Source organism: Micrococcoides hystricis (assembly GCF_042434215.1).
Lineage (GTDB): Bacteria > Actinomycetota > Actinomycetes > Actinomycetales > Micrococcaceae > Micrococcoides > Micrococcoides hystricis.
Map to the genome: position 1 here is coordinate 172401 of NZ_JBHLUB010000031.1, position 56231 is coordinate 228631.

General features: G+C 57.9%; 56 protein-coding genes, 1 tRNA gene, 2 pseudogenes and 1 riboswitch (1 of these 60 only partly in view). Of the genes and pseudogenes, 43 read left to right on the top strand and 16 right to left on the bottom strand.

The features are described from left to right. On the bottom strand, nt 1-644 hold the 5' portion of the coding sequence (gene wecB, locus ACFFFR_RS09910; protein WP_377460037.1) for a non-hydrolyzing UDP-N-acetylglucosamine 2-epimerase. Its footprint begins 508 nt before the window's first position; 644 of the gene's 1152 nt are visible here — the first part of the coding sequence; its start codon is at nt 642-644; its stop codon lies beyond the left edge, outside the window. Between the two features lie 183 nt (nt 645-827). On the opposite strand from wecB, the gene ACFFFR_RS09915 reads away from it, so the two are divergent. The 3 genes from ACFFFR_RS09915 to smc are packed head-to-tail and all read left to right on the top strand — an operon-like array spanning nt 828 to nt 6194. Continuing rightward, entirely contained in the window at nt 828-1748 is a 921-nt protein-coding gene (locus ACFFFR_RS09915; RefSeq protein ID WP_377460038.1) for an ABC transporter permease, read from the top strand. Beyond that, a complete protein-coding gene (locus ACFFFR_RS09920; RefSeq protein WP_377460039.1) occupies nt 1745-2587 on the top strand; it encodes an ABC transporter ATP-binding protein in 843 nt (280 codons plus the stop codon). The genes ACFFFR_RS09915 and ACFFFR_RS09920 overlap by 4 nt, the downstream gene beginning before the upstream one ends. Before the next feature lie 28 nt (nt 2588-2615). Next, nucleotides 2616-6194 carry a chromosome segregation protein SMC gene (gene smc / locus ACFFFR_RS09925; RefSeq protein ID WP_377460041.1) on the top strand — a complete coding sequence of 1193 codons (3579 nt, stop codon included), beginning with the start codon at nt 2616-2618 and terminating at the stop codon, nt 6192-6194. A 12-nt stretch (nt 6195-6206) separates the two neighbouring features. On the opposite strand, the gene ACFFFR_RS09930 is transcribed toward smc, so the two are convergent. Then, nucleotides 6207-7517 (bottom strand): MFS transporter, encoded by a 1311-nt coding sequence (locus ACFFFR_RS09930; protein ID WP_377460043.1) that lies wholly within the window; start codon nt 7515-7517, stop codon nt 6207-6209. A 100-nt stretch (nt 7518-7617) separates the two neighbouring features. On the opposite strand from ACFFFR_RS09930, the gene ftsY reads away from it, so the two are divergent. The 23 genes from ftsY (at nt 7618) to ACFFFR_RS10045 (ending at nt 28427) form a co-directional block, all read left to right on the top strand. Then, nucleotides 7618-8820: a signal recognition particle-docking protein FtsY gene (gene ftsY, locus ACFFFR_RS09935; RefSeq protein ID WP_377460045.1), complete on the top strand. Its 1203-nt coding sequence runs from the start codon at nt 7618-7620 to the stop codon at nt 8818-8820. 11 nt (nt 8821-8831) lie between these two features. After that, a complete protein-coding gene (locus ACFFFR_RS09940) occupies nt 8832-9488 on the top strand; it encodes a hypothetical protein (RefSeq protein ID WP_377460046.1) in 657 nt (218 codons plus the stop codon). A gap of 117 nt (nt 9489-9605) precedes the next feature. After that, complete coding sequence (locus tag ACFFFR_RS09945; protein WP_377460048.1) at nt 9606-10931, top strand: hypothetical protein; 1326 nt, start codon at nt 9606-9608, stop codon at nt 10929-10931. Between the two features lie 87 nt (nt 10932-11018). Further along, nucleotides 11019-12587: a signal recognition particle protein gene (gene ffh / locus ACFFFR_RS09950; RefSeq protein WP_377460050.1), complete on the top strand. Its 1569-nt coding sequence runs from the start codon at nt 11019-11021 to the stop codon at nt 12585-12587. A 185-nt stretch (nt 12588-12772) separates the two neighbouring features. Beyond that, on the top strand, nt 12773-13213 hold the full coding sequence (gene rpsP, locus ACFFFR_RS09955; protein ID WP_377460051.1) for a 30S ribosomal protein S16: 441 nt from the start codon (nt 12773-12775) through the stop codon (nt 13211-13213). Between the two features lie 2 nt (nt 13214-13215). Beyond that, nucleotides 13216-13458: an RNA-binding protein gene (locus tag ACFFFR_RS09960; protein WP_377460053.1), complete on the top strand. Its 243-nt coding sequence runs from the start codon at nt 13216-13218 to the stop codon at nt 13456-13458. A gap of 94 nt (nt 13459-13552) precedes the next feature. Beyond that, nucleotides 13553-14068, top strand: coding sequence for a ribosome maturation factor RimM (rimM, locus tag ACFFFR_RS09965; RefSeq protein WP_377460055.1), 516 nt, complete (start codon nt 13553-13555; stop codon nt 14066-14068). Between the two features lie 19 nt (nt 14069-14087). Then, nucleotides 14088-14849, top strand: coding sequence for a tRNA (guanosine(37)-N1)-methyltransferase TrmD (gene trmD / locus ACFFFR_RS09970; protein WP_377460179.1), 762 nt, complete (start codon nt 14088-14090; stop codon nt 14847-14849). Between the two features lie 171 nt (nt 14850-15020). Continuing rightward, nucleotides 15021-15380 (top strand): 50S ribosomal protein L19, encoded by a 360-nt coding sequence (gene rplS / locus ACFFFR_RS09975; protein ID WP_377460056.1) that lies wholly within the window; start codon nt 15021-15023, stop codon nt 15378-15380. A 23-nt stretch (nt 15381-15403) separates the two neighbouring features. Continuing rightward, nucleotides 15404-16018 (top strand): signal peptidase I, encoded by a 615-nt coding sequence (gene lepB, locus ACFFFR_RS09980; RefSeq protein WP_377460058.1) that lies wholly within the window; start codon nt 15404-15406, stop codon nt 16016-16018. Between the two features lie 214 nt (nt 16019-16232). Then, nucleotides 16233-18656 carry a glycosyltransferase family protein gene (locus tag ACFFFR_RS09985; protein ID WP_377460060.1) on the top strand — a complete coding sequence of 808 codons (2424 nt, stop codon included), beginning with the start codon at nt 16233-16235 and terminating at the stop codon, nt 18654-18656. A gap of 125 nt (nt 18657-18781) precedes the next feature. Further along, nucleotides 18782-19501, top strand: a complete 720-nt coding sequence (gene lepB, locus ACFFFR_RS09990; protein WP_377460062.1) for a signal peptidase I — start codon at nt 18782-18784, stop codon at nt 19499-19501. A gap of 5 nt (nt 19502-19506) precedes the next feature. Beyond that, complete coding sequence (gene rnhB, locus ACFFFR_RS09995; RefSeq protein ID WP_377460063.1) at nt 19507-20229, top strand: ribonuclease HII; 723 nt, start codon at nt 19507-19509, stop codon at nt 20227-20229. 4 nt (nt 20230-20233) lie between these two features. Beyond that, nucleotides 20234-20551, top strand: a complete 318-nt coding sequence (locus tag ACFFFR_RS10000) for a DUF2469 domain-containing protein (RefSeq protein ID WP_377460065.1) — start codon at nt 20234-20236, stop codon at nt 20549-20551. Nucleotides 20552-20672: 121 nt separating this feature from the next. Further along, the gene (locus ACFFFR_RS10005) at nt 20673-21086 is read left to right on the top strand and encodes a YraN family protein (protein ID WP_377460067.1); all 414 of its coding nucleotides are present in this window, start codon (nt 20673-20675) and stop codon (nt 21084-21086) included. After that, nucleotides 21083-22630, top strand: coding sequence for a YifB family Mg chelatase-like AAA ATPase (locus ACFFFR_RS10010; RefSeq protein ID WP_377460069.1), 1548 nt, complete (start codon nt 21083-21085; stop codon nt 22628-22630). The genes ACFFFR_RS10005 and ACFFFR_RS10010 overlap by 4 nt, the downstream gene beginning before the upstream one ends. A 229-nt stretch (nt 22631-22859) precedes the next feature. Beyond that, nucleotides 22860-23363: a MarR family winged helix-turn-helix transcriptional regulator gene (locus ACFFFR_RS10015; protein WP_377460071.1), complete on the top strand. Its 504-nt coding sequence runs from the start codon at nt 22860-22862 to the stop codon at nt 23361-23363. Between the two features lie 17 nt (nt 23364-23380). Then, the gene (locus tag ACFFFR_RS10020; RefSeq protein WP_377460073.1) at nt 23381-24454 is read left to right on the top strand and encodes an LLM class flavin-dependent oxidoreductase; all 1074 of its coding nucleotides are present in this window, start codon (nt 23381-23383) and stop codon (nt 24452-24454) included. Continuing rightward, a complete protein-coding gene (locus ACFFFR_RS10025; protein WP_377460075.1) occupies nt 24451-25017 on the top strand; it encodes an NADPH-dependent FMN reductase in 567 nt (188 codons plus the stop codon). Before ACFFFR_RS10020 ends, ACFFFR_RS10025 begins: the two co-directional genes overlap by 4 nt. 16 nt (nt 25018-25033) lie before the next feature. Beyond that, on the top strand, nt 25034-25486 hold the full coding sequence (locus tag ACFFFR_RS10030; protein WP_377460077.1) for a YybH family protein: 453 nt from the start codon (nt 25034-25036) through the stop codon (nt 25484-25486). A gap of 148 nt (nt 25487-25634) precedes the next feature. Continuing rightward, nucleotides 25635-26894: a DNA-processing protein DprA gene (dprA, locus tag ACFFFR_RS10035; RefSeq protein WP_377460079.1), complete on the top strand. Its 1260-nt coding sequence runs from the start codon at nt 25635-25637 to the stop codon at nt 26892-26894. Then, a complete protein-coding gene (locus ACFFFR_RS10040; protein WP_377460081.1) occupies nt 26869-27798 on the top strand; it encodes a tyrosine recombinase XerC in 930 nt (309 codons plus the stop codon). Before dprA ends, ACFFFR_RS10040 begins: the two co-directional genes overlap by 26 nt. Before the next feature lie 125 nt (nt 27799-27923). Next, on the top strand, nt 27924-28427 hold the full coding sequence (locus ACFFFR_RS10045) for a DUF3145 domain-containing protein (protein ID WP_377460083.1): 504 nt from the start codon (nt 27924-27926) through the stop codon (nt 28425-28427). A 107-nt stretch (nt 28428-28534) separates the two neighbouring features. Here ACFFFR_RS10045 and fabF read toward each other — a convergent pair whose 3' ends face one another. From fabF to ACFFFR_RS10080, 7 genes are all read right to left on the bottom strand, one after another. Next, a complete protein-coding gene (gene fabF / locus ACFFFR_RS10050) occupies nt 28535-29776 on the bottom strand; it encodes a beta-ketoacyl-ACP synthase II (RefSeq protein WP_377460085.1) in 1242 nt (413 codons plus the stop codon). 160 nt (nt 29777-29936) lie between these two features. Beyond that, the gene (locus ACFFFR_RS10055; protein ID WP_377460087.1) at nt 29937-30182 is read right to left on the bottom strand and encodes an acyl carrier protein; all 246 of its coding nucleotides are present in this window, start codon (nt 30180-30182) and stop codon (nt 29937-29939) included. Between the two features lie 91 nt (nt 30183-30273). Next, nucleotides 30274-31323, bottom strand: a complete 1050-nt coding sequence (locus ACFFFR_RS10060; RefSeq protein ID WP_377460089.1) for a beta-ketoacyl-ACP synthase III — start codon at nt 31321-31323, stop codon at nt 30274-30276. 35 nt (nt 31324-31358) lie between these two features. Next, a complete protein-coding gene (locus ACFFFR_RS10065; protein WP_377460091.1) occupies nt 31359-32291 on the bottom strand; it encodes an ACP S-malonyltransferase in 933 nt (310 codons plus the stop codon). A gap of 85 nt (nt 32292-32376) precedes the next feature. Then, nucleotides 32377-33591, bottom strand: coding sequence for a PucR family transcriptional regulator (locus tag ACFFFR_RS10070; protein ID WP_377460093.1), 1215 nt, complete (start codon nt 33589-33591; stop codon nt 32377-32379). 52 nt (nt 33592-33643) lie between these two features. After that, on the bottom strand, nt 33644-34435 hold the full coding sequence (locus ACFFFR_RS10075) for a sulfite exporter TauE/SafE family protein (RefSeq protein WP_377460094.1): 792 nt from the start codon (nt 34433-34435) through the stop codon (nt 33644-33646). Between the two features lie 67 nt (nt 34436-34502). Next, complete coding sequence (locus tag ACFFFR_RS10080; RefSeq protein ID WP_377460096.1) at nt 34503-35909, bottom strand: MBL fold metallo-hydrolase; 1407 nt, start codon at nt 35907-35909, stop codon at nt 34503-34505. Between the two features lie 219 nt (nt 35910-36128). On the opposite strand from ACFFFR_RS10080, the gene ACFFFR_RS10085 reads away from it, so the two are divergent. Further along, nucleotides 36129-37787, top strand: a complete 1659-nt coding sequence (locus tag ACFFFR_RS10085) for an acyltransferase family protein (protein WP_377460098.1) — start codon at nt 36129-36131, stop codon at nt 37785-37787. A gap of 39 nt (nt 37788-37826) precedes the next feature. Continuing rightward, nucleotides 37827-38246 (top strand): hypothetical protein, encoded by a 420-nt coding sequence (locus ACFFFR_RS10090; RefSeq protein ID WP_377460100.1) that lies wholly within the window; start codon nt 37827-37829, stop codon nt 38244-38246. Nucleotides 38247-38329: 83 nt separating this feature from the next. Here the strand turns inward: ACFFFR_RS10090 and aceE are convergent, their stop codons facing one another. Then, a complete protein-coding gene (gene aceE / locus ACFFFR_RS10095) occupies nt 38330-41071 on the bottom strand; it encodes a pyruvate dehydrogenase (acetyl-transferring), homodimeric type (RefSeq protein ID WP_512700205.1) in 2742 nt (913 codons plus the stop codon). A gap of 287 nt (nt 41072-41358) precedes the next feature. Here aceE and ACFFFR_RS10100 point away from each other — a divergent pair, with 287 nt between their 5' ends. The 3 genes from ACFFFR_RS10100 to ACFFFR_RS10110 all read left to right on the top strand — a co-directional run bounded on the left by ACFFFR_RS10100 (nt 41359) and on the right by ACFFFR_RS10110 (nt 42478). After that, on the top strand, nt 41359-41820 hold the full coding sequence (locus tag ACFFFR_RS10100) for a DUF3052 domain-containing protein (protein ID WP_377460103.1): 462 nt from the start codon (nt 41359-41361) through the stop codon (nt 41818-41820). Nucleotides 41821-41835: 15 nt separating this feature from the next. Continuing rightward, nucleotides 41836-42336: a redoxin domain-containing protein gene (locus ACFFFR_RS10105; protein WP_377460105.1), complete on the top strand. Its 501-nt coding sequence runs from the start codon at nt 41836-41838 to the stop codon at nt 42334-42336. A gap of 68 nt (nt 42337-42404) precedes the next feature. After that, nucleotides 42405-42478 (top strand) — tRNA-Val (locus tag ACFFFR_RS10110). Nucleotides 42479-42860: 382 nt separating this feature from the next. On the opposite strand, the gene ACFFFR_RS10115 is transcribed toward ACFFFR_RS10110, so the two are convergent. Together ACFFFR_RS10115 and ACFFFR_RS10120 are read right to left on the bottom strand one after the other, a co-directional pair. Next, complete coding sequence (locus tag ACFFFR_RS10115; protein WP_377460107.1) at nt 42861-43313, bottom strand: hypothetical protein; 453 nt, start codon at nt 43311-43313, stop codon at nt 42861-42863. Between the two features lie 47 nt (nt 43314-43360). Next, nucleotides 43361-43948, bottom strand: coding sequence for a recombinase family protein (locus ACFFFR_RS10120; RefSeq protein ID WP_377460109.1), 588 nt, complete (start codon nt 43946-43948; stop codon nt 43361-43363). Here ACFFFR_RS10120 and ACFFFR_RS11910 point away from each other — a divergent pair. From ACFFFR_RS11910 to ACFFFR_RS10160, 8 genes and pseudogenes are all read left to right on the top strand, one after another. Continuing rightward, complete coding sequence (locus ACFFFR_RS11910) at nt 43947-44330, top strand: hypothetical protein (protein WP_446686102.1); 384 nt, start codon at nt 43947-43949, stop codon at nt 44328-44330. The two genes, ACFFFR_RS10120 and ACFFFR_RS11910, sit on opposite strands and share 2 nt — an antisense overlap. 479 nt (nt 44331-44809) lie before the next feature. Further along, the gene (locus ACFFFR_RS10130) at nt 44810-45349 is read left to right on the top strand and encodes a sigma-70 family RNA polymerase sigma factor (RefSeq protein WP_377460111.1); all 540 of its coding nucleotides are present in this window, start codon (nt 44810-44812) and stop codon (nt 45347-45349) included. Beyond that, complete coding sequence (locus ACFFFR_RS10135; protein ID WP_377460113.1) at nt 45342-46007, top strand: hypothetical protein; 666 nt, start codon at nt 45342-45344, stop codon at nt 46005-46007. The genes ACFFFR_RS10130 and ACFFFR_RS10135 overlap by 8 nt, the downstream gene beginning before the upstream one ends. 7 nt (nt 46008-46014) lie before the next feature. Beyond that, on the top strand, nt 46015-47031 hold the full coding sequence (locus ACFFFR_RS10140) for an ImmA/IrrE family metallo-endopeptidase (RefSeq protein ID WP_377460114.1): 1017 nt from the start codon (nt 46015-46017) through the stop codon (nt 47029-47031). A gap of 86 nt (nt 47032-47117) precedes the next feature. After that, nucleotides 47118-47273 (top strand): hypothetical protein, encoded by a 156-nt coding sequence (locus tag ACFFFR_RS10145; RefSeq protein ID WP_377460116.1) that lies wholly within the window; start codon nt 47118-47120, stop codon nt 47271-47273. Nucleotides 47274-47368: 95 nt separating this feature from the next. After that, nucleotides 47369-47641: a hypothetical protein gene (locus ACFFFR_RS10150; protein ID WP_377460118.1), complete on the top strand. Its 273-nt coding sequence runs from the start codon at nt 47369-47371 to the stop codon at nt 47639-47641. 130 nt (nt 47642-47771) lie between these two features. Beyond that, nucleotides 47772-48095, top strand: a complete 324-nt coding sequence (locus ACFFFR_RS10155; protein ID WP_377460120.1) for a DUF8453 domain-containing protein — start codon at nt 47772-47774, stop codon at nt 48093-48095. 775 nt (nt 48096-48870) lie between these two features. Continuing rightward, nucleotides 48871-50059, top strand: a pseudogene (locus ACFFFR_RS10160) (IS3 family transposase). 189 nt (nt 50060-50248) lie between these two features. Here ACFFFR_RS10160 and ACFFFR_RS10165 read toward each other — a convergent pair. Continuing rightward, a complete protein-coding gene (locus ACFFFR_RS10165) occupies nt 50249-51418 on the bottom strand; it encodes a hypothetical protein (RefSeq protein WP_377460122.1) in 1170 nt (389 codons plus the stop codon). 519 nt (nt 51419-51937) lie between these two features. On the opposite strand from ACFFFR_RS10165, the gene ACFFFR_RS10170 reads away from it, so the two are divergent. Continuing rightward, entirely contained in the window at nt 51938-52096 is a 159-nt protein-coding gene (locus ACFFFR_RS10170) for a hypothetical protein (RefSeq protein ID WP_377460182.1), read from the top strand. A 212-nt stretch (nt 52097-52308) separates the two neighbouring features. Here ACFFFR_RS10170 and ACFFFR_RS10175 read toward each other — a convergent pair. Continuing rightward, nucleotides 52309-52470, bottom strand: a pseudogene (locus ACFFFR_RS10175) (helix-turn-helix domain-containing protein); the annotation flags it as partial. A gap of 338 nt (nt 52471-52808) precedes the next feature. On the opposite strand from ACFFFR_RS10175, the gene ACFFFR_RS10180 reads away from it, so the two are divergent. Continuing rightward, nucleotides 52809-53285, top strand: a complete 477-nt coding sequence (locus tag ACFFFR_RS10180; protein WP_377460124.1) for a hypothetical protein — start codon at nt 52809-52811, stop codon at nt 53283-53285. A gap of 154 nt (nt 53286-53439) precedes the next feature. On the opposite strand, the gene ACFFFR_RS10185 is transcribed toward ACFFFR_RS10180, so the two are convergent. Together ACFFFR_RS10185 and ACFFFR_RS10190 are read right to left on the bottom strand one after the other, a co-directional pair. After that, a complete protein-coding gene (locus ACFFFR_RS10185; protein WP_377460126.1) occupies nt 53440-53829 on the bottom strand; it encodes a hypothetical protein in 390 nt (129 codons plus the stop codon). A 220-nt stretch (nt 53830-54049) separates the two neighbouring features. Next, nucleotides 54050-54520, bottom strand: coding sequence for a hypothetical protein (locus tag ACFFFR_RS10190; RefSeq protein ID WP_377460128.1), 471 nt, complete (start codon nt 54518-54520; stop codon nt 54050-54052). A gap of 235 nt (nt 54521-54755) precedes the next feature. Between ACFFFR_RS10190 and ACFFFR_RS10195 the strand changes: the two genes are divergently transcribed. Next, nucleotides 54756-55112, top strand: coding sequence for a hypothetical protein (locus ACFFFR_RS10195; protein ID WP_377460130.1), 357 nt, complete (start codon nt 54756-54758; stop codon nt 55110-55112). Nucleotides 55113-55157: 45 nt separating this feature from the next. Continuing rightward, a riboswitch (SAM riboswitch) is annotated at nt 55158-55277 on the top strand. 163 nt (nt 55278-55440) lie between these two features. After that, entirely contained in the window at nt 55441-55845 is a 405-nt protein-coding gene (locus tag ACFFFR_RS10200) for a hypothetical protein (RefSeq protein WP_377460132.1), read from the top strand. The last annotated feature ends 386 nt before the right edge of the window (nt 55846-56231 follow it).

Below are 56231 nucleotides of genomic sequence, written 5' to 3' on the forward strand. Positions count from 1 at the left end.
TGGTTCTCACGGCGGTGCGTGGTGACCAACATGACCTGCTTGCCGGAGGCGGCAAGCTCTTCAAGTTGCGGGTCCGAGAACGGAACCTGCTTCTCCACGGTGGTCAGCAGCGCATCAATGACTGTGTTACCGGTGACAACGATGTCATCAGCATTGACGCCCTCGTTGAGCAGGTTCTGCTTGGAGACCGAAGTAGGTGCGCAGTGCAGTGAGGAGATCTGCGTGGTCAGTTTCCGGTTGGCCTCTTCCGGGAAGGGGGAGAAGAGGTCGTGGCTGCGCAGGCCAGCCTCGATGTGGATGACTGGAATCGAGTGGTAGAACGCAGCCATGGCTCCGGCGGTCACGGTGGTGGTGTCGCCCTGAACGATGACCGCGTCTGGCTTCTCCTCTTTGAAAAGCTCGTCCAACCCATCAATGGTGCGGGTGAGAATGCCACACAGTCCTTGGTTTGGCCGCATGACGTTCAAGTCGATATCCGGTTCGATACCAAAGAGATTATTGACTTGATCGAGCATCTCCCGGTGCTGGCCGGTAGAGACAACCTTGCAGTCGAAGACGTCCGACTTCTGCAGCTCGGCGATCACGGGAGCCATCTTGATTGCTTCTGGGCGAGTCCCGTAAATCGGCATAATGACAGGGCGCATGTGGATGTTGATTCCTTCGAACCTAGATCAATACAACTACGCACGACAATACCACCGACCATGCAAGAATCCGTGTTCGTCGAAGCAGCCCTGAATGTGATGCCGGTGACGGGTTGTCAGGATTCGAACTTGAGAGACGTATTATGGAACCGGACATGAGAAAGATAGAGAGAGCTAAGTTATATGGCTGATACAGCCGCAGCTGGTTCCAGCAACTCTGGGGACGCTCCACAGGAGAGGGCCGCTACCGTGGTCAAGGTCGATCACGATCGGCTTCACCGGGTGGGCGCTCGGCTAGGATTTTTCGCGTACCTTCGGGAAACTTGGCGTACCCGTAGCTTCATCTTTTACGACGCAAAGTCGCGCTTCAAATCGGAAAATGATGAAGACAAACTCGGTCTTCTCTGGACCGTCATCAACCCCATCCTCTTGGGTATCAGCTTCTACTTTGTATTCGGTCTGCTGCTGCAAACCAGCCGTGGCATTGAAAACTTTGTTGGGTTCTTGATCATTGGCATCTTTACCTTCCAATACTCAACCCGGGCCGTGACCCGCGGCGCCCGTGCCATTTCCTCAAACCGGAAGGTCATAGCGGCCTTCCAGTTCCCGCGCCTTGCCCTGCCTTTGTCGATCGCGGTTCGCGAGGCCATCGGCTACATCCCGATCCTGGGAACCATGATTTTCTTGATCCTGGTTTTCCCACCCATGGAAGAATTCACGTGGCGGTGGGTGCTCATCATCCCTGCTTTTATCTGCCAATTCATGTTCAATCTCGGCTTGTCCCTGATCTTGGCGCGGATCATTGCTTTCCACGTTGACGTGGCGAACATGCTCAGTTTCGCAATGCGTATTTGGATGTACACCTCCGGGGTCTTCTATTCGCTTGATCGATACGCCAACTATCCGGTCCTGCGGGAGTTGCTCGAGCTCAACCCGCTACACCAAGTCATGACGGTGCTGCGTCAGTCCATGCTGTATGCAACAACACCGTCCTGGACGACGTGGGGGATCTTGGCTTTCTGGGCATTGAGCACGGTCATCGTCGGTGTGATCGTCTTCTGGCAAGCCGAAGAACGCTATGGAAAGGACATCACCGCAGTATGAGCGAGAAAAAACCCGTCCTTGTCCTTGACGATATTTCCATGAAATATCGCGTGCAGTCTGGCAGTGCTGAACTCGATCAGAAACGTGGTTTCCTTGGCAAGCTCAAAGGCCGGATCACCGGCCAAAAGCGCCGAGTCACAGTGGAAGCACTGAAACCGCTGTCACTGGCTTTCTATGAAGGCGAAACAATTGGGCTCATTGGCCGTAACGGCTCCGGAAAATCAACGCTGTCGAAGATCATCGCCGGACACCTGACCCCTACGACCGGTCGAATCCTAGCGACGGATTCACCCATCATGCTCGGGGTGAACGCCTCCTTGATTCAAAGCCTGTCAGGCGCGCAAAATATTCGTCTTGGTTGCTTGGCGATGGGCATGACGCATGAACAAATTGACGAAAAATACGACAGCTTGGTGGAACTGACTGGTCTGGAAAAGGCCATCGATCTGCCCATGAAGACTTACTCGTCCGGTATGAGCGCACGCTTGCGTTTCGCGATTGCGACCGCCGTTGACCCAGAGATCTTGGTGATTGACGAAGCACTCAACACCGGTGACGCCCAGTTCAAGGCGCGCACACAAGCCCGTATGGACGAGCTGCGCAAGAACGCAGGCTTGGTGATCCTAGTAAGTCACAGTATTTCCACGATCAAGCAGATGTGCACCCGCGCAGTGTGGCTGGATAAAGGCACGCTCGTCATGGACGGTGACGTTGCCGAGGTGACCGCCAAATACCAAAGCTTCATGAAGAATCTTGCGAAGAAAAACAATGCGACGGCTCGCAAGATCATGCAGTCCGGCATTGCTACCTTGCCTGAAGTCACCATCGTTGATGCTTGAATAAATTCAAGCGGATGCTGAAGTTGCCATGTATCTGAAGCGGTTGGAAGTTAGAGGCTTTAAGTCCTTCGCTTCGGCGACCCGCTTCGACCTTGAACCTGGCGTCACCGCGATCGTCGGTCCCAACGGTTCTGGGAAATCCAACGTGGTGGATGCTCTTACCTGGGTGATGGGGGAGCAAGGCGCGCGCGCACTACGCGGCGGCAAGATGGAAGATGTCATTTTCGCCGGAACTAGCAGCCGCCCAGCCTTGGGCCGGGCACAAGTTTCACTGACCATCGACAACTCGGATGAAGTACTCCCGATTGAATACACGGAAGTCACCATCTCTCGTACGCTGTTCCGGTCCGGGGCATCTGAGTATGCCATCAACGGCACAGCATGCAGACTCTTAGACATTCAGGAACTGCTCTCCGACACCGGCATGGGGCGTCAGATGCATGTCATTGTTGGCCAAGGCCAGCTCGACCGCATCCTGCAAGCCACTCCCGAAGATCGACGCAGCTTCATCGAAGAAGCCGCAGGGGTACTGAAGTTTCGGCGACGCAAAGAAAAAACAGAGCGCAAACTGGCCGCCCTAGAAGCAAACTTGCTCCGCCTGTCTGATCTGACAAAGGAAGTCAGCCGGCAGTTGACGCCGCTGGGTAGACAAGCAAAAACTGCACGCCGTGCCCAATTCGTCCAAGCCGAACTGCGAGACGCCAAGGCACGGATCTTGGCAGATGACATCCTCCAATTGCACGGGGTACTAGACCAACACAGCGAGGAATACACCCGTGCCAAACAAGAACATGAGACAGCACAGCAGCAGGAGCAGCTCAAAAAGGACCTGATTACCCAGCTCGATTCAAAGCTTCGTTCCTTGCGCCCGAAGCTCCAGACGGGCCAGGAGCTACGCAACCGCGCGGCGACACTGAACGAGAGATTCAATTCGCTCATCGAGCTTTCTCTGGAACGTCAACGCCACGCCAGAGCCAATCGCGACCAATACATTGAGCGGGCCGGAGGCCGCGGCGGACAACAACGCGCCATCGCTTTGCGAGAGAACCAGCTTGAGAGCCTTCGCCAAGAACTCGTGCAGAAGCACAAAGACGTAGAAGAAATCGAGAGACGTCTGCAAGAAGCGCAGGAACTTCTGGCCAATACTGAGGAAGCGGCTGAGGAAGAGTCCAACCGAATTCTGACGCTCATTCAGGAACAGAACCGGTTGGCCCGCTTATACGACGAGCTCCTGAACAAGATCGCTCTGAACAACCTTGAGGTACAGAACGCTAGCCGTCACGTGGAAGAACGTGAAGATCAACTAGCTCATCTGCCAGCAATTGAAGAAGAAACTGACGATAGAAGCGCGGAATTGCTGGAACTGCAATCACGCACCGACGCTCAAGCCGCAAGCTACGAGAGCAAATTGCTGCGCGAGGACCGATTGCGTCAGCTTGCTGCGCTGGTGACTCGACTGCAGCGACAGGCAGACAGCCGGCTCCATCAAGTTCGTGCAGAGCTCGAAACTCTCGAACGAGAGTTGGCGAGCTTGAACAAGGTGCCCAACAACCTAGGGGAGCGTCTCACCGATTTCGTTTCCGTAAGTCCGGGCTGGGAGAAAGCTGCCGCTGCGCTGTTCAACGAGCCACTTCCAGTGCAACTTGTCGGGACCGAACCTGACTTCTGGAAGCTCAGACTCAGCGAAGACAACCCTGCACCGGCGTCAATTCGCTGGAACCCATCCCGGCCCGGACCAACTCAGGAACCGGCACCTCCACAGTGGGGTCTTGCGGCAAACACCGTAATCCAGCGCGATGCTAATGCTCCACAACATCTTGCTTCGATCATTGACGAACTCTTAGCCAAAGTAGTGTTTGTGCAAGAGATTTCAGAGGCCAAAACCCGAACGCTGGAGCAGAGACTCTATACCGTGGTCTCAGCCAGTGGTGAGATTCTCCGAACCAATAGCTACGAATACCATCCCATGGTGCGGCGAAACCCGCTGGAAGTGCGTTCTGAAATGGAAATCAGCAACAATGCACGCCTAAACCTGCAGCATCGACTCGACGTCTTGGCCACCCGCAATGATCAGGTACATGCAGCCCTTGATGACGTGGTCAAGGACAAGGCCGATGTCATCACAGAACTGACCCAATTGCGGGCCGAAAAGAAGACGCTCGAACAAGCCCTCTCAGAACAGGCACAGCAACGTCTTGCCCGAGAGCAACAACGCCAGCGAGCCGAAACACGCCTAAAACAGGCTCACGCACACCTTGAGCAGGTCAGAAAACTCGGCGAGCAACTCGGCGAAGAACTCGACTCAACGCCACAGCCAGAGGCCACCGAACCGGATCGCAGCACCGAAGCGAAACTCAAGGCCCAGACTCAGCAAGCACGTGAGGTCGAAACTGAACTGAAATTGCGTTTGCGTGGGGCCCAAGCTGAATCAAAGTCGGCGCAACAGCAAGTCGCTGCGGCAGAGTCGAACATCAAACAGGAACAACGTCGATTCCATGACGCGCGCGAAAAAGCGATCCAGGCCCACGCTCAGATCCGAAACACGAGCGCTGTTTACACAAAAGCTAACGAGTACCTCAGTCGTTTGACTGCAGCGCAAGATCAATTGGCTGCCGAAGTAGCGGAATTGGATGCGCAAACGCAGCAACTTCAAGTACAACTCGAACAAGAACGTCAGCAGCTCAGCGACCTGCAACGAACTACCGCAGAGACTGCACAAGCACTCCACAAGTTGGAGCTGGCACAGCATGATGCTCAACAGCGTGCAGAAACCACCGTCCAGAGAGCACGCGACGAGCTGGGCATGACACCGGAGTTCCTGATCGAGAATTACGGGCCTGAAGTACCAGTCCCGGTGACAGAACCAGAAGAGCACGATAAATGGGCGGCATTGAGAGTGGAAGTGGACGCGCAGGGCAACCCACTTCCGCGAACCAAACCTTTCGACCGTGCCGAGCAAGAGGCGCGCCTTGCTAGAGCGACCAAAGACCTTTCCGCGCTGGGTAAATTCAACCCACTGGCCTTGGAGGAGTTCTCCGCGCTGCAGGAACGGCATGATTACCTGAACGGCCAACTCGACGATCTACACCAGAGCAAACAGGATTTGCTCGGGATCATCCGTGACGTCGACGAACACGTGGAACGTGTTTTCGCGGAAGCCTACGCCGACACCGCGGTTGAGTTTGAATCGATCTTTAACCGTCTTTTCCCCGGTGGAACAGGCCGTTTGATTCTGACCGACCCAGAAGACATGCGCATGACAGGCATTGACGTCGAGGCGAAGCCCGCCGGCAAAAAAGTCAAGCGACTCTCGCTCCTGTCCGGTGGGGAGCGATCATTGACAGCTCTGGCCATGCTGATCGCCATCTTTAAGGCCCGTCCATCACCGTTCTACGTCCTTGATGAAGTTGAAGCCGCCCTAGACGATACCAACCTAGGACGGCTCTTAGAGATCTTCAAAGATCTGCAAGAATCCAGTCAGTTGGTGATCATCACGCACCAGAAGCGCACCATGGAAATCGCGGACGCACTCTATGGTGTGTCCATGCGCGGAGACGGTGTCTCCAAGGTCGTGACACAGAAAATCAGCACCGACTCCGGTAGCTGACGCGAGAACGTTTTAGAGTTGATCGCCCTCAGCCGGCAATTGCTGAGTCTTCGCAACGACCGGAAGCTCACCCGTACGAGGACCACCAGGGTAAACCTCAACATTAGTTTCAGGTGAGAAATACCAAACGATCGCTGCGATGATCATGATGAGACCGGTGGTCGCGAAGGCAATGTGATATCCGAATGCGTCAGCGATTAAGCCCGCCAACAGCGGTCCGGAAATCGCACCAAGATCGGCAGACATCTGGAAAGTCGCCAATGCCTTACCGCCGTTCTGGCGCCGACCAATGACATCAGCAACGGAGGCCTGCTGGGCAGGGTTGAGTAGACCAGTGCCAGCACCGGCGATCGTGCAAAGAGCCAAGAAAACCCAAGGATTGTCAAAGAAACCGAGCAATCCGCTGGTAATGCCCGCCACAGACAAGCCAATCAAGATCGCCGGCTTACGACCGTAGTGATCAGAGAACCTAGAGGTTGTCGTCACGACCACCAAATTGCCTAACGCAAACAGCGACAGCGCCGCCGGAGCCAGATCAGCGGTGTCAGTCCACGGCACACTCACGCCTAGGAAAGCCGTTGCTGCGAAGAGCGGGATGAGCGAGTTCCGCACACCGAAGGTGGACCAACCATTGGCAAACGCCGATGCCAAAGCAGCCTTGTAGGAAGGATTTGCCAGAGCTTCGCCGACGCTCATCACGGGTCGGACATCTCGGTTCTCACGTGATTCAAGACGGCTATCTTTCAACGCGAAAAACACAATAGCGGCAGCGACGACAAGTGAACCGCCATAAATTAGGAACGGTGCACGGGTGCCCAGCCCCGCAAGGAGCCCACCCAAAATGGGACCGGCAATATTTCCAAAAAGGAAAGCAGAGGCGTAGCGACCCGAGACCCGGCCCCGAATCTTGGATGGTGACTTCCGTGCAAGGAAGGTCATGGCCGAAACGGTAAATAACGTCGAACCGACACCGCCGAGGGCCCGGAAAATAATCAGCTGCCAATAGCTTTGTGCGAACGCAATGAGGAACATGGACAGCGCGACAATCAACACCCCAGTCATGTACACCGGGGTTTCACCGAAGCGCCCTGTGACACGTCCGGATATCGGCGCGAACAGCAGACGAGTCAAACCAAATGCCGAAACGATGGCCGAGACGGCCAACGCCGAAGCATTGAAGCTGTGCGCGTATTGAGGCAGAACAGGTGCAATAATCCCGAACCCAATGGCAATGACAAAGGCCGCTGCGATCAAGATATTGATTTCTTGGGGAATGGCGATCTTGGTAGCCGACTTCTGTGATTGCGGCGTCTGACCGCTCATGTACTCTCCTTCACCGTATTGGCCTGCGCTACCTGATGTAGTCCACCCCTCAGCTTACTCCTTAAGGGCTTTCCGTCATTTTTTGTGAGAAACTGAAGCCGTGCTACCTCCAGAGATTTTGACCCTAGTGATTGTCCTTGCCGTGTTCCTCTTGGGACTCGTCGGTGTCCTGCTTGTTGCCCGTGGTAAGAAGCCAAAGACGACCTACGACCAGACCCGTGACGCCGATGATCAACCACAATCAGGTGGTGTTGCCGTTGCGGAAGAAGGAGAGGAAACTCTCACCGTTGAACGCCCGCCAGCTGAAGATCTGGACCGTGTCGAGCAAGCTGAGGTGGTCGAAGAGATCCCCGTAGCTCCCACGGTTGAAAAACCAGAGCCAGTTCAGGGTCGTCTTGCACGGCTGCGTGCGCGTCTGGTCAAGACCAACAATATTTTTGGTAAGGGCCTGCTCAGCCTTCTCTCCACGGACGACATTGATGAAGATGTTTGGGACGAGATCGAAGAAACCCTGCTGTTGGCAGATCTGGGCACCGATGCTTCCATGGAGCTGGTCGATAACCTACGCGATCGAGTGACCATCGAAGGCTCCAAGGACCCAGCAGCCGTCAAACAAATGCTCCGGGAAGAGCTGATCAAGCTCATTGATCCGACGCTTGATCGCAGTCTGGACGACGATCGGCTCGGTACCGACCCGTCCGTGATGATGGTCGTGGGAGTCAACGGCGTTGGCAAAACCACGACCGTGGGTAAGCTCGCTCGCGTCTTGGTCGCTGAAGACAAAGACGTCATTCTCGGCGCAGCCGATACCTTCCGTGCGGCAGCTGCTGAACAACTCACAACTTGGGGCGCTCGTATCGGTGTGCCAACCGTACGCAGCGACGTAGAAGGTGCTGACCCAGCTTCGGTGGCTTTCGATGCTGTCGCGGCAGGTGTGGAAAACGAAGTTGATGTCGTGCTCGTTGACACCGCCGGCCGCCTGCAGAACAAAGCAGGTCTGATGGACGAACTTGGCAAGATCAAGCGCGTCATTGAGAAGAAGGCGCCGGTCCGTGAGGTCTTGCTCGTCATTGACGCGACCACCGGCCAGAACGGCTTGAGCCAAGCCAAAGTGTTCTCCGAAGCTGTCAACGTCACCGGTATCGTCCTGACCAAACTGGACGGCACCGCCAAGGGCGGGATCGTGGTCGCCATCCAACGTCAGTTGGGTGTGCCGGTGAAACTGATCGGTCTGGGTGAAGGTGCCGACGATTTGGCACCGTTCGAAACTGAAGCCTTCGTGGAAGCGTTGCTAGCCGAATAGTAGTTCACACCATGTTCAATCTGGATGAGACGGGGATTAGAAACGCCGAAGAACTACTCGGCATTAGACAAGGACTTTTTCCTCGAGGGTTCATCTACGGGCCCGGCGAACTGGAATTCCCCGACTTGCTGGACCACTATGAGCAGGTTCAAGTACCGCGTGGGTTCCTCTATATCGACGGCACACGTCTGAACCTGCGGCAGGCCTCTGCTGCTGACACCACTTTGGTGATCTTGGGGCGGATGACCTCACTGCTGGCGAACAACCCGGACAATCACGCTGAACATCTCTTGCGCAGCTTCCTAGTTTCAGAAGACGAGCTGCATGAGGCCTTGGATTGGTGCGGCGGACGCTATGTCATTCTCATTTTCCAAGGCGAATCACTGCGGGTTTACCACGACTTCTTAGCGACGCGCTCGGTCTATTTTCATCACACCGAGGGGCTGGTCTCGTCCCACGGGAAGTTGTTGGCTCTCTTTGCAGACAAACTTACCCCGCAGACTGGAATTCACGCAGGTGCCCACGGATATCGGTGGTGGGATACCTCAGAATACGTGGAAGTCTCCTCACTGCTGTCCAACCACTACCTTTACTCCGGTGCGAAAGGTGTCTCGGTTCACCGGTACTGGCCACGAGGAGAGAACCGTCATCTAGGTCGAGATCTCTAGGACATTTGCCAAGAGATTGTCACGCTGTGGCAGCGGACATTGGTCCGGCTTTCCGCGACAACAGAAAGAGTCAGCCTTTCTCTAACCGGTGGGCAAGATTCTCGGCTGATGTTAAGCATGGCGCACACGGCCCTGCCCGAACTGCACAACTTCACTTACATGCCTGTGGAATCTAGGTTGGCAGGAGACGAAAACTTCTGGACGGCCACCTACAAGCAGGACTTTGCCATCGTTGAGCAGATGGTCCAGCTCCTGGGTTTGGACCATGAGTTTCTACGACAACCATCCCAGGGACCTGTCGAGGCTGATCTGGCTCCACTCTTGTCCCTCAATAGAGTGGGCTCGCGGCACGGATATTGGGTGGTCCAAACCCTGCTCAAATACTTCGAACCAGATGAGGCTGTTCATATTCGTGGCAACTTCATCGAATCTTTGCGCGGCGCTGCGGCGGTCAACCATGCCGAATCGGATATGAACAACCTCTTGGGCATCATCAACCACCTGCAACGCAAAGCGTTTGCGGTCTCACGCGAAATACGACAAGAGGACCGTGAGCGCTTAGCCATGGAGAAGCTTGACGAGTTCGGGTACTTCGACCTGCCCGCCTCGTGGGAGCGCACCTCTCTCTTTTACGCGGAAGCTCGGACGCCGCAATGGCATGCAGAGATGGCCAACGAACAAGACGTCGTGTTCGATACCTACCTGCCGCACAACAATCGACGTATTTACGAACTGTTCTGGGCGACCCCTATGGCGGACCGGCGAGACGGGATCGTCGTCAAGGACCTCGTCAATGCAACGTCGCCACTATTAAACTTCTTTCCCGTCAATGACGAAGAAACACTCTACGAATCGTGGCGAAAGCACATGACTGAGGGCGTGCAACGAACAAAGCTGATCGATGATTGGCTCCCGCCGATCGGGGATCGAGATCTGATCAGCAGCCAACCCTTGCGGCGTGTCACGCTCAAAGGCGAGCTTCCAGAAAAGACTTTCATCCTGCACAACGGGGGCTTTCATATTCCGGCAGCTGCACTCGCAAAAGCTGGACGGATGGAAAGCCAAGAGTTTCTCGTACCGGCGGGCGCTAACGTGGCGGAATTCGTCCTGCGTCTTCCGTACTCCAACGAAGCCGGGGCAGGCCGTGTACGTTTTGATGTGCACCTCAACAACGCCGTGGTGGCAAGCTTTGACCCGGCACTGACACCCATGATGTCGCTGATCCGGATAGAGAACCTGGAGGCGGGCGATCGCCTCCGCTATGTGCTCAGCAGCACCGTACAACGAGAGGCCGTGAGCTGGCGTCGAGCAACCCTGAGCCAAGTGTCGCAGCTGAATTTTCTGGCTGAAGGGCTAGACGAACCAGTCGCTCCGAAATTACGCTTTCAACGCTCGCGTGTCCCGGCCCAATTGACGGTTCGACCATTGTCGGGGACAAGCTGAGTCTGCAATACGATAAACTTGAAAGTTGGTTCCGTGTTGAACCAAACATTTTTGATGAACCCTGTGTCAGAGGAAAAGTAGCTCTTCGTGTTTAACTCACTCTCAGACCGCCTTACAGCAACCTTCAAAAACCTGCGTGGCAAAGGTCGGCTCAGCGAGGCTGATATCGATGGTACGGCCCGCGAGATCCGCCGTGCCCTCTTGGACGCGGATGTCGCCGTCCCGGTCGTACGTCAGTTCATTGCTGCGGTAAAAGAGCGTGCTCTCGGCGAGGACCTTTCCAAAGCGCTGAACCCTGCGCAGCAGGTCGTCAAGATTGTCAACGAGGAACTGGTCAATATCCTCGGTGGCAAGACACGCAATCTCGAGTTTGCAAAGACACCACCAACGGTGATCATGTTGGCCGGTCTTCAGGGTGCCGGTAAGACCACCTTGGCCGGCAAACTGTCTAAGTGGCTCAAGGACCAAGGTCACACCCCTTTGCTGGTGGCCTGTGACCTGCAGCGTCCGAACGCTGTGACCCAGCTACAGGTCAACGGTCAGCGTGCCGGTGTGCCTGTTTTCGCTCCTCACCCGGGTGTGCAGTCCGAGCACGAAGAAGCAACCGGCGATCCCGTAAAGGTCGCATTAGACGGCGTAGCTGAAGCCAAACAGAAGCTCCACGACGTGGTCATCATTGACACCGCCGGTCGACTGGGCGTGGACGAAGTCCTGATGACTCAGGCCCGCGACATCCGCAACGCGGTCCAAGCTGACGAAGTTCTGTTCGTCATTGACGCCATGATCGGTCAGGACGCCGTCACAACCGCTCAGGCGTTCAACGAAGGCGTCAACTTCACCGGCGTTGTCCTCACCAAACTGGATGGTGACGCCCGCGGTGGTGCAGCCCTCTCCGTTGCCTCCGTCACCGGCAAACCAGTGATGTTCTCCTCCACTGGTGAAGGGTTGAAAGACTTTGAAGTCTTCCACCCAGACCGGATGGCCTCACGCATCCTTGACATGGGTGATGTGCTCACCCTGATCGAGCAGGCAGAACGCAGCTGGGACAAAGACGAAGCAGCACGGATGGCGAAGAAGTTCGCCGACCAAGAAGACTTCACCTTTGATGACTTCCTGGCCCAAATGCAACAGATCCGCAAGATGGGCTCCATGAAGAAGCTGCTCATGATGATGCCCGGGGCTGCCAACATGCGCCAGCAACTCGAAGAGTTTGACGATCGCCAAATCGACCGTATCGAAGCCATGGTGCACTCCATGACCCCGCATGAGCGGGTAGCTCCGAAGATTATCAACGGGTCACGTCGTGCCCGTATTGCACGCGGTGCTGGTGTTCACGTCTCCGAAGTCAACGGCCTCCTAGAGCGCTTCACACAGGCCCAGAAGATGATGAAGAAGATGGCTGCCGGTGGTGGCATGCCTGGCATGCCAGGAATGCCAGGCGGTGGCCCGGGCCGAAAGCGTAAGGGTGCCCAAGCCAACAAACGTAAAGCCAAGGGGCGCTCCGGTAACCCGGCGAAGGCCGCTCAACAAGCTTTGGAAGCGCAGCAGAAGCAGCAGTCTAAGCCGACCGGTGCAGCCTTCGGCGCTCAGCAGGCCAAAGACTTTGATCCGAGCCAGCTGAACCTGCCTTCCGGTTTCGAGAAGTTCCTCAAATAACACACCGGCCCGGATTTAGTATCCGCAACGAAACTTTGGCACAATGGGACGGTACTGAAAAATGTACGGCTCCTCTCACCGTGCACTTTTTCCGTAAATTTTAACAACCACCCAAGTATGGCCCGCCCCACGGGAGCAGAAACAGTGCGTTGTGCCTGAATGAAGAAACAGGAGAGTCCACACAAGTGGCTGTACGTATCCGCCTGAAGCGCATGGGTAAAATCCGTGCACCGTTCTACCGCATTGTCGTTGTCGATGGTCGCAAGAAGCGCGACGGTCGTGTCATCGAAGAGATCGGTAAGTACCACCCAACCGAGAACCCATCCCTGATCGAGGTTGTATCCGACCGCGCTCAGTACTGGCTCGGCGTTGGTGCTCAGCCTTCCGAGCAGGTCACCGCGATCCTCAAGGTCACCGGCGACTGGCAGAAGTTCAAGGGCGAAGAGGGCGCCGAAGGCACCCTGAAGACCCCTGAAGCCAAGGAAGAGTTCGTAGCCCCAGAAAAGGGTTCCGTGATCGTGCCTAAGGCTGAGGAAAAAGCTGAAGAAGCTCCAGCTGAAGAAGAGGCTCCGGCCGAAGAACCAGCTGAAGAAGCACCAGCAGAAGAAGCTGAAAAGGCAGAGTAAGCATGTTAGCTGAAGCGTTAGAACACCTCGTCAAAGGAATCGTTGACTCCCCGGAGGATGTTCAGGTCAACTCCCGCAGCAACCGCCGCGGCCCTGTCCTAGAAGTCAGGGTCCACCCGGACGATCTCGGCCGGGTCATCGGTCGACAGGGACGCACGGCCAAAGCGCTCCGCACCGTCATCGATGCAATCTCCGGCGACGAACAAGTCCGTGTTGATGTTGTTGACACGGATCGGCGCCGCTGATCTTCAGCAGCAACTCGTCAGCTACGGCCCCGCCATGAAAGTGTGCGGGGCCGTAGCCGCTTAACACCACCCCACGCGTAAAGGACAGAAGCAGATGACGCAGCAACCTCAAGAGCAGCTGCACTTGGCTCGCATCGGTAAACCGCACGGCATCAAAGGCGAAGTCACCGTGCAAGTCTTCACCGACAACCCGGAAGAACGCTTTGTCAAAGGTGCAGTGTTCACCTGCGATCACGCAGACTACCCGAACCTGACACTCAGCTCCGCGCGCTGGAACAAAAACATCCTGCTGCTAGGCTTTGCAGAGTTCAAAGACCGCAATACGGCTGAGCTGCTCCGCAACCACCACCTCTACACAGATGAGCTCCTTGAAGAAGACGACGCCTGGTACGAGCATGAGTTCATTGACATCCCCGTCTTCCACAACAACAAACAGATCGGCAAAGTCACGGCGCTGCTGACCGGACCAGTCCAAGACCTGTTAGAAGTCGAACTCAGTGACGGCAAAGAAGTCCTGATCCCACTGGTAGCGGAAATTGTCACAGACATCGATCTAGACCAGCGACGCATCACAGTCGACCCGCCCGCAGGCCTTTTGGAGATGGACTAGGTAAGTCTCAGCCATGACAATGCGTATTGACGTCATCACAATTTTTCCCGAGTATCTGTCCGCCCTGGACGTGTCCCTGATCGGAAAGGCGCGAGCCCAAGGCCTGCTTGATATTCGCATCCACGACCTTCGCGAACACACAACTGACCGCCACAAGACCGTCGACGACACGCCCTACGGGGGCGGCGCCGGGATGGTCATGAAACCTGAGCCGTGGGCCCTAGCGCTAGAAGCAGCCGTTGCAGATTCTGCAGAAGTGGAACTGATCATTCCGTCACCGGCTGGAGCAGTGTTTAACCAGCAGATGGCCTATGAGCTCGCCGAAAAAGAGCACATCGCGTTCGCTTGCGGACGCTACGAGGGCATCGATGAACGCGTCTACGAGTGGGCCGCCGAACACCCGCGCATTCGAGTCCGACCGGTGAGCCTAGGCGACTACGTCCTCAACGGTGGGGAAGTGGCGGTCCTAGCCATGGTCGAAGCCATCGGGCGGCTCGTCCCAGGGGTGATCGGCAACCCTGAGTCCCTGATCGAAGAATCACACTCGAACGGACTGTTGGAATACCCGGTCTACACAAAACCAGCGAACTGGCGAGGCAAGGACGTACCCGAAATCCTGCTCTCCGGAAATCACGCCAAGATTGCCTCCTGGCGAACCAGCCAACAACTGCGCCGGACAGCCCAGCGCCGACCTGACTTGCTGGCAGCCGTGGACCCGGAAACCTTGGACGCGCAAGGGCAAGCTGAATTGGCGCAATTGCGTGCATCTATGGAAGAATAAGTAGCTGTGTCTACCGGGCTTGTACCTGCCACAGGGGGTCCACGCTAACGGTCAGCCACCGCCATCAAACCCACAGTGTTCTGGTGGCGAAAAGATTCTCAGCCGTCCATCGAGACGGCGCCAACATGAGTGTTTGACCTGTGTGCAAGTACTCAAGGAGAATAGTGCATCATGCATACTCTTGACTTCGTTGACGCAGCCTCCCTGCGCGATGACATCCCTGAATTCGCTGCTGGCGACACCGTTCGCGTGCACGTAAACATCATTGAAGGTAAGACCTCTCGTGTCCAGGTTTTCCAGGGCTTCGTGGTTGGTCGTCAGGGCCGTGGCATCGGTGAAACTTTCACCGTTCGTAAGGTTTCCTTCGGTGTCGGTATCGAGCGTACCTTCCCAGTTCACTCCCCAGTGTTGGACAAGATTGAGGTTGTGACCCGTGGTGATGTGCGCCGCGCCAAGCTGTACTACATGCGTGACCGCCACGGTAAGTCCGCACGTATCCGTGAAAAGCGGGACAACAGCGAATCCAAATAAGCTCAGTCTCTGGTTAGCACATAGTGCATCCTGAACAGACTGTGACCAAGCGCCAGTCATTTTTCGGCTGGCGCTTGGTCCTTTTAACGTTGGCGGCGGTCGTCGTCCTGACCGGGCTACTGCGCGCCACCGTGGTGGAGATCTACACGATCCCCACCGATTCCATGGAGCCGACCCTCGACTCCGGAGAAAAGATCCTAGTGAACCGACTGGCCTACCTGGGCGAGCAACCACAAAAGGGTGACCTCGTGGTGTTTGACGGACGGGGCAGCTTCACGCCGTACGAGCCTGACCGACCGCCGCTGCAAGCCATCGGTCAATGGTTGGGAGAACTGAGCGGGATATCTCCACCGGAGGGCATCTTCATCAAGCGGGTCATGGCCACAGAAGGCGACCACATACGCTGCTGCAATGATGACGGTGAGATCGTGCTGAATGGGGAAGTGTTGGTTGAAGACTACCTGCCTTCAGGAGTCAATGCTTCTGAAACTCAGTTCGACATGATCTTGCCTAAAGAACGAGTCTGGCTCATGGGGGACAACCGTCCAGCGTCGGCGGATTCACGCGCACTCCTCGGGGCACCCGGAGGCGGCGCAGTACCCGTCAACAAGATCATCGGCCGGGTCATTGGACACTAACGCATACTGTTTGTCTGTCCTCCGTCAGAGAACAGCGACGCGAGATTTCAGGTCACTGGGAAGTAAGAATAAGAATGTTTAGCTGGTTGTGGGGTTAAGGATGATCCGTAAAACGTTGGGTAATCACTCTAGAAGTATTAAGCGGAGAGTTGACAGCATTGTTCGCCAAGTTTCTTCAAGGAGACAGTCTTCATCACGTTCAGGTGCCACTCGAATGGACGAATACGCGACTAATACAAGAGTTGAATCAGGTTCAACTAAGAACACAGGCGATGAATCATCTTCTGCAGTTCACGGTCCAAGTGAAAACAAGTCTTCTGATCCGCTCCAGGTATCAGAAACTGAACGTCTAATCATAGATCTATTTGAAAATGGCAAACTGGACAACATTATTGAGTTAGCGGGAGATCTCGGCTTAGATACGGAGGCTTTGTCGCCACTTTCGCGGCGTCTCGTTAATCGCAGTGATGTCGCTTTGCGTCTAACTGAAAATCCGTACCCAGTTCCGGAGAGTTTTGGCAAACCAGTTTATAATCCTGTTCCCTGCAAAACTATAGTTTTTGACGATTGTTTACTATCGGATCGACTTGAACGCAATCATGAAGATGGATTCGAAGAAACTCTCTCTGATCTAGCTCAGCACAGAGAGATATTGTATTGTGCTGCCCCAAGTCCGCAAGCCGGAGGGGAATCAAATCCTGATTTGTATCGAATAAATGAGAGAGAAATACAGGGGATTCGTCATATCATCCTTCCTTGTATCTCTGATGACGAAACTCTCAAAAGCTTCTTTTCCGAATCTATTGATGCCTATATGCGCACAATGGAAGCAGAGAGGCCGTCTTCGGTGGTTGCAGTAGCTGATTTTCTGACAGCATTTCCAGCTCTCATCGCGGCAAAACTGATCGGTATTCCTTTTATTTACGATTACAGGTCTCAATGCTCGAATCATTCGATCATCCCGAAAACAAGCAAGGGTGCATGGAAACACTTAAGGTCTACTTACGAAGAGCTCCTGTTGAAGCATTCAGACAAGATCTTTGGAGATACTAGCCTTCTGGCCGAATTTCCAAGGGAAGGCATTGGCTTGAGTGATGCCGATGTTTCGAATAATTCAGATCCAACCGGGACGAACGGAAAGTATGACAGTGTAGCCGGAGCAACATCTTTCCATTCACGGGAATCGACAGCGGATTCTCTGCACGAGTGGAAAACCACGTTGCTTACTTTGGAACACCAAGATGAGCGCACAGGCGAACCAATTGTGTCCATTGCGGATTTGACGATAGGTCTGATCGCCGATCCGTTCAGCCGAGCGATTATTGAGAGCGAATTGACTGTTGTCCACTTGCATGCGGACCACTGGAAAGAACAGCTTGAGCACTCGAAAATTGATTTTCTTTTTTGCGAATCAGCCTGGCATGGGATTGAGGCGAGTTGGACGAGTAAGGTGAATTACCATACCGACGAACAATCTGCGCCGTTGTTCAAGTTGTTGGAGTGGTGTCAAGCTAATGGTATTCCAACCGTATTCTGGAACAAGGAAGACCCTGTCCACTTTCACCGCTTCATTCCTAGCGCGGCATTCTTTGACCACGTGTTCACGACTGATGCCGAATGTATTCGCCGCTATTGCGATTCGGTTCCTCTTACGTCCACGGTATTGTCGCTGCCTTTTTACGTCGCACCGACACTGCACCACCCGGTAGCCCATAAGGAAGAGCAAAATAGTTATTCGCTGTTTGCCTTCGCAGGGGCATATTACGGGAAGCGTTTCAGACAGCGATCTGCTGATTTCGACATGATTGCAGAAGTTGCCCGGCAATACGGGTTAACAATCTATGATCGAACTTCTGAGGATCCAAATACTCCTTACAAGTTTCCAGAACGCTATCACGAACTTTTGCAACCATGTGTGCCTTATGAATCCATTCCGCATGTATACAGAGCGCATCCAATTCATCTGAACATCAATTCAGTAGGTAATTCATCGACTATGTTCGCTCGGCGTGCAGTGGAGATCGCGAGTTGCGGGCGAAATATCATTTCGAACAATTCGCCAGCTTTGAGCAATATGTTCCACGGAAAAATTCCGATAGTGACATCGAAAGATGAAGTTTATTCAGTTCTAGAAAACTGGATTGACCAACCGCGTGAAATGCTTCGAAATGCTTGGGAAATGCGAGCGGCAGTTCGTGAAGGTCATACGCTTCGTAATAGGATGACGCTAGTTGCCCGAATTGCTGGTTTTAGAGTTGATGCAGAGCAAATGCCTTTGGTGGTAGTGAAAGCTCCAGAAAACGCAACAGCTCGTGCGATAACTTCCATCGAGAACCAAGTTTATGGTGTGTCGACAAATACGCGGCAGGATGATACGCAGTTGTCTCCATATAAATGGGTGGCAAAATGGGATGGTGAAATTCTAGATCCTAGAACAATTGCAGACATGGTTCATATTGCGCTGGACGTGGGCGCATCTAGGGTCGAAGCTGAATTTATGGAGATCCCTGACATTTTTGCTCCGATCGCTTATTTTGGTCGTATCACTCGACCTGCGGTTACTCTTGAAACGAATTTCGTTGAGGGACCAACAGTGGTTATTAGGCGTCTCAGCGTGGGTAGTATTGATGAAGATTAATTAGTTCACAAGCTTGTGCACCCTAGCCACGCTGTTCAAATAACACTTTGCACTAAGCATTGTGTCGATGGTTTCGTGTTTCAATTGCCATCGTTATCGGAGCTTTACTAGCCAGTTGGAGCTAAATGAACCTTAGTATCACCCCGGAACGAAAGAGTGCTATTTGGCGTAGCGTTCGAGAGTTCCTGATCATCATCGTGATCGCGTTGGTGGCCTCCTTCATCATCAAGACCTTCTTCTTCAGAGCGTTCTACATCCCCTCCGGATCCATGGAAAACACGCTTCAGATCAAGGACCGCATCTTCGTCAACCTGATGCGTCCTGGCATCTGGGACATTGACCGCGGTGACATCGTCGTTTTCACCGACTCTGACGGCTGGCTCAAAGACACCGCGTACGACACCTCGGACACGGAACCAAACGCGCTGGAAAACGTTCTCATCTTCGTTGGTCTGCAGCCGGACCCGGCAGAACAGCACTTGATCAAACGCGTCATCGGGATGCCGGGCGACCGCGTCGAATGCTGTGATGACTCCGGACGAATCAAGGTCAACGGTCAGCCGATCGATGAACCTTATGTTCACGCGGGCGTGGCTCCCTCAGACTTTGAATTTGATGTGACCGTTCCAGAAGATTCACTGTGGGTGATGGGAGACAATCGCAACCGATCGGCAGACTCCCGCTACCACATGGATGGGGAGTTGGAAGGTTTCGTACCGATCGACACCGTCACTGGCCGTGCCGAGCTTCGGGTTTGGCCATTTGACGCGTTTGGTGATGCAGGCAATGCTCGAGAGCCCTTCGAGAACGTCCCCGAACCCGCTGGCGCCACACATTCGAAATAGCTGCCATGACTATCAAGAGCGCTGTTGTTGTCCCGGACCTGTCGCTGGAGCGAACGTGGGCTGCCCAACACCGTAGCAACGGCACATCGAATACTTTGATCGCTGGGTTTGATGAAGTGGGACGTGGTGCCCTCGCTGGGAATGTCACCGTAGGCTGCGTCATCGTTGACCCCATCACAGCGAGTGAACTCGCCGGTGTGAGAGATTCCAAACTCCTGAGCCAGAAACACCGGGAGGAGTTGGTCGAGCCGATCAAGTCCTGGGCCCGCGGTTGGGGAGTAGGACACGCTACCGCAATAGAGATCGACGACTACGGGATCACGGTGGCCCTCCGGTTGGCTGGACACCGTGCACTGCGGCAGGCCACGGCAGAGAAACTCATGCCGGCCCGGATTCTTTTGGACGGGAGTCACGACTGGTTGAGCCCGGTGATTGACCTGTTCTCCGCAGGGTACGACCATGAGTATGTGGAGAATTGTCCGCCGGTGAGCACGGTGCTGAAAGGGGATCTGAAATGTCTTTCAGTTGCGGCCGCGTCGATCCTCGCGAAAGTCGAACGGGATCACTTACTGAGCTGTTTGGATGAACAGTTCCCGGAGTATGGTTGGAAACAAAACAAGGGCTATGGTTCAGGCGCGCACCGCGCCGCGATCCAAACATTGGGTCCAACCATCCACCACCGACACAGTTGGCTGAGTAAAATTTTGTCCACCCACGAGGAAGAGTGAAGACATGAGCGCGGAAGAACTCGAACAGTATGAAGCCGAGATCGAACTCGGACTCTACCGCGAATATCGTGACGTCATTTCTCTTTTCAAATACGTTGTCGAGACTGAACGGCGTTTCTACCTGGCGAACCAGGTGTCAGTCGAGACCAAGACTCAGGGCCAGTCAACCTACTTTCAGGTCGACCTTGTCGACGCTTGGGTCTGGGACATTTACCGCACCAGCCGCTTCGTAAAGAACGTTTCGGTGCGGACCTTTGCCGATGTGAACGTCGAAGAGTTGGTTCATGCGAATCTGCCCGATCACATAGGACCCAACAACTAGCCCTTAGATACCCGCCACTCTTCCACACGCAACAACGAGGGCCGTTTCTTACGGCGCTCTTGTCAGGACGTGAATTCTCCCTGCCCAGAAGTGAGCACACTCTAGGCTCAGGGAGGAAACCATGACTCAAGAACAAATGCGGCTCCGGATCCCGGAACAGTCCCACCGGCAGCGGTTGGGTCGGTGCGGAGAGTTCATTGCGGCAAACTACTTGCAAGCCCTGCACTATCGAATCTTGGACCAAAACTGGACGTGCCGGTCAGGAGAGATCGACCTCGTCGGTTACGGTGAGGACCACCTGGTGTTCGTCGAAGTTAAGGCACGCACGGGTTTGGACTTCGGTCACCCCTTGGAAGCGATCACTGAACCCAAGTTCAAACGACTTTGTCGGCTTGCGGCCTACTGGCGCAAGAAACAACAACACAAGTATGGGTTCCTTGACCGGCATGTTCCACAGCGCATTGATGTCATCGGCATTGTCTTTACCGAACACGGGCTGGAACTCTCCCATCAGCGTGGAATTGACGTCGCATGAGCGCACCATCCACACACCGTATTGGGCTCAGTCACTCGGCCACACTCCACGGCGTCACAGCTTTCCCTGTTACGGTCGAAACCGATATTGGTGGGGCAGTACCCAACTTCATTATTTTGGGTCTGGCGGATAAAGCGGTCCAAGAATGCCGAGACAGAATCCGTGCGGCAGCCAAGTCCGTCGGACTACCCTTGCCGCCCCAACGCATCACCGTGAACCTTGCACCTGCTAACACCCCTAAAGCCGGCGCACACTTCGACCTAGCTATCCTGATGAGCATCTTCGACAAGTCTGAACTGCTCATTGGCGCAGAGCGTACTTTTTTCGCCGCAGAGCTCGGACTGGACGGTACGGTGAAGCCCGTCCGGGGAATCCTGCCTATGCTGCTTGCAGCTCGCGACAATGGTCTCACTCAGGCGGTGGTGGCTGCTGATAACGCTGCAGAAGCAGGCTTGGTCACTGGGATCACGGTCAAGGGCTATAACCATCTGAGTGAAGTCCTCAACGACTTTCTCGACGATCCCAGAATCAGTCTGCCTGAACCAGCTGTAGGACAGAAGCTGACTCCTGCTGAAAGACGTGAGGTTTCTGACCGAGCTGTGCTCGATATGAGCCAAGTTTCAGGCCAAGCCCAAGCTCGTTTCGCGCTAGAAGTCGCAGCGGCCGGACGACATCACCTACTTCTCGTTGGGCCGCCCGGCGCTGGCAAGACTCTACTGGCCCAACGTCTACCCACCATTCTGCCGGCGTTGAGCGTAGATGAAGCCTTGGAAGCTACAGCGATCGCCTCTCTATGGCGTACAGAAGGCACCATCGAAGGCCTCCGGACAACACCGCCGTTTGTTGACCCACACCATCATGCAAGCACCAGTGCCATCATTGGCGCTGGTCGTCCTAGCGCGCCGCCCGGGGCTATCACTCAAGCACACCGCGGTGTCCTCTTCCTTGACGAAGCTCCCGAGTTCAAACGGGACACACTTGAGGCACTGCGGCAGCCACTGGAAGCGAAGAAAGTCACGGTCATGCGGGCCGGAGCAACGATAGATTATCCGTGCGACTTTCAGCTGATCATGGCAGCAAACCCCTGTCCCTGCGGTTACAACCCCAGTGCACAGTGCCGGTGTACACCGCAGCAGCGCCACCGATACAACACCCGGTTATCAGCACCATTACTGGATCGAATTGATCTTCAAGTGCGCGTTGAGCCGGTCAAAGCCGAGAATCTAGGGCAAAGCTCTGAGCACGAGACATCAGCTACGATTGCGGCCCGTGTCAACGCTGCTCGGCAGCGTCAACGTGCTCGACTTCAAGAGTTCGGGTATGAATTGAACTCCGAAATAGACATGCTGTTGGCAACAGGAGCGCTCAAGCTACCCGCCTCGACACGTAGGAACCTCGACCGCCACCTCGAGCGCGGCTTACTCACTGCGAGGGGATATCTACGAGTTATCCGGATCGCGTGGACCTTGGCAGATCTGCGCGGCATCGAGATGCCGGACATGGGGTGTGTCGATGCCGCATTTACTTTGCGGATGAACTTCTGACGGTTGCTCAGTGGAAAGCGAGGCATTGACGGGTCCTAGCCTGCTCGACTCGGCAAAAGCCGAACGAAGCGAAGACAACCCGTCAGCCCGGCTTGAATTCTACTTCCTACTTAGCTCAGCCTTCGCCGTCCACGAATAGAGGCGGTGTCTTTGTGGAGCGATTAGTCGAATTCTCACTTGAGTGGTAAAGTGAAGTATCACTTGATAGGTAAAGCGAGACGGAGGGTTCATGCAAGACCGGCCAATCGGTGTCAGAATCTGGCTTCGCATGCTCAGGTTCGTGCAACGCAGCAACTGTGTTTCGAACGATTTCTTGTCCCAAGCGGGCTTGAGCGTTGGGCAGTTCGAAGCTCTGACGCAGATCCAGGCGGGCCAGCCGATCACTCAAAGTGACCTAGCGGCCGGATTGACTATCAGCCACGGGGGAGTCTCTCGCATGCTCAGCCGGTTGGAAGAACTCGGACTGATCCGTCGAACACAAGAGTGGAAGACCAAATACATTTCCCTCACCGACGCTGGTGAAGAGCTCTTAGCAAAGGTCTATCCGGGACAGATTGCTTTGCAAGCTTCAATGTTCACGGATGTGCTCACCGAAGATGAGCAGAAACAGCTTTATACGCTCATGCGCAAGGTCCACAAGAACAGCCTGACCAAAGAAGCGCCCATTGGCCTAGCACCTGAAGAGGATAAGCCCGGCCCCGACAGCGATGATCACACGGAGAAGAACTTATGATTACACAGGCGAACAGCATGGCCGATTTTCACATCAACCCAGCAGACGGTCTGCAATTTGGTATGTATACGTTGGGGGACCACCTGCCAAACCCGCACACGGGTGAACGCGTCAGCGCCGGTGAACGAATCCGTGAATTTGTTGACTATGCCAAAGCCGCTGAGCAAGCTGGCTTTGATGTCTTCAGCGTAGGGGAGAGCCACCAAGAGTACTTTGCCTCCCAAGCACATGCGGTGATTCTCGGCGCCATTGCTGAGGGAACCAGCAAGATTCGTATCTCCAGCACATCAACGATTCTGAGTACCTCCGACCCAGTCCGGGTCTACGAGAACTTCGCGACCTTGGACCTGCTTTCGGAAGGTCGGGCAGAAGTCGTGGCAGGTCGAGCCTCCCGCATCGGACTGTTCGAGCTGCTGGGCTACGACGTTCGAGACTATGAGGAACTCTTCGAAGAGAAGTTTGATCTGCTGCTGCAGATCAACCGTGAAGAAGTCGTGAATTGGAAGGGCCAGTTCCGTGCCGAACTGAAAGACGCCCAGGTGCTTCCACGCCCACAGCGTGGTTCGCTGCCCATCTGGCGCGCAGTCGGCGGCGCACCGGGCAGCGCCATCAAGGCAGGACTAGCGGGTGCCCCAATGGTGATGGCACACTTGGGCGGCCCGGTAGCGGCTTTCCAGCAGACCATCGATGCGTACCGGCACGCGGCCGAACATGGTGGTCACGACCCGGCTACGTTGCCGGTTGCCACGGCGGGCTTCCTCTACGTGGCAGATTCCACCCAAGAGGCGCTCCGGGAACTGTACCCGCATGTGAACGAAGGCATGATTCGCACCAATGGGCGGGGCATGTCTAAGCAGCTGTTCGCCCAGTCAGCCGACCCACGCAGCATCGTCAATATCGGAAGCCCGCAAGAAGTGATCGAGAAGATTCTTTACCAGCATGAAGCGTATGGGCACCAGCGCTTCTACGGGCAGATCGACTTTGGTGGGGTGCCGTACAAGAACGTCATGAAGAACATCGAGTTGATCGGTGAAGAAGTCATCCCGGCGGTTAAGAAGTACACCGCCAAGAAGGAGAAGACACAGGCATGAAAATCGTAGGACTATCCGGCTCCATCGTGGGTCGCACGACCCGCTCAGCCCTGAACTACACCCTCCAAGCCATCCAGAAACAAGATCCAACGATCGAAACCGAACTGGTAGACCTCGCCGAGTACGAGGTGCAATTCGCCGACGGTCGTCACTACCTGGACTACACCGGAGACACCCGGTCGGTAGCCGAGAAGCTCATGGCAGCAGACGCCATCATCTTTGGCAGCCCCACCTTCCAAGCCTCCATCCCCGGCACTTTGAAGAACGTCCTAGATCTGCTGCCGGCAGATGGCCTGCAAGATAAGGTCGTCGGGATGATCATGACCGCAGGAACAGCCAAACACTATTTGGTAGGTGAACACCACCTGCGCCCAATCTTGTCCTACATGAAGGGGCACCTGCTGCAGAACTACGTGTTTGTTGAAGCCAAGGACGTGTTCCGCGGTGAAATCGCCAACGATGACATTGCCATGCGCCTAGAACGGCTCGGCGAAGACCTCATTGCGAACACAAAATCGTACTCGCAGATGCAGATGGAACGGGAAGCCGCGTACGCGTTCTGATTGGAGAAAGACGATCATGTTGGAAAAACCAGAAGATGTCATCCGTGGATGGGAAGAGTCTTGGAACGCTGCGGATGCTGACGCCCTGGCGGCACTCTTTGCAGAAGATGCAGAATTCGTAAACGTGGTGGGGCTTTGGTGGCACGACCGCGACCAGATCCGGAAGTCCCACGCGTTCGGCTTCACCGACATCTTCCCCGGCTCCACGATCACCATGGGCGAGCCACGGATCCGCATCATGGGCGGCGTGGCAGCTACGGTGCTCAGCAAATGGCGGCTCGTTGGCCAGGTGTCGCCGACAGGAGAGCCAGCGGATGCTCGGGAGGGAATCTTCACGTTCGTTTTAGAACGACAAGAGGACGGTTGGATCACTGTCGCTGCGCACAACACGGACATCGTTCCCGGCACCCAAACCCATATCAACACTGCAGGGTCGCGGGACACCATCTATTACCGACCCGTGGACTGATCCGACACGACTGGTGCCGATCCACACCCTTGCTACAGCGCTCCGTGATCCCCGTGAGAACGCCATAGCAAGGGTGTATTGGTCGCATCTGGCCATCATGTGAGTATCAGCATCAGCTGAGCTGAACATCCAATCAAGGACTTGCATAATGACCACCTGTTATCCGGCCGATCTACGGCCCGACCTAGAACCACTGCGTAGAATCCGGGTGGAGCTCGCCCACATTATTGAACCGGAAGACTGGATCGGCATGCAGCTGATCCACCATCTCGGCCCAGAACAAGCCCACCGTCTGGTCACCGATACCAGCCTCAACGAGCATCGACTCAGCAAAGTTCTACATGATCACGGTGCCGTGATGCCCCAGCGGAGCTTCGCCGCGACCGTGCAAGCTGCGTTGCGTCGCTGGAACAAACGTATTACTACCCTTGCCGATTCCGAGGCGCACGCAATTATGCGGGGCGTAGACGCCGCCCTCCTGATCCCGGAAGACCCACGCTGGCCACAACAATTGGCCGACTTGGGAGCCGACCAACCTGTGTTGCTATGGGTCCGTGGCGATCCGGAGATCCTGAACGAGCATCAGGTAGCGGTCGTCGGCGCCCGTGCCGCAACACCGTACGGAACGGCTGTGGCCGAAGATCTTGTTGGCATGATCATCCGAGCTGGTCATCACGTCACCAGCGGTGGAGCCTACGGCATAGACGCCGCCAGCCACCACGCCGCCCTGCGAACCAGTGCTAACCCCAGGGGCGGGAAAAGCACCCGTAACGGGTCGAGAACAATCGCAGTCCTGGCAGGCGGCATTGACCGGTACTATCCTGCCGGTAATCGCGATCTGCTGCGGCGTATCGCTCAAAACGGAGCGGTCATCAGTGAAGTGCTCCCTGGCCGGCCGCCGAGCAGATATCGCTTCCTCTCCCGCAACAGAATCATCGCCGCACTCTCGTCCTTGATCGTCGTGGTTGAGGCCCAACACCGTTCCGGTGCCCTCAACACCGCCCACCACGGACTGAACCTTGGGCGCACTGTGGCGGCAGTACCCGGTAGCGTTTTCGCAACCAGTTCAGCGGGGTGCCACCGACTGATCCAAGAGACCCCAACAGAGCTGATCTACCGCGCAGAAGACGTCCAACGCCTACTAGATGTCACCGTCACCCAAGCCGAGCAGCACGAAGAAAGCCTAGACCTGACGGAATTGATGGTGCTGGCCTGCCTGCCGGTAAGTAAACACGTCGGCATTGATGGCATTGTGGACCGGACCGGGCTGCCTGTGCACCAGATCCTCGCGATTCTGACACAATTAGCAGCAAGTGGTTACGCCGTAGAGCGCGATCAGCTCTGGCGCAGCACAGGCCGGACAAGCCATTCAAGGGAGCAGCATGACAACGCGAAAAAGCTGGGATGAACTCATCGATGCCTACGCGCGTTATCTAGCCCATGAACTCAACCGAAGCCCCAATACGATCAAGGCCTACGTCGCCGACTTACAAGACTGCGCAGAGTTCCACCGTCAACACAAAGTTCCAGAGGTGTCAGGGTGCTCACTGAACTCTCTGCGTCAGTGGCTCGCCACCGTGCAACAAGCCGGGGCAGCAAGTAAAACGATTGCCCGCAAGGTCTCTGCGGCACGGACTTTCCTGCAGTGGTGCGTAGACCGCGAGTATCTTGAAGCAAACCCGGCACTTCGCTTAGCCAGCCCCAAGCAAAACCAACAGCTGCCCACCGTCCTGTCAGCCAAACAGGTCGAACAGTTCTTTCAGCTGGCCAACCACAGATTCGACGAGACGGAGGATGGCTCTGTTGAACGAGCGCTCGCAGCTCGGGATCTGGCAATGTTCGAAGTCCTCTACGGCGCCGGCATCCGTGTCGGTGAACTCACCGGTTTGGACACCCAGCACATCGATTTCAGTCAGCAGCTCATCCGGGTGCGGGGTAAAGGCGACAAGGAACGGATTGTGCCTATCGGTGTGCCAGCTGTGAAAGCGTTACGCAACTGGCTAGATCTCCGGCACACTGTGGCTAGACCAGAAACATCGGCATGTTTCGTGGGGGCACAGGGCAGGCGGATCAATCAGCGTGTCGTGCGGGAACAAGTAGATAGGATCCTCGAGCAGATACCGGACACGGCCGCCCGCGGCCCACACGCTTTGCGACACAGCGCAGCGACCCACTTGCTGGACGGGGGAGCGGACATCCGTTCGGTACAAGAAGTGCTCGGACATGCCTCCCTGCAAACCACCCAGTTGTACACCCATGTCTCTATCGATCGTCTCCGCGAAAGCTACCAGCAGGCACACCCGCGTGCCTGATAGCGAAAACTCGTGCCAGTGGTGCACAATAGAGGTTGAGAACTGGATCTACAGGCACAGCATGCCACCTTCACATGAGCCAAGGCGTTGGGGAAGACGTCCTTAGCAAGTCATTGGAGGAAAGCATGGAGAACGTCACCACGCGCGGGGTGTTGTACATTCACTCCGCAACGGCAGCGCTGTGCAGTCATTTGGAATGGGCACTGTCTGCTGTCAACGTCGAACACACCAAGTTCGAATGGATCGACCAGCCGGCCATGCCCGGAATGGTTCGTGCCGAAGTACTCTGGCGCGGGCCACAAGGTTCTGCCGCCAAAATCGCCTCAGCCATTCACAACTGGGTACACCTACGCTTCGAAGTCGTCGAAGAGCCCAGCGCCGGCGCTGACGGGGCGCGCTATTCGTATACCCCTGAACTGGGGATCTTCCATGCCACCACAGACGTGCACGGCAACATCATGGTCTCCGAAGACCGGATCCGCTACGCCTACGAACAAGCCGCAGGTGACCCAGCCTTGGTCTACCGTGAACTCTCTCTGGCACTCGGCGAAGCCTGGGACGAAGAGCTTGAGCCATTCCGGCTCGCCGGTGAAGGCGCCCCCGTACGCTGGCTACACCAAGTCGGGTAGCGCTTCAGCGCCAAGCACTGAACACAAAAACAAGATCGGCCCCACCGGAGTTTCCTCCACTGGTGGGGCCGATCTTATGTTTTCAAGGTGCGCTTGAAACCTGATTCTTAGTAGCTGCGGAAGACTCCCACAGCGTTGTGGCCACCAAAACCGAACGAGTTCGACACGGCGACCAAATCACCGGTACCGAAATCGGTCCGGGACGTCACAACATCCAGCGGGATCTGCGGATCCTGGTTCTCCAAGTTGATCGTCAACGGAGCTGTGCGCTCGTAGAGCGCCTTGACCGTCAAGACCGCCTCAATGGCACCGGAGGCGCCCAAGAGGTGACCGGTCTGCGACTTGGTCGCGGACACCTTGATGTTCTCAACATGGTCCCCGAAAGCGGCCCGCATAGCGGTGTACTCGGGGATGTCGCCCACCGGGGTGGAGGTGGCGTGCGCGTTGACGTGCACAACATCCGTTGGAGCCACACCAGCGTCTTCCAACGCACCCTTCAAGGCGCGGGTGGCACCCAGACCGTCCGGATCAGGTGCGGTGATGTGGTGAGCGTCGGAGGTCACGGCGGTTCCGGCGAGTTCGGCGTAAATGCGTGCCCCGCGAGCCTTGGCATGTTCCTCTGATTCGATGATCAGCGCGCCAGCACCCTCACCAATGACGAAACCGTCACGGTCAATGTCGTACGGGCGGGAAGCGTGCTCAGGGTCGTCGTTGCGTTTCGACAGAGCCTGCATGGCGGCGAAAGCACCGATCGGCAGTGGGTGAATCGCAGCTTCTGCGCCACCGCAGACCACGATATCTGCTTTCCCGGACCGGATAAGCTCCAGCGCGTTGCCTAGGGCCTCCGTGCCGGAAGCACAAGCCGAGACAGGGGTGAAGGAACCGGCACGGGCGCCTAGGTCAAGGCTGACAGCGGCGGCCGGACCATTGGGCATCAGCATGGGCACAGTCATGGGCAAGACCCGGCGTGGACCACGCTCGCGCAAGGTGTCCCACGCATCCAGCAGCGTCCAGACACCGCCAATGCCGGTGGCCATGGCCACGGCGAATCGGTCCTTATCGATATCGTCTAGGTCCAGACCGGAGTCGGCGACGGCTTCGCGGGCGGCGATGACACCAAACTGCGTGGACGGGTCCATGCGTTTGGTCTCAACTTTTTTCAATACTTCAGCGGCAGGGACCGCGGCGGTGGCAGCAAAGGTGACCGGAAGTTCATATTTTTCCACCCAGTCGTATTCCATAGGGCGGGCACCGGAAACTCCCTGCAGAGAGTTCTGCCAGAATGTTGGCACATCTCCACCGGTGGGGGTGGTGGCACCAAGGCCGGTAATAACGGCTTTACGGCTCATTGTTCAAGATTCCTTGTCTGAGGAATAGCTCTGGTGGAAAGAAAAGTCTTGGGTTGGTGGGTGTGTGCTCACGTGGCTTCTTCCACCCAAGTGGTCGAAGAAGCCACGCAGCAAACCCGGAGCCCGCGCTCACCTGATGCAGGTGGTGCGGGGAAATGCGTTAGTTCTGTGCGTTGGCGATGAACTCGACAGCGTCGTTCACAGTCTTGAGGTTCTTGACTTCCTCATCTGGGATGCGCACATCGAACTTCTCTTCAGCGTTGACCACGATGGTCATCATGGAGATCGAGTCGATGTCCAGGTCTTCGGTGAAGGTCTTTTCCAGCTGGACCTCTTCGGTCTCGATGCCGGTCTCTTCGTTGACGATTTCAGCCAAACCGGCCAGGATTTCGTTCTTGTCAGCCATGGGGCTTCCTTTCAACTCCGGGTCAGGAAATATTTCTGACTCTTATTAGGTGGGTGTGCTGCCAACTGCCGGCCGCACGTGGTGGTGTGCCTTATGGCATCCGTACCACTTGGGCACCGTACACAAGGCCGGCACCAAAACCAATTTGTAGGGCGAGACCACCGGAGAGCTCCGGGTTCTCTTCCAGCAGGCGATGCATCGCCAGCGGGATGGAGGCCGCGGAGGTGTTCCCCGCGGTACGAATGTCACGGGCGACCATGACAGACTCAGGCAGCTTCAGCTGCTTGACCATCTCATCGATGATACGCATGTTGGCCTGATGTGGCACGAAGGCTGCTAGGTCTTCGGCCTTCACACCGGCCGCATCGAGAGCCTCTTGGGCCTTCTTAGCCATCTGCCACACAGCCCAGCGGAACACCGCAGGTCCGTCCTGGCGCAGGGTCGGCCACTTCTTGGACTCGGTGGCGGCGGTGGTGTCGCCGTCAATGTAGGCGGCGTTCAGCGCGTCCCGGGCTTCGGTCAGGGACATGTCCATGCCGACTGCGTCCCAGCGCTCACCGTCAGAACCCCAGATCGAGGCGCCGATTCCTGCCGTTTCAGACGCGGAGACAATGGCGGCGCCGGCGCCGTCACCCAAGATGAAGGAGATGGTGCGCTCGGTGTTGTCGATGAAGTCGGAGAGCTTCTCCACGCCGACCACCAAGACGTGCTTGGCCGCACCGGAGCGCACCAGCGCGTCTGCTTCGGCAATGCCGTAGCAGTAGCCGGCGCAGGCAGCGGAGATGTCGAAGGCTGGGATCTTGTTGCAGCCCAGTTCAGCGGCGACCAGAGCGGCAGCTGATGGCGTGGCATACGGGAAGGTGACGGTCGAGATGATGACCGCGTCAAGGTCCTTGGCGTCCAGCCCGGCTTTCTGAAGAGCTTCCTCACCGGCAGCTACGGCCATGGACACCACGGTTGTGTCTTGATCCGCGCGGTGGCGGGTGGCGATACCGGTGCGTTGCTGAATCCATTCGTCAGAGGAATCGATCCACTGGCAGATCATCTCGTTATCGACGATCTCGGTGGGGCGGTACGCACCCATCGCGATGATCTCCGAATATGGATTCGGCACAGTGGTAGTCAGTGGGGCATGGGACATTGGTTGTGTTTCTCTCTTCGGTACGCGTGCGCGTATTAGTGAGCTGCCGTGTGCTCGGCAATGAATTCTTGTGCGGCGGACAGGTCATCCGGGGTCTTCAACGCGAAGCCCTTGACCCCGCGCATACCGCGCTTGGCTAGACCGACCAAGGTGCCAGCTGGAGTCAATTCTAGGATGCCGTTGACGGAGTTTTCGAGCAAGGTCTCCATGCAGGCATCCCAACGCACCGGGCGAGCGACCTGAGCGACCAACGATTCGACGACCGCGGTACCGGAGGAGACTGGCTGCCCGTCGAAGTTCGACAGCAGCGTTGCCTGCGGATCCTGCGGGCTCAGTTGCTGGGCCAGCTCAGCCAGGGCCGGCTGCGCCGAAGCCATGTAGTCCGTGTGGAAAGCGCCAGCGACCTTCAGGGGGATGACCCGGGTCTTCGCCGGTGGGTTCTCGGCGAAAGCGGCGAGTTTGTCGAGTGCACCTGCCGCGACGATCTGGCCACCACCATTGACGTTGGCCGGGGTCAGCTCGGCGGCGGCAATGGCGGCCAAGACATCCTCAGCGTCGCCGCCGAGAACAGCGGACATTCCGGTCGGGGTTGCGTTCGAAGCGTCTGCCATGCCGGTGGCGCGGGTGCGTACAAAGCGCATGGCAGCTTCCGGTTCGAGAACACCGGTGAGTGCGGCCGCCGTGATTTCACCGACAGAGTGTCCGGCGTAGATCACCGGGGCGTCGGCCGGGAGTTGATCGAGTTTGAGCGCTGTTGCGGCGAGCAGACCTGCGGCAACAATGAGCGGCTGGGCGACTGCGGTGTCTTTGATCGTTTCTTCATCGGAGGTGGTTCCGTGCGTGATCAGGTCGACACCTGCCTGCTCGGAGAGAGCCTGCAGTTGATCCTTCAGGCCGGGCAGTTCAAGCCACGGGGTGAGGAATCCGGGGGTTTGAGAGCCCTGTCCAGGGCAGACGATTGCTAACACTCTTCAAGCTTTCCAAAGTTCGGGGTAAAAGCAGCGCTGATTTGCTTACTAAGCTCTGCTCGAGCCTTTGTAGGGGTTCTACAAACTAGGCGGGGTTGGGGTCCGTTGCGAGCAGCCGTCCGACCACGAGTCCGGTTTGCAGGACGAAGGCTTCGCGGGGGACCAGCGGGTCCCAGCCGGTCAGGTCGCACACGCGGCGAAGCCGGTATCGAACGGTGTTGGCGTGGACGAACAGTTCACGAGCGGTGGCTTCCAGTGAATGGCCCAAATCCAAGTAGGTGCTCAAGGTTTCGAGCAGCCCATTAGTGGCAGCAACCAGTGGCTGATAGATCAGCTCCTCGAGTTCGCGTTTGGCCACCTCATCGCCATTCATGGCGCGTTCGGGAAGCAAGTCTGCGGCCGCCACTGGGCGTGGGGCTCCGGGCCATGCCTTGCACGCATCCAAGGCGGCTAGCGCGGCCTGGGCTGAGGTGGGGGTGCGGGCGAGTGAGTCGACCATGGGCCCGTAGACGACGGGGCCGGGACCGAAGAGTTCGCCGACCCGTAGGAAAAACGTGTTTGGTTCCTCAATGCCGCCGGCCAGCAGGATGAGCCTGTCGCCGTGGCTGCCAAGCAGGATGTCGCTTGCGTAGCCGGAGGCGAACCGGCGGATCTCAGCCAATTGGGCCGAGTTGGCTTGGGGGTCGATCCCGCCAATGACGACAGCGATATTGTCGGTGGCACCGAATCCGACCGCTGCGGCGCGGGAACGCAGCTCGTGTTCGGGTTCATCGCGTAAGACCGCGTCAACAACAAGTGCTTCGAGCCGAGAGTCCCAGGCACCCCGTGATTCGGCGGCGCGGGCGTACACGTCGGCGGCGGCGAACGCGACTTCTCGCGAGTATCGCAACACAGCATCGCGGAGCAGGGCCCCGTCAGCTTCGCCCACCAGTTCGGGGACTTTGGTTTCCACCACGTCAACAACGGTGCGGATCAGCTGCAAGGCGTTTTGTAGGGAAATTGCTCGGGTCATCTCCGCTGGGGCGGAACCGAAGATGTCGGTGAGAACCCATTTCAGGCTCGTGGTGGGGCGTTGGAGCCAGTTGATGAAGGATGAGATGCCCTTTTGTGCCATCAGGCCGAGAGCCGAGCGATCGTCCGGGCGGAGTTGGCGGTACCAGCTCAGCGAAGAATCTAACTGCTGCAGCACTGCAGAGGAGAGGTCACCGGAGTGATTTTTTAGACGCTGAATGGTCTTTGCGTCAACGCGAATCGCGTACGGAGATGAGCCATTGGTGGTGGCGCTACGTTTTCTTGCCATGATCACCACACAAGCCTATGCCATCGGCGCCCAATCGCGACGATCGTGTCACCTAAATGAGGGCAATCAGCTCCTGGCCGAGCACAAAGACACCCATGACGAGCACAAAGTAGCCGAAAATCTTGCGCAACTTGGTCTCGTTGATCTTCCCGGCCAAGGCTGCGCCGGCAAAGGAACCGAGAATGGCCATACCGGTAATGGCGAGAACGGGTGTCCAATCCAGCTGCACCGAGAAAAGGTATCCCGAGAGCCCGGCGAACGACTTCATGACGATCACCAGCAAGGAGGTGCCTACGGCCACCGCCATGGGTAGTCCACCGAGCAGGTTCAGGGCCGGGACGACTAGGAAGCCACCGCCGGCGCCGACCATGCCGGTGGCTAATCCGACCACCCCGCCATCAAGCAGAATGCGTCCCAACGGTAGCGACCGTGGCGCCACGGGTGCATCAGTGGTTTCCGCGCTGGCTAGCACTTTGGGTTTCTTGCGCCCCCGGATCATGGCGATAGAGGTGGCCAGCATCATGATGGCAAAGAGGATGAGCAGGATATTTCCGGGGACGTAGCCGCCGATCCACCCACCGGCGAAGGCCCCGATCATGGAGGCTGCACCGAAGATGAGCCCGGTGCGCCATTGCACACGCCGATTTCTGGCGTGGCCGATTGTTGCGACGATTGAGGTGGTGCCAACGATGAACAGGGAAGCGGCGATTGCTTCCTTTTCCCCGAATCCGGCCACGTACACCAGCAGTGGCACCGTCAAAATAGAGCCGCCGCCACCAAGGAGTCCTAGGGTCACCCCGATCAATGCGGACAATGCAAGGACAAGGATGAAAATGGGTTCCATGGTGGCGGCGGCCTCTTCAGTTCTCTAATTAATATTTGTCAATAACTTTTGATGTGGTTGTGCAGGATTACTGGTTGGCTCCGACAGCCTTCTCCCAAGCTGGGTAGGCGCCTTCCAGCTCCACCACGTCATAGCCTGCTCGGCGAAGCGCCGAGCCAACGGCCATGGACCGTGCCATCGACTGGCAGTGGATGACGATTGGGTCTTTGGTGTCTTTCGGAGGCAGCTGCTCCAGCTTCCACAGCACCTGGGAGGAGTGCAGCTGGTGGGCTTCAGGGATGTTGCCTTCGGCGTATTCGGTCTTGGCGCGAACGTCGAGCACCATGGACTTGTCGAAGTCAGCCAAGTCTTCCGGTTTCACGGTCTTGACCGGCTCCACCTTCAGGCCGTCCAAGGACTCTACGTAGCCGACTACATCGTCAATGCCGACCCGTACTAGGTGATCCCAAATACGCATGGCGTCATCTTGATCCTGGGCTAGAACAACCATGGGCTTGTAGTCCTCAGCCTCAGGATCAATGATCCACGCGGCGAAGGTCGCGGTCTTGCCGGTGCCCGGTACGGCAATCGCGCCGGGGACGGTACCTTCGCGAACCTCGTGATGGTCGCGGGTATCCAGCAGATCAACAAAACCGGAGTCGAGGTCCTTGGCCAGTTTCTCGGCTGGAACCTCCTCCAGTGGCTTGCGCTCACCCATGACGGCTGGACCCACCTTGTTCTGGGTCTTCATGCGTGCAAAGTAGGAGTGAGCCTCAGGCTGACCGTCGAGCAGTTCATCGATGAAACCTTGTTCGTCATCATTGTCGATGTACTTGGCCCACCAAGCGTAGAGACGCTCGTAACCAACGGTGGAGGATGGGATCGAGCCGAGAGCCTTACCGCAGGCCGAGCCGGCACCGTGAGCCGGGTGGATCTGGACGTGATCCGGCAGATCGACAAACTTTTCCTTCAGCGACTTGAAGAGATCGCGAGCCCCGGCAAAGCGGGTATCAACGAATCCTGCCGCTTCATCAAGCAGGTCTGGCCGGCCCAAGTCACCGACGAACACGAAGTCACCGGTGAACATGTAGCCCGGGGTATCGGTGAAGGCCCCATCGGTCACCAGGAAGGACATATGTTCTGGGGTGTGGCCGGGGGTGTGGACCGCTTGAATCTTGATGTTGCCCAAGTTGAAGGAGTCGCCATCTTTCAAGATGGTGCCCTCAAAGCCGTAGGTCCAATCCTTGCCGCCTTCACCAGAGATGTAGATCTCTGCGCCGGTGGCCGCAGCCAGTTCGCGGGTACCGGAGAGATAGTCGGCGTGAATGTGGGTTTCCGTCACGGCGGTAATCTTCATGCCTTGCTCTTCGGCGAGCTTCAGGTAAGGGGCAATGTCGCGCCGAGCGTCAATGACCAGCGCCTCTCCCTTGGCCTGGCAGCCGATCATGTAGCTGGCTTGAGCGAGGTCTTCATCGTAAAAACGTTCCAATAGCATCGCGGTAGCACCCTTCCGATGTGGTCTTCTCTTGGAGGAATTACCTCAACTATATATACCCCCGGGGGTATAAGTCAAGAGGGGTTTTCCTACTGCCCGAAAGAGGTCAGCGCTCGCAACAAGTTGAACTTCGTGTCGGGTGCGGTCAAAAATATAGAAGCTGCAGGGGGCTTACCTGCGGGTAATGATTCAGCGAACTGAGAGTCGATGCGTGAACACATGAGCGTTGCGCCTGCTCGCCGTAAACGACGCAGCCTGTCGTTTGATTTCCTCCAACGGGGTCTACCACCGAGACACTTTCGTCCAGAATTGCACGGTGTACGCGGCCTTGCAATCCTTGGGGTGGTTCTTTTTCACCTCTTTGGTGATGGACGCGTCTCCGGCGGCATCGATATCTTCCTTGCGATCTCCGGATTCCTCTTCACGGCAATGCTGTTGCGGGAAGCGGCAACCAGTAAAGGAAGCATCAACCTCTCAAAATATTTCGCACGACTCATCCGGCGCATCATCATCCCGGCCGTGATCGTCGTGGCGGCAACCCTTGCGCTAGGTCTCTGGGTGAAACCTGAGACTGACCATCACCAGCTCTGGGCAGAAGCTCGCGCCTCAGCGCTGTATTTCGAGAACGTTGAGCTCATTAACTCGCAGCTGGCCTACGGTGCTGCCGGCCCGGAGACCTCACCATTCCAGCACTACTGGTCACTGTCCGTGCAGGGGCAGTTCTATCTACTCTGGCCGCTGGTCGCTGTGATCGCGGTGCTGGTGGCACGGTATCTGCGTCGCTCTGCTTCCTCCGTCATGGCTGTGGCGGTCGGGGCGATCTTCATCGCTTCGTTGGTGTACGCCCTGTACTACGGCAGCTTCAACCAAGACGAGGCCTATCTGATGACGCGTACCCGCATGTGGGAGTTGGCCTTCGGCGGATTACTGGCGTTGCTCGGCGCACGATTGACGCTGCCTGAATGGTTGCGTGTCCCTGCTGGCTGGCTGGGACTGGCACTGATTGTCTCGTGCGGGTTCGTCATTGATGGGGCCCAAGAGTTTCCCGGCCTGTTGGCATTCTGGCCTCTGGGCGGTCTGGCGTTGGTGTTGGCCGCTGCCGGTCCGCAAGGCGGCCTTGCGGACCCGCGGGGTAGTGCGACCCGGTTCCTCTCGAACCCGGTTTTCGGCTGGATAGGGGATCGAGCTTATGGCCTATACCTGTGGCATTGGCCTCTGCTCATCTTCTACATGGAATTCCGCCAACGCGAAGCTGTGGGGCTGGCCGGAGCTGCAGTGGTGCTCGCCACTACGGTGCTTTTAGCTGAGCTCATGTACCGGCTGATCGAACGTCCCATCGCCCAACGTAAAGTGCTTACGATCGATTGGCGAGTACTCGCCGCTGGGGCTACCGTCATGCTGCTGATCGGTATTGGCATGAGTGCAGCGGTGGAGTCTACCGTTCCAGAACCAGATCCGGTGGCGTTCGACCCGGACATTTGGGACTGGGACACCTACCCGGGCGCGCAAGCCGCGCTCGCGGGCAATTCGGAGATGGACGGCACGGAGACCTTCCTGCCGGATCCGGCGACCTTGAACACCTTTGAACCTCAGTACTACACCAAAGGCTGCCGCCAATCGGCGCGCAATGCTCCCGGCACCGACGAAATTGTGGTGTGTGAAGACGAGAACATGCCGGAGAGCCCGCGGCGAACGGTCGTCATAGCTGGTGGTTCTCACGCCGGGCAGTGGGAAGCCGTGTGGCTGCGCTTGGGCCAAGAGCACAACTGGGAAGTCTTGATCGTCGACAAGTCTGGCTGCGTCTTCGCGGACTACTCGGGCGATCCAAACAAATCGTCCTGTCAGGGTTGGTTGGACCATTTCATGGACTGGTTGTAGGAGCGCAACGTCGATCTGGTGGTCACTCCGGGCAGCCGAATGACTAGGGAGGGCGAACGGATCGAGAACGGCGCTGAAGAGCGTTGGGAACAGATCACCGCAACCGGTGCCCGGTTGTTGTTGACTCGCGGTACACCGCGTCCTGGCGGCCAAGAGAAAGTCGCGGCGTGTCTGGCCAGAGAAAAAACCGCCCTTGAATGTGGCGCCAACGCAGCCCAAATCTCTGCAGAGAATCCTTTGGACTCAGTGGATCTGCCAGCAGGTGCGACGCACATGGACCTGACCGACGCGATTTGCCCTGAAGAGATCCGTTCGGAGGCAGGGGTCTGCCCTGCGATCGTGGGCAACGTGGCGGTCTGGTACGACAACTCCCACTTGAGCGGAACCTATGTCGAAACAATGGTTCCGTACTTTGAGGAACGTCTCCAAGACACTGTCCCGTGGCTGTTTGAGGACTAACGATTGTCGGCCTGAATAGCGAAGGGCTCCGACCGGAGAATTCCGATCGGAGCCCTAATGCTGTGCTAGGCGGTTAGCGCTTCTTAGGCGTCGCCACCTGGTACACCGGAGGTGCCAGCGTTGACGTCGAGCAGACGGTACTTCTCGATCGCCTGAGCGGGTGCATCCTTGGAGACTTCACCGCGCTTGGCCAGCAACTGCAGAGTGCGCACCACCATGGAGTGGGAGTCAATCTTGAAGTAGCGGCGTGCGGCGGCACGGGTGTCCGAGAAACCGAAGTCGTCGGCACCCAGCGTCGCCCAGTCGTTCGGCACGTACTGGCGGATCTGGTCCGGCAGCAAGGTGGCCATGTCGCTGGTGGCCACGATCGGACCTTCAACGTTGGCTAGACGCTCGGTGATGAACGGAACCTTTGGCTCCTCGTTCGGGTGCAGGAAGTTGTAGTGCTCGGCTTCCTTGGCTTCGCGGCGCAGCTCGTTCCAGCTGGTCACGGACCAGACGTCCGCGGAGACGCTCCAATCCTTGGCCAAGATTTCCTGAGCCTCCAAGGCCCATGGCACACCCACACCGGAGGCGAACAGTTGAGCGCGTGGCCCATCAATTTCTGCCGCCTTCAGGTGGTACAGACCCTTGATGACGCCTTCAACATCCAAGTCCTCTGGCTCTGCCGGCTGCGGCAGCGGCTCGTTGTAGACCGTGAGGTAGTACATGAAGTCGTGATCACCGTCGTGATCGCCGTACATCTCCCACAGACCGTGCTTGATGATGTGCGCGATCTCGTAGCCGTAGGCAGGGTCGTAGTGGCGAACCGCAGGGTTGGTGCCAGCCAAGACAGGGGAGTGCCCGTCCATGTGCTGCAGACCCTCACCGGCCAGGGTGGTGCGACCGGCGGTCGCACCAATGATGAAGCCACGTGCCAGCTGGTCGGCGGCCGCCCAGAAGGAGTCGCCGGTGCGCTGGAACCCGAACATCGAGTAGAACACGTAGAACGGGATCATCGGCTCGCCGTGCGTGGCGTACGAGGTACCGGCTGCGGTGAACGCCGCGGTTGCGCCGGCCTCGTTAATGCCCGGGTGCAGCAGCTGACCCTGCGGGGATTCCTTGTACGACAGGAACAGGTCACGGTCCACCGACAGGTAGTTTTGACCGGCAGGGTTGTAGATCTTCGCGGTTGGGAAGAATGCGTCCATACCGAAGGTACGGGACTCATCTGGCACGATCGGCACGATGCGCTGACCGAATTCCTTATCCCGCATCAAGTCCTTCAGCAGGCGGACAAAGGCCATGGTGGTGGCCGCCATCTGCTTACCGGAGCCCTTCTTGGCCTGCTTGTACGCATCATCAGAAGGCAGGTGCACCTTGGTGGAAGGTTCCTGACGCAGCGGCAGGGAGCCGCCGAGTTCCTTGCGGCGTTCCAGCATGTACTTGATTTCCGGTGAATCCGGGCCCGGGTGGTAGTACGGAATATCGTACAGATCGCCCTCAAGCTGCTCATCGGAGACAGGGATGCGCATCCGGTCGCGGAACTGCTTCAGATCTTCCACCGTGAGTTTCTTCATCTGGTGGGTGGCGTTGCGGCCTTCGAAGCTCGAACCCAGGCCGTAACCCTTAATGGTTTGGGCCAAGATCACGGTTGGTTTGCCCTTGAAGTCCATGGCGGCCTTGTAGGCGGCATAGACCTTGCGGTAGTCGTGGCCACCGCGGCGCAGGTTCCAAATGTCCTCATCAGACATGTCCGCCACCATTTCCTTGGTGACCTCGGAACGGCCAAAGAAGTGCTCGCGCACGAACGCACCGGACTCAGCCTTGTAGGTCTGGTAGTCACCATCCAAGGTTTCGTTCATGATCCGGACTAGCTCGCCGCTGTCATCCTTGGCCAGCAGTGGATCCCACTCGCGGCCCCACAGGACCTTGATGACATGCCAGCCGGCGCCCCGGAAGAACGCTTCAAGTTCCTGAACGATCTTGCCGTTACCGCGGACCGGACCATCGAGGCGCTGCAGGTTACAGTTCACCACGAAGGTCAGGTTGTCCAGCTTGTCATTGGCGGCCAACTGCAAGAGGCCACGTGATTCTGGTTCGTCCATTTCACCGTCACCCAGGAACGCCCACACATGCTGTTCGGAGGTGTCCTTGATGCCACGGTTCTGCAGGTAGCGGTTGAACTGTGCCTGGTAGATGGCGTTCATGGGACCAAGACCCATGGAAACGGTTGGGAACTGCCAGAAGTCCTTCATCAGCCGCGGGTGCGGGTAGGAAGACAGTGCGTGGCCTTCCTTGGACTTCTCCTGCCGGAACCCGTCCAAATCTTCTTCGGTCAGGCGACCCTCAAGGTAGGCGCGGGCATAGTTACCGGGGGAGGAGTGACCTTGGAAGAAGACCTGGTCACCGCCGCCTGGGTGGTCCTTGCCGCGGAAGAAGTGGTTCTGACCGACTTCATACAGGGTGGCCAGACCGGCGAAGGAAGAAATGTGGCCGCCCACAGAAATCTCTGGGCGCTGTGCGCGCTGCACCATGACGGCAGCGTTCCAACGCATGATGGCACGGTAGCGGCGTTCCAGCTGCTCGTCACCGGGGTATTCCGGTTCCTGATCGGCCGGGATGGTGTTGACGTAGTCGGAGGTGGTGACCATGGGGACACCAACGCTCTTGGCGCCGGCCCGCTGCAGCAGGGAGCGCATAATGTACTGTGCACGCTCGGTACCGTGCGCTTCGACCAGCTGATCGAAGGATTCAATCCATTCGCTGGTTTCCTCTGGATCTTTGTCCAGGATGTTGTCCGTCAGGCCACTGAGGATATGTGAGTTGTTATCCGCTTGGGTCACGGTGCACCTCTTCTCTAAGGGGCCGGTTGGCCCCGTCGGATGTCCTTGAATAGCTAAGGAAGGTTCCCTCTCATTCACTTTACGCCTTAAGGCAGGCATACGTGAGTCACGAGGATCGACTGTGACCAAGCTTAGTGTTACGGGCCACAATTGCGTTAAAAACCGCCTAAATGCCCCGGCACAGCCCGGATAGCTTGATTAGCGCCGAATTTCCGTGTTGGCTTTAACTAATCGGCGTACCAGCGCCGCCTCGCACAGAGGATTTACCTAATAAATCAAGGAGAACAGTGAGCCAGCCAGACGCCGCTACCGTTTCGGGTAGCGCCGCTGAAGAATCGTCAGCCCCCTCTGAAGCAGCAAAGAAACTTGCCGCAACATTAGGTTTCAAAGAGGGCGATTACGTCCAAGAACTGGGGTATGACGAAGACATCGACTTCGACCTCAGGGACAACCTAGAAGACGGTATCGATTCCGATCTGCTCACTGAAGAAGACCACGAAGTGGTTGACGGTGTCTTGCTGTGGTGGCGCCACGAAGACGGCGACCTCGTCGACGGACTGGTCGATGCGCTCACCAACCTTGATGAAGGCGGCAGCATCTGGCTGCTGACTCCAAAGCGTGGCCAAGAAGGCGAAGTCAACCCGGTGGAGATCTCCCAGGCCGCACCCACCGCAGGACTGCACGTGACCAAGTCCGCGGACCTGTCCCCAACGTGGCTGGCCCACCGGCTGGTGGCCCGCGGTAACTAACCGCACCCTTACGCCATGAATTATTCGGGCAACGACACACCCGGTCTAAAGCCGGGGCAACCAGCCCCGGTCTTCCACGTCAATAACCAATACGGTGAGTCCGTCAGCTTGCACACCCTGTTCACCCACCCCTACACGGGGAACTCGCTGGACGGGCTGCTGCTGGTGTTCTACCCGTACGCGTTCACCAATGTGTGCACCGGCGAGCTGAAAGAACTGCAGGAATACTTGCCACAGTTCGAACAGGCCGGGATCCGGGTTGCGGCCATCAGCATGGACTCCTCCTATGCGCTCAAAGAGTTCGCCCATCAGCACGGCTTCGAATTCGATTTGTTGTCCGACTTCTGGCCACACGGCCACGTCGCCAAACAGTACGGCGTCCTCGATTCCGGGCTAGGAGTCAGCTGGCGCATCAGCTTCTTGATCGGCTCCGACGGACTCATCCGAGAGCGATTTGCCGCCACCATGGATCAGCCACGACCCATGACGGACTACCTGACCGCGATCAATTTGTGAGCAGCCGATCGGGCTGGTAAAGTTTGGTGCTGTTGTCAGTATCGAAACAGATACGAAAAAAACACTTTGGGTCTATAGCTCAGTTGGTTAGAGCACCTCGTTTACACCGAGGGGGTCGGGGGTTCGAGTCCCTCTGGACCCACCCTGTGAAGTCTCGGGACATCGTTCATTCGGTGTCCCGAGATTTCTTTTTGTTTTTGTTCTGATGTCTCGGGTCATCGTTCCGGGTTTTAGGCCCCATGTCTTGGGTCATGGTTCCGCTCTGTGCGGGACGTTTTCTTTATCGGCTGGTTGTTCTTGGCTGGGTTGATGGTGTGCTCTGCGATGATTTCTCCGGTTGTTTTGCTGATGGCGGTGTAGACCGGCTGTGACGTGCTCGGCGTTCTCTATGTATGGGAGGTCCGGGATGTGGAGCTGTAGGTCCTGGACTGTGTGCTGCCAGCTTGTGCGGAAGGGTTTGCAGCAGGGTGCGGATCCAGCTGATGTTGAGGCTGAAGCGTGTTGCTGCCTCTTAGGCCCTCAGATCAAGGAACGATGACGTGACACAGCCGTGAACGATGACGTGCGACATGGTCGGAACGATCTTGTGAGACATCCAGGCTGTGGTTAAGGGGTGCAGGGGTGAACGATGTGTTGAAACCACACACCTCTGGACCCACCCCGCGCACAAGGCTCGAACCCCAGCCAACGATTCTGTTGGCAAGGGTTCGAGCCTTGTCGTCGTTCTGTCTCCAGTTGAGGGCGATGGTGTTGACCTCGGGATCGAGCAGCATCTCGAAGGATCGGTTGATCTCGACGCTTAGCTCGTCGTCGTTGATGTAGACCTTGGTGAATAAGGCCTGGGTGCATAGGCGCCGGTTGGCGTCGTCGCACCGCCGGTAGATGTCGGCGCAGTCGGTGAGCAGGTTCAGCGCATCGTCCAGGTGGGTCCCGACGTCGGCGCAGTCGCAGTAGTGGGAGTCGATACGACGGTTCACGCCGTCGAGTTCGTCGAGGATACGGTCCTGTTCCCGTCGGAGCACGGTCAGTGGATCGCGTCGACGTAGTGGGCCGGTCTTGTACGTGTTTGAGCCGGGCGCGGTGCTTGGTGAGGCGTTCGAGCTCGTCGGTCTCGGCGGCCATGAGCCGGTTGAACTCGTGGTGCAGCATGCCCGACAGGGCATCGCGCTGGGCGGGACGGAACTGCATACACGTGTAGTAGTCCTCGATCAGCTTCTGCACGTCTTCGATGAGCATCGCCTGGCGGGTACAGTCGACGCACTTGGACTGCCGGCCCGAGCACACGAATGTAGCAGTAGACCTTTCCGTGCCGATTCTTCGCGTTGGACACGATCAACCTCGATCCGCGGTCGTGGACCTGGGTAGCCTCGGCGGCGATCTTATGCGCGGTGAGCACCGACTGAACCTGATACCAGACCTCCGGTGTCACGAGGGCGTGGTGGGTGCCTTTGTAGCGGGTCCCGCGGTAGATGACATCGCCCTTGTAGTGGGGGTTTGTCAGCAGCTGCAGCGGCACACCCCGCCCCGCGGTCGTGGCGGCGTACGCGGGGTGCGGGTTGCCCAACAAGACGCGCAGCAGTGCAGTCCACGCCCGGCGCGGGATGTTCAGCATGGCCGACGAGCACGCCGAGCCGCATCCGGGCGACAACCCCGACGTCGCCACCGTCCGCTCCGTCCTCTACGGCGTCCTACAGCACGTCGGGGCCGAGCTGTCCGCGCACCAGAACTTCACCGCCGAGCAGGAGCACTGGGGTTCGATCGCTCAACTTACCGCGGAGTACGAGACCATCGCCGCCGTGCTGCTCTTCCGGCTCGCTCGCGCCACTGCACGCCCGGCCGGTTCAGGTCGTGCTCGCAAGATGCCACGGCTCATCCCTTCTGCGGACGGACCGATGACCGGCGACATGCGCCACGCGCTCGATGAACGGCACGAGTTGATCGAAGCGCGCGCAGACACCGTGTTCGCCACCGCCCGCGACGCCGGCGAACCCTGAACGCGGCAACTCGGTGGCCCACCGCTCGACGCACGCCAAGCGGAGACGTGGCGACGGTACGCTGGCGCCATTGCCGCCTACCGCGACCGCTACGGCGTCACCCAAGACACGCCCCTCGGACAGGAACCGGAGGACACGGCCCAGAGAATCGACTTCGCCCGCGCAAGAAGCGCGCTCGCACGGTCACGTGCCTTTGCCCGGCAGCGCCCGACCGCCGCCGAGCGACGACCTCTCGACCGCTGCCCCCCCCAACCGGCGCCCGTGACGCCACCCTGCCCGGCTCCCTCGCAAGATTCGACACGTCTAGATGCGTCACAGAACTGACTCCAAGCGAGATAATCGTCAGGAAGGCGGTTCAGGTCTCCATCAGAAAGGCCTAACTGCGTCAGGCGCTATCTCGACTACGAAGTGAGGAGGAGACCGATAATGAGACAGCCTTGCTGTTGCCGGCGCTGGGGCGAGGGGCCGAGGGGGCAGCGATGACCACCATGCCGCCAGACCTCGGTGCTTTCTACCTCCGCCATCGAGACGCTATGTACAAGGTTGCGGCCTCAGTGCTGCGCGAGGCTGGTCGCGCCTCTGAGGCGGAAGACGCGGTGCAGGACGCGATTGTCTCCATCATGGCTTCGCCGCCGGAGAATGTGCGAAACTGGGAAGCATTTTTCGTGACCGCGGCGAAGCGAAAGGCGCTGGATCGAATCAGATCAGCAGAGGTACGGCACGCCGGGCCCGAGTTCATCGAAGCCGTCCATGACCGTGCCGATGACTCTAACCTCGCGGAAGACGTTGCGGAAGCCATCGACCAACAAGAACGGGCTCGTCATGCGTGGGACAGTCTCGCGATATTGGACGAACGCCATCGAAAGGCGGTATGGGAGACCGCGGCGTTGGGGCGGCCGCGCTCTCAGATAGCCGCCGAAATGAACGTGAGTCCAGCGCGTGTGAGCCAGATGTCGACACGATCGCTAGCGCTCCTTCGAGAGGAAATGCAAAGAATGGAGGAAGGGGAAAATGAATGACGACGAACGCGACCGACTTGTCGCAGAGCTGCTCGAACGACCCGAAGAGCGCGAACAGATCCTGCGTGAAGTCGAGCTGAAAGACCGAGAGCGCGTAGAACTTGGTCACATCCTTGAGACTGCGGATGCACTCTGGCTCGCCGCTCAAGGCGCGCCAGCACTTGAGGATGACCCCGTGGCAGCAATGCTGGGTCTACTCCCTGACAGCGAATGCCGTCTCGACTCTGCCGCATTGTCTCGTGTAAGAAAGCGTGCGCGATTGAGCGTAAGTGACGTTGCCGCACGCTTGCATGAGCGAGGGTGGCAGTTCGACAAGAGTGATGTTTTCAGGTGGGAGACTCGTACAGCGGCAGATGTACCTCCCGCCGTGGTCCAAGCAATCGCTGAGATCTTCGGAGCACGGGTAGACGATTTGATCTCAGCTCCGTCACCGGCTTCTCTGCCCGATCATGTAGGCGCTGTACGCGCGCATCCGTTGTTTGAACAACTCGTCACGCGCTGGTCACAGGCCCGACGAGTGTCACGTGCCGTGGCTGCTGCGACGCTCGAAAGCCGGATGCTTGCGACCGTGCACCGCGGGGAGCACCCCGATACAGAGCAACTATTGCGCTCGCTCGACGCCCTTGTCGCCTCCGTCGAGCAAGCCGATCGAGGGTGAGACCCGCATGAATCTTGAAGGTTGTGTCGACCAGGCACTGTCCCTGCTGACGGATGACGTTCGAGCCCGCTTCGCCGGGGACCCGTTTAGCGTCCTCCGCGACGACCTTGACCTGACTGTAAAAGCCGTCAAACACCTAGCGAGTTCCCGTGACGACGGTGGCGCGTGTGATGGCGTCTCGTTCCTCCAGGACGGTGTGATCCTGTACGCGCCCACGCCAGCAAGTCGGCGTGAGAACTTCACACTCGCCCACGAACTTGGGCATTGGCTCGCCGAGAGGGCCCCGGATATCTATGACTGGATAGCCGACCAAGACGAGCCCGGCAGCCTTCTCGAAACCGTCTGTGACCGGATCGCCCAACGATTGCTCTTGCCCGAGTCTGCGGCAACAGCGGTCATCGCCAACGGGCCGATCAGAGCGCAGCACATAATCGACCTATATAACGCCTCCCAGGCCAGCCGGCCGGTGTGTGCGATCGCTCTCGCCAAGCACCTGCCCGGCTTGGGGGCTATCGCGATTATCGACCGCTACACAGGCACCGTCACTCACGCCAGCGTCAAGCCCGACCCCGAGCAAGGCTGGCCCACCGTTTTCCCTTGGCGTGACCAGAAGCTCACTGAAGGCCACTCCCTACTCGGCCTGGCACCAGGAGCATCCGCGGCTCGGCGCCTGTCTTGGCGCACACCCTGGGGCACGCAAGCAGATTTCTACGTCGACGCAATCGGGGAAGACAAGCGCGTCATGGCCATGTTCTGCGACCGAGACATCTGGGAGGTCGAGCAGTTTCATGCGCCCATCCAGCGCGACTTCGACACCCGTACCCTGCTCACAGGGTCATGCTGCGGGACCAGTTTCGAACGCCGTGGCTATCCCTGCTCGGACTGTGTCCAGCCCTACTGCCCTCGTTGCGGAGATTGCCGCTGTCAGCGAGATACCAAGCGCGCACTGACCTGCACCGAGTGCTTCCTTCAGTTCCAGCCACATCTCGTTGTCGACGGCATCTGCGTGGACTGTCGTTCCTGACGCTAACTCCACACAGCCCTATCTCGACTACTCAGTGAGAGCCCCCGCGGACGCGGACATGGGCTGTCGGGACGGAGGTGAAGGAGATGGCTAAGAACACGGGGAGAGGACACCGCGTCGGTGCCGTGAAGAACCGCAGCGAGTTCAAGCACGGCACCACATGGTTCAAGCGTGACACCGAGACTGGGCGGATTCTCAACGGCAGCCCCAATCAGCACAAGGGCGTCCGTAACGAGAAGTAGCCGCTGGGCCGGCGATGCCTCGGTGTCGCCGGCCACCAGCCACCGCAGCGGGCGCGCAAGCAGGACCGGTTTTTCAGATACCGCAGGAGGACGACATGGCAGTTCACTGGGTCAACTACGACCTCAACAAGACGGGACAGGACTACACCAACCTCATCGAATACTTGAAGTCGCACCAGGGCTGGGCGAAGCCCCTCAAGAGCAGCTTCTTTGTGAAGACATCCCTGGCAGCCAAGGAGCTTCGAGACAGGATCAAGATGCACATTGACGCGACCGACGACGTCATTGTCGTGACCGTCACAGGTGCGTCCTGGGCGACCTATGGACTCTCGTCGGAGTTGAACGAGTGGCTGAAGAAGAATCTCTAGTGTCCGGCGCGGATCAAGGACGAGTGAGCCCTCGTCTACGGCGGTCCAACACGTCACCGAACCGGTGCCGAATTCCTGAGAGTGCGTCGCGGGAACTGCCTCCGCCAAACCACCATGGAAAGGTGAATGCATGGTAGCCATCTCAATCGTTGCCCTGGTCATCTCGGCCTTCGCCCTGCCCTTCACCATCTGGGCAGCGCGGGCGGCCGCTAGGCAGGCGAAAGCGGCGCAAAACCAGACGGAGATCCAACGCGAGCAGGTGGCCGCCGCGCGGGAGCAGACTCAACTACAACGCGATCTCGCTCATGAGGCCCTACAGCCCTACGTGTGGGCGGACATCCAGCCAGATATGCAGCAAGGCACCGTGATGCACGTGGTGGTGGGTAACAACGGTCCCACCGTCGCCCGCAACGTGAGAGTGACGTTCGATCCACCGCTTCCAACAGGCCAGTAACAATCGGACAAGGTCGAGAGTGTTCAGCGGGTGCTCGCCAGAGGACTCCGCTCGCTCACGCGGAAACGGGAAATCCGATGGACTCTCGGTGCTGGCTACGACCTCCTGTCTAGCGAGGAACCACAGGTCCGCACTGTGGGTCGAAGGCGAGGGTCTGCACGGTCCGCTGCCTGTTCTGGAGATTTAGATCGACATCTCAGAGTGGCGTCAGGCTAGGGACGCTCCGGACGGCTCGTTACACCATGTACGTGGCGCGATCAATGACCTCACCAAGGCCGTCGGTGGCGTAGACAAAACGATGAAGCGTGTTGTCGATCGCTTGGATTACCCAGCGCCAGAGACCGTCGAAATCAATGGAATGAGTGACGCTTTCACTAGGCAGCAACTCGCACCACCAGCGCCCGAGGATGAGGCCGATTCCAGCACAGATTGAGCATCCCAGCCACCGTCGACGGCGGAGGAACGATAGCGCCTGCGGAACTCTCAGTCGGTGGTGCTCTTGCGTGCAGACTCGTGAATCTGTGCTGAAGGGTGCTGCGCGGCGAATGTCAGCAGCTGAGAAACGACTGGCACCTTTGGAGGCGTGTGGAACCCGGAAACGACCGCCACGGCACTCCGCCTTCCGCCAGATCTTCAGGACCTTCGACAGGATTGTCGCGACACCCTCAGATGCGCGCTCGGCAACTACCAACCTGCTCAGCCCTTTAAGGGGCGTGATGCAGAGACAGGTGACAACTGACATCTGGTGCTCGGCACCGGGAGGGAGGATGTCGCTATGCCTGCTCCGTATCCCCAAGAGTTCCGTGATGACGTGGTCGCGCGGTCGCCCGTGCGCGTGAGGCCGGTGTGCTGTTGAAGCAGATCGCAGCGGACTTCGGGATCAGCGAGGCCACGTTGTCGAACTGGCTGAAGGCCGCTGACGTCGAGGAAAGCAGACGTTCTGGTGTCAACAAAGATGAGGCTGCTGAGTTGCGTGAGCTCAAGTGCCGCAATCGGCTGATGGAGAGGGAGAACGAGGTCCTGCGCCGGGCCGCTGCCTATTCTGTCCTAGGCGAACCTGAAACTGGATGGCTGGGGGAATTGATGTACCCGCTCGCGAGTGAGCTGGCCGCTGACGGCATCCCCGCCACGGTTATGTGCCGGGTCCTCAAGCTCGCTCGTCAGCTCTACCACCGCTGGCGCGACAAGCCGGTTACGGACGCTGAGTGGATCCAAGCGCACCGGATCAACGCGTTGCACGACGCACACGTCGATGACCCGACCTTCGGGTACCGGTTTGGCGCACGAGGCACGGAAGGCCGGGTGCCGGATGAGTCGCCGCACGGTATGGGCGCTGTGCTCGACCTCGGGGATCACCTCCGCGGCGCAGCGTCGTCGCTGTGGCAAGGGCAAGAAGGCCGGCCCGCAGGTTTTCGACAATGATGTAAAGCGGATGTTTACCGCGGACGCCCCGAAGCGGGTCTGGCTCAACGACATCACCGAGCACCACATCACGAGCGAGGGAAAGCTCTACGTGTGTGCGATCAAGGACATGTTCGCCAACAAGATCGTCGGTACTCCATCAGCGATCGGTTGACCGCACAGCTCGCGGTCGACGCGTTGAACAGCGCGGTGGTGCGGCGGCTGGAAGGCCACGACGTGGCCGGCTGCATCCTACAGGCCGACCGGGGCAGGCAGTTTCGGTCACGGAAGATGGGCCACGCCCTGAACCGGCACGGCATGGTCGGATCGATGGGCCGTGTCGGCGCTGCGGGGGGACAACGCCGCCATGGAATTGTTCTGGTCGCTGTTGCAGACCAACGTGCTCAACCAGCGGCGCTGGACCACCCGCCAGGAACTCCGCCTGGCTTGTGGTGTGGATCGAACGCAAGTACCACCGCCAGCGCCCTCAGGACTCACTCGCTGGGTTGACGCCCATCGAGTACGAGAACAAGATCATCGCCAAGACCGCACCCGCGGCCTAAACCGAAACTGTCAACAGTTCCTGCATCACGCCCGAGTCCGTACCGGCGGGCATCTCGCGGCCGCAGATATAGATCGATGCCTGTGTCGTGCCGGCTATCGATCACCCCTCCCCAGCCCAAGCGCTCGAACTGCGCCAAGACCGCAGACACACCTGAGGTTCCTGTAGCTGCGTTCTTTGACGCAGGCACCTACGCCTCCTCCGTTGCCTCGTCCGTAACAACTCGAACGTTGCGCATCGCATCGCCAGTGAATATGAGCGGAATGAACGAGTCTCGAAACGCGATTCCCGCTGGCCGCTTTGCAGGCCCGCCACCGGGAGGAGTTGTGAGGGGAAACCTCATTCCCACCGGAGCCTTGCCGGAAACATGGTCAGGATGTGGGCCGCCCACCGGATAACCGGGATGAGCGGGAGCGCCCAGATAGTCGGGAAGGTCTACCCGTCCTTCGAAATGATTCGTGGACGCGACATGGAACATCGCCCCGTGGGCCCAGGCGATCATGTAGGCCTCGGCGAGAACGGCAGGGACATCCACCCTCAACTGCGTTAGCTCCAGCCCTTGTCGATGCCCGTCCACTTTGGGCGCCTGTGCGAGAACTTCGATGACGGGGCGGTCGAAGATGTCCACGGCGTCCGGGCCGGTCAGCACGCCAACCGGTATGGTCCCATCTGGGCTGGGCGGAGTGGTGACGAATGAGACTTTGAGATCATCACGAGCGCGGACTGAAAGACCGTGCTTGACCTTGTTGTGAGCAGCGTTGAGTTGGAGCTCATGTCCCACGAGTAGGTCGATAGCGAACTCGAGCCAGCCAGCGAACACGTTGGACGCTGAAGTGAGTTGCTCCGTCATCCCGTTCTGCAAGTCCTGCTCGCGGAGAACCAGACGGGCGAACTGCATAGGAGCCTCCGCCGAGGAGAAGGACTCGCGGAGCTGGCTGATGACCTGATCGAGTTGGTTTGGCCCGGCCGACAGGGCTACCCAAACGCACGTTTCAGCGACGTTCGTCCGTTGCGAGAGTGCCGCCGTCAACCGCACAAGCGACTCAGCCGCATGGTGCCGCAGGGCGTACGCGTCCGTGGCGACCTGTGTAGCAATGGACCTCGGCGAGGTCTCGGGCATGAAGTCCACCGGCCGACCAAGGAGGCAAGCAAACCGCCCACGGGTCTCGGTCGCGTGTTGCTGTTCATCAGCGGATGCGGCCAGAGGATGCTCATCGCTGTCGACCTCCGACTCTGCCCACCACAACATCATGCCGATCCGAGCGCTGAAGTACCCGTACGGATCAGACGACAAGAACGTGTCGTCAAGCTCCTGACACTGCTCGGCCGTTAAATCTGGTCCGGTTGGTGGCTGGTACATTCAACAATCGTATCGTAGCGAAATCTGCCTGCCCGGTTGCCTCGCCGCGCCACCGGCGCGCAGCATGATCAACGCTTCATATGAGAGTAGACTGGAAAACCAGTCGGAGCGCTCCAAGACAGCGACCAAAGCTGTCCAGCTTCTTCCTTCTGACAGGAGTCACCCATAGATTGCCTGATGAGGCGGATTTCTCCTTTGTAGCGCGCCGGTCTCGGCAGACCCTCGGGTCACTCTACAACGAACTGCCTCACCAGATGCACTGTGGGATGGAGAGGAACAAGACCATGAACCGTCTGATCTGGACCGTCAGTGTCCACAAGCGCTATTTCCTGCAACGCTATAAGCCCACCAACATGCTTCTGGAAGCGATCTGAACTCGCCGACACGGATTGAAGTGGGGCATCCCCGCGACGCTGCTCGCAGTCCCGAACATACTGGTCTCGAACGTCTGTGTTCAACTTTTCGAGGACGGCGCTCCCCGGATGGCTCCACCTGGCAGTACTGTGGGCGATCTGGAACATGCTCAAGTTGCTCTGGATCGGTCCGGTCAGCGGTGTGCTCCTGATCCGCGCCCGTGTCTGCGAGTCCGTTACCGCCCGTCGCGAGCGCGCCAGCTCGCCGGGCGGAGCAGGCATCGCCGAAGAGCGGGCCGTGGTGGAAGCGATAGGTATCCGTTGAGGTGTGAGAACTCGAGCACCGGCCCGGCGACAACCGCCGGCACGGATCGTCCCGCCACACGCGATAACCGACGAGCGCGCGGCCTCGGTGCTGACTCCGAGTCGTGCGGCGACTTTGGCGAGCGTCATCCCACCCGCATAGAGCTGGGTGGCGTCCTGTCGGATCGCGTCGGGCAACTCCGGTGGACGTGCTGCCAAGCCTGCCTGTCGAGCTATCTCTCGCACGGTTCCGCGGTGCACGTTGAATCGCGTCGCCAGCTCCCGCACGGGCATCCCATCGGCGTACCCGGCGATCAGTTCGGCTCGATTGGAGACGCTCAAACGATTTTGAGACTGCCGTGAATTCTCACGCACCGGATCGCGCTCATCGATCATCCGAGCACCCCGAGCGCGCGGCCGACGAGCACGAGAACCCCGTGGCACACGGGAAATCAGCGATCCGAGCGGCTACCGGGGGTTTGAGAAGCTGCTACGGAGGTCCACCAAAGTGGAAAGCTGCAGTAACTCGCGGTAACGAACCCGCCCGATGTGGCGGGTTTTGTTTTCCCACATTGCCCCACGATGCCGCAATATAGCGCCGCTTATCAACCTCTTGGTCTCCCAAGAATCTCCGCTTCAGGAAAGTGAACTTCTTACCTCTTTGTTGGTGAGCTCGCATATTGACTTAGAGTGTCTTCACGCCGGGTTATGGCATCAGCTGGTTACCATGAGGCATGGATAAAAGAGTACTTGGGGTCCTGGCCACCATCGCTGTGCTGCTGACCGGTTGCGCGACTGCCAATAATTCCGATCAGGAGACCGCGGCCGATTTTCAACAGCAGAATGAACGACTCCTGTCACTCTGCGATGGAGCCGCAAGCGTCGAGTCGGGACAGAAGTTTCTGGTTTTGCGCTATGCCGAAGACTTCACTAATGAAGAAGAAGCATTCGGAGACGTTAGCCGCTGGGCTAAAGAATGCGTCGTAGGGGTTGGTATGGCTGAGCTTGATACGGATGAGTTGGTGCTCAGTGTTACCGACAAGACTGTCGAGGAAGGACCTGACGAGCTGAATGCCGTCTTTAGCGTAGACACCATCAAACGAATCGCAGCAGAGAAGAACTCGATATCAGCCTCCGGCATTTGGGGCCAGGCCGATGATCTTTCGCTTGGTCCAAGGATGGGCAGCTCCTATGCCTCCCTAGTCGATTAGGGGCCTCTTTGTAAGAGTTCTTTCTCCAACCCCCTTGTTTGGTGCGTCGGCCGCCAATGTGGGCCAAAGCAACAATTTTGCCTCTGGCTATCCTCGTCCAACGCCGAGATCTCAAGGACCACCCACAGGGTGGAGCGGAAACGAGAGGAACGGCCTATCTTTTCCTTGGCGTAAAGGAGGTGCGGCACGTCCACTTGGTCTTGCCCTTCACCGCAGTTACGGTCACTGGGACCTTGCGGTTCGGGGTCGCCCTGCTGACGTAGTACTTGATGCTGGCCGTGCCTTTAGTCGAGGCGGTGGCTGTCTTACGGTTCTTGGATGTCTTGTAGTGGGCAACCGTCGTGATCTTCGCCTTCGACGCAACGCCAGAGACCCTCACATAAGTATTGGAGTATTGACGCGGCTTGCTGTTGGACATTGTTGCCTTGCACGTCTTGGTGGCAGCTTCGGCTGGAGCGGCGTCTGCAGCGACGGATCCGGAGGCTAAGGCAAGGATGGCCAAGCCAGCAGCGAGTGTGCGACGGAACGAAACGGAAGCGATCAAGGCTGCCCCTATGAAAGAACGTGTGCGATTGGAACTGCGCTATTGAGCCAAGGAACGGCGCTAGTTAGCGCGAGAGCGGAAGCTCTCGATGCTCGTATAGTACCTGAGATTCAGGGGCTCCACGGCCATTGGGTTTCGCACAGATTTGTCCCCTAAATTCAAGCATCGATTTCGGAAGAAAGACATCGGCGAACTGCGGCACGAACACGTCTGGCCGAACCTACAGGTGGCAATCTACGATGGTCAGCCATTCGTCTTCCGGAGCCTCGGAAATGAGGCGATTTACTTGCGGCGCCCATTGCTCCCAACTGACATCCTCAGGGTCGCTCGCCCAGCCGTCCGGCCGGTCCAACGAATGCCATTGCCCGTGCTGCACTACAGCGTAGATCTCCGCGGTCGTGTCACGGTTAATCGTGATCGCGCGCTTCCGGGCTCGATTGGTGGTTCTCGTGGAGGTTCGTTTCAACCCCGCGCGCTTGTCGAATATTCTTCGAAGCATCTGTGGCTTGGGCGTTTCGTGATCTTGCGGATCAGCATCTGGACGCAACGTGAAACCGCCGGCGAATCTGCCGCCGATTTCCCACCAATCCCATTCGTACTCGCCAACCCCTGTAGCATCGTTGTCGATGCCGAATGGGGCAAGCTGCTCTTCGACGTTCTCACCGAAGACGAGGACCTTGAGATGGGCCATGATTCTGCTCCTATCTTCTACCAGACCTTTGACCGCGGCAGGCTGTCTCATCAGGCAAGGCTATGCCAAGTTACGTTGCTAGGGTCAGGCATGAAGACGATTCTGTCTGTCTTCGCTACCATCGCATTCTTGGGTATGACCGCGTGCTCAGATTCTGGGAAGCCGCCGATCAAAGATGGTCCGGAAACCATGACGCGCTTGGCCGACCATTGTAGTTGGGCTGTGTGCGGGAGCCGTGAGTGCAAGAGCCTCGATCGAGGGCCTGACCGTCACCTTCGAAGAGGACTTCACAGACCCGGATGACCCCGTCGCCAAGACCAATGACTCAGCAAAGAAGTGTTTGCGCAAGGTCTCCGAAGGAAACGTAAGTCTCGGTGAGCTGGCCATGCAGGTTGTGGACCGCTCCTTGACCAAAACATCCGCGGCTGCGGAGCCCCACGCCATCATCCTTGAGGCGATCTATTCCCGGGCAACGATAGCCGCAGCGGCCGACAAACTCGGCCACGATCCCGCACGCAGTGCGTGGGAACTCGCCGATGAACTGAGCATCCATACGGGGGCTGGCACTGAGCTCATGCAGGCTGCGGGCTAGGCGTCTGTTGCCGGATCGGCAAACTTGGGGTAGCTTTGGTCGCAAGGTCAAGAGAACTAGCTGAACGACTTTGGACGAGGCTAGTCGGCAACCGCGTCACCCGACACGGTGCCTTCCAAAGAAGACCTGGGCCCAACCAATACCGGTTGCGGTCAAGCCGGGTCAGGCACTAGGTGCCGACCTCCTTTAGACAAGGAGTTTTGTCATGTCTGCAACACACTCGAGCAATCCCAAAGCTGCGCGTCCTTTTCCACCTCAAGATGGCCCTTGCGTCTTCAACAGGGCGCACAACCTCATCGGTTGCGAAAATTATGGGAGCGGCCACACCATGCACTGGATCAAAGCGAAGTTTGCCATGCAGCGCGGGTGGATCTGGCGTGACGGCATCGTCACCGAAGTCGACGGCCAGCTTGGCAGGGTTGCCTACCTGAATGAAACAGCGCAACCACGAATCTGGTACCACTTGCCATTGGAAGAGTTCATCCAAGTGGGGGACCCGATCCGACTTGCGGAGAGTCTAGGCGGTGTGCTTATGAACGGGGCGCGAATGATCAACATCGCAATCGCGGATGGTGCCGGAGAAATCCCAGAGCCAACCGATCCGGAGGAGCTGGCCAAGTGGAAGCACCAGGCGGCACCCGTGATTACCAATCTGGCGACCGGGCAGTCCATCTCACTCGGTGCTGGCGAGTATCTGCGAGATGAGAACATCACCCGCGACGAACAAAACTAACTTAATAGAACCCCACATAGGTGGTGGCGTCAGTGTTTACCGGCGTCACCACCTATGTGTATCTACGGTGATGTTGGCCACGGTCGCTCAGGTCCTCATCAGGAATGTCGGTGCCGGCGACTACAGTGATGGGAGCATTGTTCACCCGTTTATAGCCGTGAAGGATCTCATGAAGCGCGCCCACAACCAATCCCCGCTCAAGCGAAATCAAGACTCGCCGCGGACTGCCTTGATACTCGGGATCATTGGGTTGGTTCTTGCACTCGTTCCGGGAACGGCAAGCCTAACGGGGATTGCCCTTTGCGCACTTGCGTTGTGGCTGGCATTTGCCAAGAGTATTCCCGGCCAGCGGCGGGTCCGTGCTGCCAAAGTCGTTGCCAGTATCG

Excerpts from the sequence above, each read along its gene's own strand:
- ACFFFR_RS09915 (WP_377460038.1), top strand. The coding sequence starts at position 828 with ATGGCTGATACAGCCGCAGCTGGTTCCAGCAACTCTGGGGACGCTCCA.
- ACFFFR_RS09920 (WP_377460039.1), top strand. The coding sequence starts at position 1,745 with ATGAGCGAGAAAAAACCCGTCCTTGTCCTTGACGATATTTCCATGAAA.
- smc (WP_377460041.1), top strand. The coding sequence starts at position 2,616 with ATGTATCTGAAGCGGTTGGAAGTTAGAGGCTTTAAGTCCTTCGCTTCG.
- ACFFFR_RS09930 (WP_377460043.1), bottom strand. The coding sequence starts at position 7,517 with ATGAGCGGTCAGACGCCGCAATCACAGAAGTCGGCTACCAAGATCGCC.
- ACFFFR_RS09940 (WP_377460046.1), top strand. The coding sequence starts at position 8,832 with ATGTTCAATCTGGATGAGACGGGGATTAGAAACGCCGAAGAACTACTC.
- ACFFFR_RS09945 (WP_377460048.1), top strand. The coding sequence starts at position 9,606 with ATGGCGCACACGGCCCTGCCCGAACTGCACAACTTCACTTACATGCCT.
- ACFFFR_RS09960 (WP_377460053.1), top strand. The coding sequence starts at position 13,216 with ATGTTAGCTGAAGCGTTAGAACACCTCGTCAAAGGAATCGTTGACTCC.
- rimM (WP_377460055.1), top strand. The coding sequence starts at position 13,553 with ATGACGCAGCAACCTCAAGAGCAGCTGCACTTGGCTCGCATCGGTAAA.
- trmD (WP_377460179.1), top strand. The coding sequence starts at position 14,088 with ATGCGTATTGACGTCATCACAATTTTTCCCGAGTATCTGTCCGCCCTG.
- rplS (WP_377460056.1), top strand. The coding sequence starts at position 15,021 with ATGCATACTCTTGACTTCGTTGACGCAGCCTCCCTGCGCGATGACATC.
- ACFFFR_RS09985 (WP_377460060.1), top strand. The coding sequence starts at position 16,233 with ATGGACGAATACGCGACTAATACAAGAGTTGAATCAGGTTCAACTAAG.
- lepB (WP_377460062.1), top strand. The coding sequence starts at position 18,782 with ATGAACCTTAGTATCACCCCGGAACGAAAGAGTGCTATTTGGCGTAGC.
- rnhB (WP_377460063.1), top strand. The coding sequence starts at position 19,507 with ATGACTATCAAGAGCGCTGTTGTTGTCCCGGACCTGTCGCTGGAGCGA.
- ACFFFR_RS10000 (WP_377460065.1), top strand. The coding sequence starts at position 20,234 with ATGAGCGCGGAAGAACTCGAACAGTATGAAGCCGAGATCGAACTCGGA.
- ACFFFR_RS10005 (WP_377460067.1), top strand. The coding sequence starts at position 20,673 with ATGACTCAAGAACAAATGCGGCTCCGGATCCCGGAACAGTCCCACCGG.
- ACFFFR_RS10010 (WP_377460069.1), top strand. The coding sequence starts at position 21,083 with ATGAGCGCACCATCCACACACCGTATTGGGCTCAGTCACTCGGCCACA.
- ACFFFR_RS10015 (WP_377460071.1), top strand. The coding sequence starts at position 22,860 with ATGCAAGACCGGCCAATCGGTGTCAGAATCTGGCTTCGCATGCTCAGG.
- ACFFFR_RS10020 (WP_377460073.1), top strand. The coding sequence starts at position 23,381 with ATGGCCGATTTTCACATCAACCCAGCAGACGGTCTGCAATTTGGTATG.
- ACFFFR_RS10025 (WP_377460075.1), top strand. The coding sequence starts at position 24,451 with ATGAAAATCGTAGGACTATCCGGCTCCATCGTGGGTCGCACGACCCGC.
- ACFFFR_RS10030 (WP_377460077.1), top strand. The coding sequence starts at position 25,034 with ATGTTGGAAAAACCAGAAGATGTCATCCGTGGATGGGAAGAGTCTTGG.
- dprA (WP_377460079.1), top strand. The coding sequence starts at position 25,635 with ATGACCACCTGTTATCCGGCCGATCTACGGCCCGACCTAGAACCACTG.
- ACFFFR_RS10040 (WP_377460081.1), top strand. The coding sequence starts at position 26,869 with ATGACAACGCGAAAAAGCTGGGATGAACTCATCGATGCCTACGCGCGT.
- ACFFFR_RS10045 (WP_377460083.1), top strand. The coding sequence starts at position 27,924 with ATGGAGAACGTCACCACGCGCGGGGTGTTGTACATTCACTCCGCAACG.
- fabF (WP_377460085.1), bottom strand. The coding sequence starts at position 29,776 with ATGAGCCGTAAAGCCGTTATTACCGGCCTTGGTGCCACCACCCCCACC.
- ACFFFR_RS10055 (WP_377460087.1), bottom strand. The coding sequence starts at position 30,182 with ATGGCTGACAAGAACGAAATCCTGGCCGGTTTGGCTGAAATCGTCAAC.
- ACFFFR_RS10060 (WP_377460089.1), bottom strand. The coding sequence starts at position 31,323 with ATGTCCCATGCCCCACTGACTACCACTGTGCCGAATCCATATTCGGAG.
- ACFFFR_RS10070 (WP_377460093.1), bottom strand. The coding sequence starts at position 33,591 with ATGGCAAGAAAACGTAGCGCCACCACCAATGGCTCATCTCCGTACGCG.
- ACFFFR_RS10075 (WP_377460094.1), bottom strand. The coding sequence starts at position 34,435 with ATGGAACCCATTTTCATCCTTGTCCTTGCATTGTCCGCATTGATCGGG.
- ACFFFR_RS10080 (WP_377460096.1), bottom strand. The coding sequence starts at position 35,909 with ATGCTATTGGAACGTTTTTACGATGAAGACCTCGCTCAAGCCAGCTAC.
- ACFFFR_RS10085 (WP_377460098.1), top strand. The coding sequence starts at position 36,129 with ATGAGCGTTGCGCCTGCTCGCCGTAAACGACGCAGCCTGTCGTTTGAT.
- ACFFFR_RS10090 (WP_377460100.1), top strand. The coding sequence starts at position 37,827 with ATGACTAGGGAGGGCGAACGGATCGAGAACGGCGCTGAAGAGCGTTGG.
- ACFFFR_RS10105 (WP_377460105.1), top strand. The coding sequence starts at position 41,836 with ATGAATTATTCGGGCAACGACACACCCGGTCTAAAGCCGGGGCAACCA.
- ACFFFR_RS11910 (WP_446686102.1), top strand. The coding sequence starts at position 43,947 with ATGGCCGACGAGCACGCCGAGCCGCATCCGGGCGACAACCCCGACGTC.
- ACFFFR_RS10120 (WP_377460109.1), bottom strand. The coding sequence starts at position 43,948 with ATGCTGAACATCCCGCGCCGGGCGTGGACTGCACTGCTGCGCGTCTTG.
- ACFFFR_RS10130 (WP_377460111.1), top strand. The coding sequence starts at position 44,810 with ATGACCACCATGCCGCCAGACCTCGGTGCTTTCTACCTCCGCCATCGA.
- ACFFFR_RS10135 (WP_377460113.1), top strand. The coding sequence starts at position 45,342 with ATGAATGACGACGAACGCGACCGACTTGTCGCAGAGCTGCTCGAACGA.
- ACFFFR_RS10140 (WP_377460114.1), top strand. The coding sequence starts at position 46,015 with ATGAATCTTGAAGGTTGTGTCGACCAGGCACTGTCCCTGCTGACGGAT.
- ACFFFR_RS10145 (WP_377460116.1), top strand. The coding sequence starts at position 47,118 with ATGGCTAAGAACACGGGGAGAGGACACCGCGTCGGTGCCGTGAAGAAC.
- ACFFFR_RS10150 (WP_377460118.1), top strand. The coding sequence starts at position 47,369 with ATGGCAGTTCACTGGGTCAACTACGACCTCAACAAGACGGGACAGGAC.
- ACFFFR_RS10155 (WP_377460120.1), top strand. The coding sequence starts at position 47,772 with ATGGTAGCCATCTCAATCGTTGCCCTGGTCATCTCGGCCTTCGCCCTG.
- ACFFFR_RS10165 (WP_377460122.1), bottom strand. The coding sequence starts at position 51,418 with ATGTACCAGCCACCAACCGGACCAGATTTAACGGCCGAGCAGTGTCAG.
- ACFFFR_RS10170 (WP_377460182.1), top strand. The coding sequence starts at position 51,938 with ATGCTCAAGTTGCTCTGGATCGGTCCGGTCAGCGGTGTGCTCCTGATC.
- ACFFFR_RS10180 (WP_377460124.1), top strand. The coding sequence starts at position 52,809 with ATGGATAAAAGAGTACTTGGGGTCCTGGCCACCATCGCTGTGCTGCTG.
- ACFFFR_RS10190 (WP_377460128.1), bottom strand. The coding sequence starts at position 54,520 with ATGGCCCATCTCAAGGTCCTCGTCTTCGGTGAGAACGTCGAAGAGCAG.
- ACFFFR_RS10200 (WP_377460132.1), top strand. The coding sequence starts at position 55,441 with ATGCACTGGATCAAAGCGAAGTTTGCCATGCAGCGCGGGTGGATCTGG.